This is a genomic window from Luteolibacter ambystomatis (assembly GCF_018137965.1).
Taxonomy (GTDB): domain Bacteria; phylum Verrucomicrobiota; class Verrucomicrobiia; order Verrucomicrobiales; family Akkermansiaceae; genus Luteolibacter; species Luteolibacter ambystomatis.
Window position 1 is genome coordinate 4,149,731 of the sequence record NZ_CP073100.1, and the last position, 57,671, is coordinate 4,207,401.

Sequence of the window (57,671 nt, forward strand, 5' to 3'; positions counted from 1 at the left end):
ACCTGATCCGTTTATCTCAAGCTCGTTCCACCTCTCTCCGGGACTGAACACTTTAGAAACCGTCCGAAAAATAGCTCAGATGTCTCAATCGAGGAAAAGCGCCCGCCTTTTCGAACGAAAAATCTACGATTCCAGGTCATTTCCATGCTCGGAATCGACGTAAATTCCGACGGAAAGTTATTTTTCAGACCGCTTCTTCGACCGACTACCAAAAATGATTGCCGTTATGGCGAATGTGTCCGGCAGACGGAGCGGATGACCTCTGGCTGTCCAAGCAGGGTCCGGACACTGTTGTAGATCTTGACGCAAAGCTCCTGTCAGGAACCCAGCGAAATACTGTCCCTTGAGATGCTGCCACAGCCGTTCGATGGGATTGAAATCGGGGCTGTAGGGCGGCAGGCAGACCGGCTCGATGTGGTGCCAGTTCAAGCGCGCCGATTTGTGCCAACCGGCGTTGTCCAACACCAATAAGCACGGGCATATGATAAATCCGCTCTTGCTCCACATCTCTGCAAACCGATGGCATCGCAGTCCATCAAGATCCCAACCTACTTCTTCACCTTCGGCAGGACAGACCAAGAGAAATCCGTGTTATCCTCGTATGGAGCCCATGGATCTTTGCCTTTTGTCTCCCAGAGGTGCAACTGGCTGTAAAAGAACCCTCTCTGTCTGCCAGTCGTCATCCCTGTCTTGGATTTCACCGACGGAGCAAGGTGAAAGCGGTATGCCCCATCGTTGCCAAGATAAAAATACATTTCCGCCGAATATCCTTCGGCGACGTAATAAAATTGATTCTTGGAAGGAACCCGATCATCATAAAATTTCCCCTCCTTTATTTCAGATGAGGCTGTCTCAATGTGATACTCGTATTCTCCATTGGAATTGAATCGGAATAAATAACTACCGGATTCATTTTCCGCATAGAACTGGGTATTCAGATACTCTCCTGGTGTGACAAGATCGGCAGGATAAGTGATGAGCGATAGCCGGTGCATCAAATCGTAGTCCACCGATGCCGCCGGAATATCGAGCAGCATGGATGTAAGCATTTTTTCGCCCGGTCCAATGTAGCGGCCACTACTTAACTCCCAAGTGGCTCCGGCGTCCTCACTATAATAAGAACGCGCGACGGTTTTGGCAGCTTGATTGAAAGCGAGGAAAACACGCACCCCCGGCGTCGTGGCAGACCGGAAACGCGGAGCCGTCACCTTTGGCAAGGTGACACGAGTGGCCACAAAACGCGTGGCATCCCGTCCGACTCTCCGGATGGCCACATGCTGTATCACCACGGGTGTGAGGGGCTTTTGAAGATCGTCGTTATCTGGATTCTGGTCGTCGCTTGTCGTTGGCACGCTCAGGATGGCTTCCACTACATTTTGTCCCGAGATGACATGGCCGAAAACGGTATGTTTCCCTTCAAGTTGAGTGATGGGACAACCCGTGATGAAAAATTGAGATTCGTTTGTATTCAGACCAGAATTCGCCATGGCGAGCAAGTAGGGCTGGTCGAACTTGTAGCTCGCAGGGACGCTTTCCTTAAACTCGTCGGGAAAGTTGTAGCCGGGGCCATCGGTGCCATCGCCTTTTCGGGAGCCTGCTTGGATGATGCGGAAGCCTTCGTTATCCACCACTCGATGGAACGTCAGACCGTCATAGAAAAGCTTTGCCGGGCGGATAGTGGAAACGAGCCCCGTGCTCTCGTCCAACCACGGGCGGGTACCCTCGGCGAGCGTGACGAAATTGGCCACCGTCTTGGGAGTCTCCGCGTAGTTGAGCTGGCAGGTGAAGTTCCCGAGAGAGGTCTGGAAATCCGCGTACACCTGGGCAAAAGCCGGCAGGGGCAGAACCGCGAGAACCAGCGCGAAGAGGGTTTTCCGCATGCCGCGGAAGCTGCATGGATCAACACAAGCTTGCAAGTCGGGATTCTCCCGGAAACCCTTCGCCACGTGGCGTTTCCAACGGATACCACCCGCCCGCGCGGGATTGCACTTTTCGACCTCGATGGCACGCTGCTGCCGTGGGACTGCCAGATCCTCTTCTGCCATCGGGTGCTGCGTCGCTCACCGTGGCGGCGGTTCTATCTCCCTGTGTTTCTGGCATTCACACCTTTCGCCAAGCTGCTTGGTGCCGGTGTGATGAAGCGGGTTTTCCTTTCCTACCTGTGGCGGATGACTCCGGAGGAGCTGGTTTCCCACGCCCGCGCCTTCGCCCGCGAGTTGCATTTTTACCCGGAATTGGTCGCGGAAATCGAGCGGCATCGTGCAAAAGGCGACCTTTTGGTGCTGACCTCCGCGAGTCCGGAATTCTACGTAACCGAGATCGGCCGACGCCTTGGCTTTGATCTTTCGCTCGGCACACCGGTCGAAATCGAGGGCCCGCTGCCGTTCTTTCCGGATCTGGAGAACCACAAGGGCATGGCCAAGGTGGACCGCCTGAGGGAACTGATGCCAGACCGCTTCAAGGATGGCCACCTGCGCAATTCCCACGGCTACACGGACAGCACCGCCGACCTGCCGCTGCTGGCGATCTGCAAGACCGCCACGCTGGTGAATCCCTCGGAGAAGCTCACCGCCATCGGCCGCAAGCGCGGCTGGAATGTCACCCGTCCGGCCCGGCCATGGACCTCCACTTTGGACCGCTGGCGGCGCATGGCGGCGCTCATCACTGGTCTCGGTAGGAACCCAGCGGGCTGGGAATCCTGATCCCGCTTGAAACGGTTAGGCTTGCGATGGGATTGGCATTGGCAAATGGTGATGTGAGACGCACCCCATGCAATCCCAGCCCTCCGTCAATGTCGCTCGCCTGACCTATCTGCTGGTTTGTGAAGCCGCGGGATATGCCATCGCATCCAGCCTGAAGGGGGTGGTCTCCCCGGGTTTTCCGGTGGAGCTGTGGGGCCTGCTGGGCGGCCTGCTGGTGGCGGGCTTTTTCATCATGGTGGAGTCCTTGATCCGCGGCTTCTCGTTCCGTGGATTCTCGACCGCCATCTTCGGCCTGGGAGTGGGTCTCTTCTGCGCGTGGCTGCTGACACGGGTGCAGATCTTCTCCTTGTTCGAGGTGGCCCTGCGGGATCGCGAGCACGACTACAACCGCACGCTGGTGGAGCAATCCCAGCGGGACCTTTTCGTGGGCTCGGTGAAGCTGGCCTTCGATGTGACCTTGTTCGCCAGCCTCGGATTCATCGGCGCGGTGCTGGCCCTGCGCAGCAACCGGGATGACTTCGCCTTCATCATCCCCTACGTGCGGTTCCGCCAGGATGCGGACAGCGGGCAGCCGGTGGTGCTCGATCCGGAAGCGGTGATGGACGGGCGGGTGCCCGCGATCCTCCGTGCCGGATTTCTCCATGGCCGGCTGATCGTGCCCCGGTTCGTGCTCGATGAACTGCACGCGCTCGCGAATTCCCCCTCCGCCGCCCACCGCCAGCGTGGCGAGCGCGGGCTTGCGAGCTTGGAACAAATGCGGACCGCGAAGGATCTCCAGGTATCCATTCACGAGTCGAACGGCACCCGTCCGGACGAGGCTCTCAACAGCCGCCTGATCGAAACCACCCAACTCCTGGGCGCACGCCTGATGACCGGGGACGAAAACCTCAGCAAGGTGGCGAAGCTCCGCAACATCGCCGTGCTCAATATCCAGGATCTGGAGGACGCCCTCAAGCCGGTGGTCGCGGTGGGCGAGCGCCTGCGCATCGCACTGGTCCGCCCCGGCAAGGAGGATCATCAGGCCGTCGGCTATCTGGCGGACGGCACCATGATCGTGGTCAACCACGCGGTGCAGAAGATCGGTTCGACCGCGGATGTCCTGGTGATCAGCACGCTGCAAACCAGCGCCGGCACCATGATTTTCGCGGAAGCGGCTTAGGTCCTCAGCGGGTTCCTTCCCGCCAATCACGGAAAGCCCCGCCCAGATGCGCCGCGGCATCTCCGGCCGACAGGGATTCCTCGCTCGCCCCGGCGGCGATCGCCCGCTCCGAGGCCCGCCCGCACAGCCAGGCTCCCAAGGCAGCCGCGTCCAAGGATTCCATCCCTCCTGCCAGCAACGCGCCGATGACCCCGGAGAGAACGTCCCCTTGGCCCCCGGTCGCCATGCCGGGCGTGCCAGTGGAATTGCACCACAGCGGCTTCCCTTTCGCCGTGACCAATGTGCGCGCGCCCTTCAGCAGCAGAACCGGTGAAGAACGGTCCGCGAAGAGCCGTGCGGCCGCTTCGCGCGGCTGGCCGGTCAGGTCCGGAGCAAGCCGGGCGAACTCTCCCGGATGCGGCGTCAGCACATGATGGGAGGGCAGTCCCGCCACGCCGCCACATTTCGCCAAGGCGTTCAGAGCATCCGCATCGATGACCGCCGGAACGGAGCATCCCTCCAACAATTCGCGCAAGGTATCTCCGTCCGCCTCACCCAGCCCCGGCCCTACGACCAAGCTATCGAAGCGGCTGCCCAACAAATCCCGTGGATCTGAAACCGGGCGGACCATCACCTCCGGCGGGCACTTTGCCGCGATCAACGCATGAGCCTCCACAGGCACATGCAGCGTCACCAATCCCGCGCCGCCGCGCAGCGCACCCGTAGCCGCCAGAACGGCCGCGCCACTGTAGGGGACGGATCCGGCAAGCAGAGCCACCCGGCCCGCCCTCCCCTTGTGAAAGTCAAATGGCCGCGGTTCCCGGCCCGCGGCCAGAGTCCATGGTGAAATCAACGCCAGATCACCCACCTCGGGGACCCGCAATTCCTCCACCGGCACCAACCCGAGCGCCCCCACCGCATGGACCGCCGCCGCCTGCAACAAGCCGCGCTTCGGCACACCGATCGTCAGCGTGACATCCGCGATCACCGCATCCGGATGGACCACACCCGTATCAGCATCGACTCCGGATGGAAGATCCACCGCCACCACCCGCGCACCTGCCGTCCGCCGCAGTCCGTTCATTTCCCGCGAGAGGGCCGCCAACGTGCCACGGGGGCCGCCATTCGCACCAATACCCAGCAGCCCGTCCAAAAGCACCAGAGGCCGTGGCATCTCCACCACATCCGGAGATGCCTCCAGCACCGTCACGCCCCCCAGGGCCTCAAACATGGCACGGGTGAGATCAGCGCATTCTTCCAAAGGCCGGGAGGCCCTTGCCACCACCTGCCAGCCTGCGGCCCTCAGCACCCCCAGAGCCACCAAGGCGTCTCCGGCGTTGTGCCCCTTTCCCAAATACGCCACGGCGGTTCCCGGCCTTGGGAACATCCTGGCAATGGCAAGCCCGAGCCTGCGACCGGCCTTCGTCATCAGGCTGGCGGCGGTCGCTCCCTTTTGGAACGCCGCTTCTTCCAATGCCCGCATTTCATCCGCCGTCACCGCGCCCATGACGCCATGTTAGCGCATGGGCGGACGGCGCACAGGCGGAAATCCACGGTCAACCGTTGCGGCGGAAGCGCATCACGCCTTCGGCGATGCCCTTGGCCAACGCGTCACGGTACCAAGCGGCCTTCATGCCCTGGCGCTCGGTGGGATTGCTGACGAACCCGCACTCCACCAGGATCGCGGGGACCTTGGTATTACGAATCACATAGTAGCGGGCGAACTTCGCACCACGGTCCGTGGCGCGGACCTTCCGGCACATGCTCTGCTGGACGATCTGAGCCAGATTCTGGCTTTCCGCACCGTTGGCATAGTAGGTTTCCAGACCACAGGCGGTGTCCTTGTAGGTGAAATTATAGTGAACCGCCACGAAGATGGCGTCCTTGTACCGCTCGGTGATCGCCACCCGCTGCGCCAGTGACACGAAGTAGTCGCTGTTGCGGGTCATCACCGTCTTGAAACCCATGCCCTGGAGATAAGTCTGCAAGCGGGCCGCCGTGTCCAGGCACAGGTGCTTCTCGTACACCTGGCCCCACTGGGCCCCCTTGTCGTAGCCGCCGTGACCCGCATCGATCACAACAGTCCGGAAATAGCGCGCTTCCGCTTGGGAGGTCAGCGCACAAACGGCCGCAAGGGCCAAAAGTCGCTTGAAGATCGTTCGCATAATACCTCGCGTTTTGAAACTATTCGAGATTGTTAATAAAATTTGCAAGAAAGTAAAGAAATTTTAAACAATTCCACCCTCAATTCTGGGAGGTGATGATCGGGCGGTCGGACGCCTTCCGGGCCCGGTTTTTCTCGGCCTCAATGGCCTTCGGGTCATACAGGGCCCCATTGCCAACGGTCACCACACCGCCCTGCTGCGTGAGCAACACCGGATCACCGGTCGCGGCACGGGTGAAAAACTCGCTGTGGACCAGCTTGCCGTCCGTATCGACCACCGCATGGGTCCAGATCGTGGGCGAGTTGAGGAAGAACACATGCAGGTTCTGGTTGTGGTCCACGGTGATCTGCGGCTTGCGGAACATCAGCGCGTCCCCGAGCGGATAGGTGCGGATCGGCGTGCCGGTGCGGTCGTTGACGACCTGCACATAGAGGAGGGTTTTCTGGTCGCCAGCGTAGTTCAGGATCCGGAATTCACGGACTTTGGAAGCGTCCCCGCGGACCCCGACTTTCTGGCTCCAATAGGCGCGGCCATTGGAGACATTGAAAAGAACGCGGTTGGTGATGGTTCCGCCCGAGGTCTGGCCCGGAGCGCGGATCACGGCATACACCGAGAAATTACCCTGCTCGGCGAGGTTGAACGCGGAGGAAAGGTTCACCTGGCGGGCCATCGTCTGACCGGCCGGGATGCGGACGGTTCCGAAATTGAAACTGCCGGTGGGGATCGCCAATTCACTGCTGGAACTGCGCTTGATCACGAAATCAAGCCATGGCTGCCGTTCGGAACCGGCGAAAACGAGATCCTGACCGGTCTGGTTGGTGATGGTCACGGTGGCTTGCACCGCTTCTCCGGCCACGAACTGGTTCTTCGCCAAGGCAAGCGAAGCGTCGATCTGACCAAGCGCCGCCGCGGCGGAAACAATGGCGAGGCCGCAAGACAAGAAGAGGGAGCGCAAGTTCATGGCTCCGCAGGCTTAGCGATCACTCGGGCGGGAGTCAACCCGGCGGACCCACCGTTAGAAGGATGGGGATGTGGAAGGAAGGAAAGGGGCATGGATATCCCGGGAACAACGACAACGGCCACGACTCTTGTCTGGATTTGTCGAAAAATCCGGTTTCCCGGGAGGTGGTTCCATCTGTTAAACCTCCGCCGTGCCCGAGACCCGGATCATTTCCGCCAACGACGAAGACATGAAGGAAGCCGTGCGCGAGGCCGCCGCCTTGCTGGCGCGCGGTGAAGTCGTGGCCCTGCCGACCGAGACCGTCTATGGCCTCGGCGCGGATGCGCTCAATCCGGAGGCCGCCGCAAAGGTGTTCGAGGCCAAGGAACGGCCATCCTTCGACCCGCTCATCGTCCACGTGGCGCGCAAGTCCGATCTCCACCAGGTGGCGGAAGTGGACGATTCGATCCGCGATGTGGTCGAGAAACTGACGTCCACCTTCTGGCCGGGACCGCTCACCCTGGTGCTGCCGAAGAAGCCGGAAGTGCCGGATCTCGTCACCAGCGGCCTGCCGACGGTGGCGGTCCGCCTGAGCGCGCATCCGATCTTCCGCGCCGTCTGCCGCGAACTCGGCCGCCCGATCGCCGCGCCCAGCGCCAACCGCTTCGGCCGCATTTCCCCGACTTCCGCCAGCGCCGTGATCAAGGAGCTCGATGGCCGCATCCCGCTCGTCATCGACGGCGGCGCCTGCTCGGAAGGACTGGAAAGCACGATCATTTCCATCGAGTCGCGCGAGGGCAAGAAGCCGCTGTTCAAGCTATTGCGCGCGGGTCCGGTGACCAAGGAGGACCTCCAGCCGTTCGGTCGTGTGGAGAAAGCCAAGGAACGCCCGGGCGAACTGCCCCACGCTCCCGGCCAGCTCGCCAGCCACTATGCGCCCCGCACGCCGCTGCTGATGTTCGACAAGCCGGAGGACTTCATCCCGGAGGAAGGCAAGCGCTACGGCCTGCTCAGCTACCGCGAGGAGGAAAAGGACGGCTACATCGGCCTGCACGAATGGGCGGTGGTGGAAGCCCTCAGTCCCGGCAATGGCAAACTGGCGGAAGCCGCGCTGCGCCTGTTCTTCGTCATGCGCCAGCTCGATGAGGCCGGCCTCGACGCCATCGTGGCCGAGCCTGTGAGCGAAACCGGACTCGGTGTCGCGATCATGGACCGCCTGAGACGCGCCGCGGCGAAGTAACCGCTCTCTCCGCAACCCGGCTGGCGTTCCAAAAAGAATCGGGCGCTTTCCGCACAAATCCATTGGTTCCGGCTGCGGATCGGCTAACGGAGGCACGTCCCCAACATCCCCGATGTCCGCCAAATCCACATGGAAAGTCAGCGCGGCCGTGATGGCCAGCCGTGTGCTCGGCCTGATCCGCGACCAGATCTTCGCCGCGTTCTTCGGACACGGCGTCCTGATGGATTGCTTCAACATCGCCTTCCGCATCCCGAACCTGCTGCGGGATCTCTTCGCGGAAGGAGCCCTTTCCCAAGCCTTCGTGACCACCTTCTCGAAGAAGGTGAAGGAGGACGGCCCGGAAAGCGCGTGGCCGCTGGCAGCCAAGATGCTGACGCTGGTAGGCATGGCAATGGCCGCCGTTTCGCTGCTGGGCATCCTGTTTTCCCCGCAACTCGTCCACCTGCTGACCGCTCTCGATGGCACTGCGGGCAAGGCCCGGACCTTCTCCCCGGATGACATCGCGCTGACGATCCAGATGACCCGGATCATGTGGCCGTTCATGCTGCTGGTCAGCCTGGCGGCACTGGTGATGGGCATCCTCAACGCACGCAACGTCTTCGGCATTCCCGCGCTTTCGTCGTGCTTCTTCAATCTCGGCTCGATCATCGCGGGCACCGGCATCGGCCTGTGGCTGGACCCGCATCATGGCCCGAAGACGATGATCGGCATGTCGATCGGCGTGTTGGCCGGCGGCCTCGGGCAACTGGTCTGCCAGCTTCCTTCGCTGCGGCGGCTGGGTTTCCGCTGGCGGCCGGACTGGCGCTGGAAGGACCCGGCGATCCGAACGATCTTCGGCCTGATGGGACCGGCGGTGATTTCCGCATCCGTGGTGCAGATCAACGTGGTGGTGAACTCGCAGTTCGCCACCTCCATCGGCAAGGGCGCGGTGAGCGCGCTCAACTGGGCCTTCCGCCTGATGCAGCTCCCCATCGGCGTGTTCGGCGTGGCCGTCGCAACCGTGACCCTGCCCGCCCTCTCCCGCGCGGCGCTCGGCGGCACCGGGCCGGAATTCCGTGACGTGCTGGCCCGGGGCCTGCGGCTGGTGACCTTCCTCGTCCTGCCCTCGGCTTTGGGACTTTGCTTCCTGGCGGAACCCATCATCAGCGTGATCTTCGAACGCGGAGCCTTCAACGTGGCCGGCCGTATCGAAACCGCCGCCGCCCTGCGCGGCTACGGCATCGGCCTGCTGGCGTATTCCTGGCTGAAGGTGCTGCAACCGGCGTTCTACGCCGCAAACCGCCGCTGGATTCCCATGATGGTCAGCTTCGTGGCCATCGCGCTGAGCATCACCTCGAACTGGTACTTCGTGACCGTGCGCCACATGGGGGTCGAGGCGCTGGCGACGACCACCAGCCTGGTCGCCATCGTCAATTTCATCATCCTCTACACCGCCATGCTCCGCATCTCGGACGGCCTCGAAACCCGCGCGCTGCTCGTGCTATGCACGAAACTGCTGGGCGCGGGCGCTGCCATGACCGGTGTCTGCCTGCTGGCACAGCGCTATCTTTTCCACGATCTGAGCCAAATGTCCCAGATCGCCCGCGCGCTCTGGCTGGTGGTCGCGGTGACGGCGGCCGGGGCCACCTATTTCGGCGTGGCCCGGATCCTGCAGGTGGCGGAGGCCAAGGAAGCCCTCGAAATGGTCACACGGCGGTTCCGGCGATCCAAGGCCTGATACCCTCCGGTCGTTCCAAAGCCCCCCGGTCTTGCATGGGGCGTTTTCCCGACTAAATTCCGCCCGCCATGGCTCATCGCGCCGTTCTCATCAAAGCCGCCATCGTCCTCGTCGTCCTCTGGGGCGTCGTGTGGGGTATCCGGTCGTGGGCCGGTTCGCGGCGCACCACCATGGCTTCCGTCGAGCGCGAAGTCGCCAAGGCGAACTTCGAAGACTGGTCCGATCCCAGCGCCAGCCACGATCCCGCCGAAGCCGCCCGCCGCGAAAAGGAACTCCGCAACATCGCCGGCATGGTCAACCGCCTCGACTTCCGCGAGCGCCAGAAGACCCGCGAGCAACGCCCCGGAGAGCGCTTCTATGACAAGCTCGATCAACGCGAGAAAGAGATCTTCTTCGACCTGACCATCCGCGATACGATGGAAACCTTCGTGACGGCCATCGACAAGATGAGCCCGGAGCAGCGCAAAAGCTTCGTGGAGCAGGCGCTCAAGGATCTCGAAAGCGGCCGCAGCAAGGAAGACATGGAACGCACCCGCAGCATAGGCAATGATCTGCTGGAAAAGGCCAGCGGTGAAGGCATGCGCGCCTACTATTCCAAGGCCAGCGCCAAGACGAAACTCGACCTCGCACCATTGGTGGAGGCCATGAGTGAAGCGATGCGCGAACCTCAACGCTGACCGATGATTGGAATGAGATCCCGCGGCTTCACCCTTGTCGAACTGTTGGTCACCATCACGATCATCGTCGTGCTCGCCGCCATTTCGACGCCGCTCGTCAGCCGCGGCCTTGCGAAGTCCAAGCAGGCAGCCTGCCTCGGCAAGCTGCGGAACATCGGCGTGGGGGTCGAAAGCTATCTCCAGGACAACAACCGGAAAATGCCGCCGCTCGCCGCCTCCCGTGAATCGAAGGAGGAGGAAGTGAAAGTCCTCGAAACCGAACTGGTGCCCTACCTTTCCGCTCCGGATGCCTTCCAGTGTCCGGCCGATGGCAAGGAGTACAAGAAGACCGGCTGCAGCTATATCTGGAACTCCGCGGTGAGCGGCCAGCTCGCGAGCAATCTCTCCTTCCTCGGCAAGGACGGCCGCCCGCAGGCGATCCCGCTGGTGGCGGACAAGGAGTCCTGGCACCCGGAGCCGAAGGGCACCAACATCCTCTACGCGGACTTCACCGCCTCCAGCGACCTGAAGTTCACCACTTCCACCCCGGGCACTTCCACTCCCTGAGATCATGGATGCCGATCCGATGCTGGAAGTCTCCGGACTGTGGAAGGAATTCGGCGGCAAGCCCGCGCTCCAGGATGTTTCCTTCACCGTCCACCGCGGCGAGATCTACGGCCTCCTGGGCCACAACGGCGCGGGCAAGAGCACCACGCTGGGAATCATCCTCGGCATGGTGATGCCGGGAAAAGGCAGCGTGAGGATCGGCGGGCACGATGTCTCGAAGGACCGCTCCAAGGCGCTGCGCAAGGTCGGCGCGATCTTCGAGTCCCCTGCTTTCTACGATTACCTTAGTGGTTGGGAAAATCTCCGCCAACTGATGTCCTACTCCGGCGGCTTCGATGAAGGAGCCGCCCGCGAGGTGGTGGAACGCGTGGACCTGACCCCGCGCATCCACTCGAAGGTCGGCACCTACAGCCACGGCATGCGCCAGCGCCTCGCACTCGCCCAGGCCCTGCTGCCGGAACCGGAGATCCTGCTGCTGGACGAACCCACCGATGGACTCGATCCCGAAGGCATCCGCTGGTTCCGCGATTTCATCCTCGGCCTGCGCAAGGACCGTGGCATGACCGTCCTTTTCAATTCCCACCTGCTCGCCGAGGTCGAACTGATGTGCGACCGCGTGGCGATCCTGCGGCAGGGGAAACGCATCCACGAAGGCAGCGTGGCCAACCTTGCGGACGAGGACGCGGTCTATCAGGTGGACCTCGAACCGTGGGGCACCGCCTGCGGCCTGCTCGCCGCCCGTGGGGGCGAAGTCCTCGCCGAAGGACGGATCTCGCTGCCGCCCGGACTCGATCCCGCCGAGTTCGTTTCCTGCCTCGTCTCCGGCGGTGTGAAGGTGCGCGCCTTCGCCCCCGTCCGCCGGTCCCTGGAAGACCTTTACATGGAAATCAGCCAAGCGGCCGACCGATGATCTTCTTCCAACAACTCCGCGGCGAACTCCGCAAGCTCTTCGGCCGCCCGCGCTCGTGGATGGGCTACGGGGCCTTCATCTTCATGGAGGCGGTCATCCTGGGAGTCTACAAACTGGAGACCGTCCAGCGTGACGGCCGCCAGATCCTGGATCGCAACGGGCTCGACTTCGGGACCTACTACAGCTCCCTCTCCATGACCTTCATGATGATCCTGCTGAGCATGTTCTCGCTCGGCTCGATCTTCTTCGCTCTCGTCGGCGGAGACATCGTGGCGAAGGAAAGCGAGGACGGCAACCTGCGGCTCGTCTTCGCCCGGCCGGTCTCGCGCTTCCGCGTGCTGCTGGTGAAGTACCTCGCCGTCTGCCTCTACACCTTCACCTTCGTGCTCATCGTGGGCCTCACCGGCTACCTGATGGCCGTGATCGCCGTGGGGCTCGATGGTGGACTGCTGGTGATGGAACAGGTCATGAAGGTTTTCGCCGCCTTCCCGACGTGGAACGAGGGCGCACCGCGTCTCGCGCTCGGCGCGCTCGGGCTGGGAGTCAGCATGATCACGCTGTCCTCGATCGCGTTCATGTTCTCCTGCTTCAAGATCAAGCCCGCGGCCGCCACCATCGTGACGCTCTCCATCCTGTTCGTGGACATGATCCTGAAGGCCATCCCCTTCTTCAAACCCTACGAGGAATGGTTCATCACCTGGCGCATGAGCGCGTGGATCTTCCTGTTGGAGAAACACATCGACTGGGCGAAGATCGCGGAGTCCTACACGCTGCTGTTCGGCCTCAATGCCACCCTGTTCATCATCGGCTGGATGGCCTTCCAGACGCGCGATTTCAAGACGTGAGGTTTTCTTCGTAGCCGGAGTCGTGAGACTTCGGGTTGGGTGAATCCACCTTCATCCCCACGCGCCTTTGGAACTAAGCGCCTGGTAGCGCGAAGCTCCTGCTTCGCGTGCGGGAAAGAGAACGCAGCAGACAGAAATCACCCCTCTCGCCGAAAGCGCCGCAAGAAGCACGCGAGGCGGGAGCCTCACGTTACTAGTTCACTTCGAAGCCTGGTACTTGTCCTCGATCCGCAGGCTCTTGCCATCCTTCGCGATCACGTGGTGCATCTCCGTGCCCTTGGGATCGGCCACGACGATGTCATCCCCGCTGATCTTCACGACCTTGCCCTTCCACTCCGGTTTTCCGTTCGCCGTGAGCTGGCAATAGCTCACCCCGCCCTCGGTGGAAAAAACCCGCGTGTAGGCGGTGCCATTGGCGAAGTACTTCCATGTGCCGAGAATGGCGTGATTGGCAGGCAGCACCACCGCCGCGGGCGCTGGCGGAGGTTTCGGCGGAGTGGGCTTGGCAGCAGCCGGTTTGGAAGGCTGCTTGCTGGGTTGAGGCTTCGGCTCCTGTTTTGGCGGAGGCTCCGGAGTTTTCTCGGGTGTGGTCGCGGCTGCGGGCTGGCTGGCCTCGGTTTTTCCGCCTGCCACCGCTTTGGCAATGGAGGCATTGAGGCTCTTCTGCTCCTCCTTCTCCGCGGAAGAAAGCACGGCCTTGCCCTTCTTCGCCTGCTGGGAGCGGTAGATCTGGAATCCCGCGGCTCCGAAGCAAACGGCGCACACCAGCACCGTGACCAGCGGCATGAACTTGAAGCCCTTCTTCTTCGGCTTGCCCGGCGCCGGCGCGGCGGCGGACTGGGTGGCGGTCGCCGGAGCGCCCACCCCCTGCGGCTTCACCACCGGCGCGGCGGTGGTCACCGCCTGGGAACGCGCGGCGGGCTGGGTCGGACGGGCGGCGGCAGCCGGTTGGGTCGGGCGCGCGGCCGCTTGCATCGGACGGGCCGGAGCCATCACCGGACGTGGCCCGGGAGGGGCCGCGGCAGCAGCCGGAGCGGCCGGGACCGCCCGGGCGGCGGCCCCCTTGACCAGCGGCGCGAACTGCTCCTTCAGCGCCTCGCGGGCCTGCGGGATGGTTGCCAGCTCGGAGTATTTCTCCAACCAGCGGCTGTAATTCTGCAAAATCTCCAGCACCGCCGGATCATCCTCGGGATGCGGCTGGGAAAGCACCGTCCGCATCAGCTTCGCCAGCGGCGCGAGACCGCGCTTGCCGCCGACTTCGTTCAGCCACTTCAGAGGCCCCACCCAGAAGGTGAATCCACGCTGCAAATCCCCCGCGCTGATGACAATCGCGGAGGGCGAGGTCTCCAGCCACACGGTTTCCTCCTCATTGAAGGCGATCGAAAGTGTCGCGCACAGGTCCAGGGCCCGCTGCATCAGGGCGATCACGGAGTTCGCCGGCACCGGGCCGCGCTCCATCGCCTTCGCCAGCGTCGGCCCCTCGACCCACTCCGTGGCCAGGAACGGCATGCCGTCCACCGGATCACAGCCGCCCGCGATCACCGTCCGCAGCCCGGCGTGCTGGATCGACGAGAATTTCTGGATCCCCGCCTCGTAGGCCTCCCGCTCGCCGTCCTTCAGGCCGCCGCCGTCCGGTCCGTAGGGAAAAATCCGCCGCAGGGCGACCTGCTTGCCGGTCTCACTATCCTGCGCCCGGAACACGACACCGTGTTCATCCTGGGCCAATAGGTCTTCAATCTGGAATCGCTGGCTCACTGGGGGACTTCCTAGCAAAGGTTGGACATTTCGGCTACTGCCACGTGGCGGTTTGCTTATACCGGCTGTAATTTTGCGTGCCTTTCAGCGATTTCGTGCTTCTCTTCCGCCCCTCGCGAGCCCTTTTTCCGCCCTGTCCCGGTCCCCGTAACGCCATGCCTACCAGCCTGACACGCAATTTCTCGATCATCGCTCACATCGACCACGGGAAGACCACGCTGTCCGACCGCCTCATGGGCGCCACCAATACCGTGGCCCAGCGCGATGAAAAGGAACAGCTCCTGGACGCCATGGACCTGGAGCGCGAGAAGGGCATCACCATCAAGTCCCACCCGGTGGCGATGGAGTACAAGGCCATGGACGGCAAGACCTACAAGCTCAACCTCCTGGACACCCCGGGCCATGTCGATTTCTCGTACGAAGTCGCCCGCTCGCTGGCCGCCTGCGAAGGCGCGATCCTGATGGTGGACGCCGCCCAGGGCGTGGAGGCCCAGACCGTGGCGAACCTCCACCTCGCCCACGCCCAGAACCTCGTCATCATCCCGGTCCTCAACAAGATCGACCTCCCCGCTGCCGACGTCGAGAAATGCCGCCGCCAGCTCGAGGACATCCTCGCCATCCCCGGTGAGGACGCCATCCCCGCCTCCGCCAAGGCCGGCATCGGCATCATCGACATCCTCGAGGCCGTCGTCGCCCGCGTCCCGGCCCCGGTCGAGAACCCGGACAAGCTCCTGCGCTGCTCGGTCTTCGACTCCATCTACGATACCTACCGCGGCGTCGTCTCCTACGTCCGCGTCTTCTCCGGCACCGTCAAGAAAGGCCAGCGCATCAAGCTGATGCACACCGGCAAGACCTACGAGGTCAAGGAAGTCGGCGTCTTCACCCCGAAGATGAGCGCCCGCCCCCAGCTCGTCGCGGGCGACGTGGGCTACGTGATCGCCAACATGAAATCCGCCGATGAGGCGAAGATCGGCGACACCATCACCGACAACACCCACCCCTGCCCGGAGCCGCTTCCCGGCTACAAGGAGATCCAGCCGATGGTCTTCTCCGGCATCTACCCGGTGGAATCCTCCGACTACGAGGCGCTCAAGGCCGCCATGGCCAAGCTCCAGATCAACGACGCCGCCTTCACCTACGGCTCGGAAAGCTCCACCGCCCTCGGCTTCGGCTTCCGCTGCGGCTTCCTCGGCCTGCTCCACATGGAGATCATCCAGGAACGTCTCCGCCGCGAGTTCAACATGGACGTCATCTCCACCTACCCGTCCGTGATCTACCAGGTCACGCTCACGGATGGCTCGGAGCTGATCGTGGACAACCCCACCTTCTTCCCGGAAACCCAGGTCATCCAGGAGATCCGCGAGCCCGTCGTGAACGTCTACATCATGGTCCCCGGCGACTACATCGGCGACATGATGCAGCTCGTCCTCGAAAAACGCGGCGAGGTCACCAACACCGAGACCATCGACGACATGCGCGTCATGCTCTCCTGCGTCCTTCCGCTCGGTGAAATCCTCGTCGACTTCAATGACAAGCTGAAGTCCATGACCCGCGGCTACGGCTCCATGGACTACGAGCACGCCGGCTACCGCCCGGCCAACATGGTGAAGATGGACATGCTCATCGCCGGTGATCCCGTCGAGGCCTTCTCCACCATCGTCCACCGCGACAAGGCCGAATCCTACGGCCGCATGCTCGCCACCAAGCTCAAGGACGTCATCCCGCCGCACCTCTTCGTCGTCGCCATCCAGGCCGCCGTCGGCGGCAAGATCGTCGCCCGCGAGAGCATCAGCGCCATGCGCAAGAACGTCACCGCCAAGTGCTACGGCGGCGACATCACCCGCAAGCGCAAGCTCCTCGAGAAGCAGAAGGAAGGTAAGAAGAAGATGAAGATGTTCGGCAAGGTCAACATCCCCCAGGACGCCTTCATCAAGGTGCTTAAATCGGGAGACTGAGCCCGCACCACCCTCGGCCCTGACTGGGAGCAAGGACATTCCTGTCCTTGTTCTGAAGGTAGGGACGTTTCGTCGAAACGTCCGGGCGGAAGACTCCCTTCTGCTCATTCAGATTTGCCCCCATTACGCGGGGTGAGATAGAAGGGTCCGGATCAACCATGGACCCCTATACCTCCCCCAACGCACCACTGGAAGATCCAGCCAAGGCTGGCACGATTCCCGATGCCGGAGTCGAAGAACACCGTCTCTACGCCATGGTGCTGAAAATGGTCCTGTGGGGCGAAAAGAAGGAAGACGTCTACCACCGTCTGGAGGTCAACAACGTCACCGGCCCAACCGCCGATCTCCTCTACAACCACGCCCGCGCCGACCGCATCGCCACCATCCGCGATGCCTGCCGCAAAAAGTTTCTCATCGGCATCGGCCTGATCCTCGCCGCCACCGTCACCTTCTGCTCCTTCTGGTGGGGCCTCGGTTTCCTCCCCCGCCTCCTGCTCTACGGCTGCTTCGCCGCCCTCGGCATCGGCCTCTGGAAAACCATCGATGGCCTCGCAGGCTATCTCATGGCTGGAACCAAGGAAGGTTCCGTCGAAGGAGACCTCTAACCGCCGATCTTCCGCACATCATATTCCTATCGACTATCGAATCAATGGAAGGACCTGTCCGATGAATTTGTCGATTCCCGCTAGTTCACCATCGAAATCATAATGGATAGCAGCAGGGCCTTCAAATGGTGATCGTTGGTTCGTTATTTCACAATTTACAGGGAGAATCTAGGACATCATAATTAAAAAGCGCCATGGAATCCGATTCACCACCAAAAAAGGTATTCATCAGTTATACGCATGACTCGACGCTTCACTCCGCGCGTGTTCTAAAATTAGCAAACGATCTCCGCGAGGAGGGGATTGACGTGGACATCGATCAGTATCATGCGAATGAAAACTGGCCTGCGTGGATGGAGGAAAGGCTAAGATGGGCCGCTAAAGTTTTGGTCATTTGCACTGAAACTTACTTGAGAAGATGGGAAGGACGTGAAGCTCATCAGATTGGACTGGGGGCTCAGTGGGAAAGTCTATTGGCGAGGCAAGAACTCTACGAGGCCACAGGCAATAATAAAAAATATATCCCATGCTGCTTTTCGAATGAAGATTCAGCATTCATCCCAATGCCACTAAGGCCCTATACTAGGGTAATTTTGAGGGGCTCCGATCTCAAATCTCTTAAAAATTGCATCGACGATATCCCTCCTGCATTCAAACCACTGATACGCCCTTCTCTGGCGCCCATTGAGATAGCGCACGGATTCTTCTCTAAAGATTCCGAATTTCTTGCCGACGAGGAACTAGGTCTAACATTAACTCCAGAAAATCTTTTCTCAAATTTGCTTCCTCTCGAATTTCCACCTCAGATTCACACCGCAAGACTGCCAGTGAAAAGAATCGCAAGAAGCGATTTTGAGGCCTCGATTAAACGTCACTTAACGGATTCGTTTCACCCCACATATTTTATAGATGGAACCATTCTATACACATTTGATTCATTCAACCATCCCTTTTGGAAAAAAGTACTAGCAGATCGGGTTATCACACCAGATCTAGCACTGCCTACTCAGAGACTTGCCGGCGGAACATCCGCAGCGGAAAAAGGCAGGTTCGTTAAAATACTGAATAGATCCCTGGAAGAAATTTGTCGTTCCCACGATATGGCTTGGTCAAGAGAAATGAGATGTTATTATTTCCCAGCCGCTAAAAATACGACAATTAGGCATGTCGCTGCCATGGCTTTGAAAAATGCTGGGAAAAGACGAATTTATAGAAGCATCCCATCGAAATCAGATCCTACACAAATTCAGCACTGGCAGCATCAGGCATTTCGCCATAAGTTTCACCAATTCGCTGGGAAATGGTTTCTGTGTATCACCCCTTTTTGGGCGTTCACTAGCGATGGTTTAGGCAAACCCAGTCGCTGGCAAAAGAAGTCCAGTGCCAATATGAGAAAACCGGAGAGAAATCGTGCCGTACTAGGTCACGTTGTTTTTTGGGCCTCAATTCTGTCTAAAGATCAAGGCCTCTTTGACCGCCCCTCATCCATGAGAATCAGAAATTGTATTTCTGGGACTAGTCCTCTGGGAATCGACGACAATGCTTGGGCAAATTTCGTCACCGATGCAGAAAGAGAAGTTCCGCCCGAAATGGATACAAATGATGAATTCACTCTTTCTCAATCACAATGACACCAAAAATTTCTGTGATTCATGAGCCGATGCTTGAGTTTGCCAAAGGAGGCACATCACGTGATATAAGACGAGGAATTCTCAAATGGGGCCCCATCGACGCCGGCACAAATCGAACCAAATCCGAAATTCGCTTGGGTCTTGTAGGAACTCCAAAAACTATAGCCTCTTTTATGGAATGGTTTGAGGAATGCCGCACAGGAGTAGTCGCGAGCGATCTGTTGAATGAAAATCTCAACCCTCCCTTTCCGGGTCTATCACTCGATGTTGGGCTTCGCTGCGAGTTCTTAACGGACCGAACTTGGACGGAAGAAATATCCGAATCCGAAATTAGGAAAGCACTGGACGGTTCGGGAAGAGTGATTTCAACAGCTGAAGCTTTCCATGACCGAATCAAATCATTGCATGAGCTTAGCGCGTCAAAACCGGATGTGGTGATCTGCTTGCCTCCAGAAAATGTGCGGCGTCAGTTGAAGCCCTCACTAGGAGGGGACGATGATGAAGATTGGGAAGACTTCGATGAACAAAAAGGACCCGATTTCCACGATTATCTCAAGGGACTATGCCTGGAAACGGGATCTGTCTTTCAATTGATTTGGCCGCGAACTTATACAAAGGGAACAAAGGGCGTTCAAGACATGGCGACATGCGCTTGGAATTTATTCACCGCTTTGTTCTATAAATCTGGCGGAGTCCCATGGAAGCTTCAACGTGCTCCCGGATCGCTGAGCACTTGCTATATTGGCATAGCTTTTTCTAAAAGAGAGGGAACGGGATTTTCTCATTCAAGTTTGACACAAATTTTTAATGACCGTGGTGAAGGGACTATTTTGAGAGGAGGACTGGCGTCGCGCTCAGATGACGATCACGAAGTCCATTTGGCTGAGAAAGACGCTTTTCTCTTACTTGAGGATGCCATCAAAAATTATGCAGGAGCTAATCGCGGATCTATCCCGCAAAGAGTTGTGCTACATAAGACGTCGTCTTTTGATCTGGCAGAGAAAAAAGGATTCAACGATGCCTGTGACGCGGCGGGAATTAGATTTTTAGATCTATTGGCCGTGAATGCTTCACCACTCAGACTTTTCCGATCGGGGACCTACCCTCCTCTTCGCGGCACTCACGCCATTTTTGATGATGCGAACTCAATTCTCTATACAAGAGGAAGTATTCCATTCTACAGAAAATATCCTGGCCCCTACGTGCCCAAAAGTCTGCATATTAGATATTATCAGACTGATCGACCTCAAGAAGATCTCGCGGCAGAAATACTAGCTTTAACCAAATTAAATTGGAATCGAACTCAGTTTGATTCCTTCGACCCAATTACAATTGGAGGATCCAAAAGAATTGGAGACATATATCGATGGTGTTTGAACGCTCCAACAAGACCCATTTCATACTCTTTTTTCATGTAAATGGAATTGAGTGATTTGCCAGTTACCAAGACGCACTTCCATTCTCACATTTTTCATCTATAGATATTAGATTCTCGCCAGACTGAGTCTCAAATAGGGTTCCCCATCAAAACCATTCCAAGAGGAATCGCTATATAAATGGGTCCTACCTCAGCCCCTTCAATTCCTCAAACGTATAGGGCGTCTGCTTGTCCTTCGTCTCCGCCCGCCATTTGGCGACGTCTTCCGCGGTGACGGGGGTTTTCCAACCGGCCCATTGGACGCCGATGTAGTTGGCGACGGCGGCGAGCTGGTCGTCCTTGTACATGGTTTCCAAGGGCGGCATCATGCCGGCGGCGTAGGTTTCACCGGTGCCGAGGGGGCCTTGCAGGCCCTTCAGGAGCACGTGGACCAGGTAGGACGGGTCCTTGATGCGGTTGTTTTTGGCGAAGACGGGGGCCATGAGGCCGCCTTCCACTTTCAGGCCGTTCACACCATCGCCGTGGCACTCCTTGCAGAAGCCGGTGAAGATCGTGTAGCCGGCGCGGTAGGGTTCCAGCTCCTTGGGAAGCTTCTGGCCCGCCTTCTGGAGCAGGGCGACGGAGCCATTGACGGGCTTCGTGTCCTCCAGCGCCTTGAGCGTCTTCGCGGCGGCGGGTGTGTGCACGGTCCGCAGGGTGGTGTAGAGCTGGCTGAGAACGGTGGAGGAGGGATCGGCGGCGAGCGACACGAGCGCTGCCTCCAAGTCCGGGGATTGAGCGACCATCGTTTCCGCAATGGCGATGGCAGTGGTGCGCACGTTTTCATCCGCGTCCTTCAAGGCGGTGGCGACCTCGGCGAAGGTGAGGCTATCGAGGCTCTGCAGGCAGCGCATGGCCAGCAGGCGTGAGTTCGGGCTGGCATCCGTGAGCGCGGTGCGGAGCGCGGGCACGGCGGACCGATCCTCGCGGCAGACGATGAGCTTCTGGGCGGTATCGCGCCACCAGCCATTGGGGTGGCCGAGGAGGCCGACGAGCTCGGTGCTGGATTTCGCGGTGAACGCGGGACGCGGATCGAGCAGCTTCCTGTCCTTCGGCACGAGGCGCCAGATGCGGCCGCGCTGGTGGACGCCGAGCATGTTCCACTCCTTCGCGCGGTAGTAGCGGGCGATCCAGCGCGGGTTCGGGTCCTGCGTGCGCTCGGTGGGGAACCACTGGGATTCCTGGACGATGCCGCGCGACATGTCCGCGATGTAGAGGCCGCCATCCGGCCCGATATCGGTCCACACCGGGCGGAAGTAGGTGTCAGGGCTGCGGATGAACTCCGTGCCCTTGAAGTCCGGATGCGGCACGGCCACGCGCACGCCATCGCGTTCCTCGAAGGCGACGATCTTCACGCAACGCCGCACCGGGTCCGGGATGACGTAGGAGCCGGTGTAGCGGCCGAACTGGCGGGTGCGCAGCATCGTCTGGCCGCCGGTGGCAGTCACCTCGTGGCCGGGATCGGTGGCGTCATCCACCTCGCAGATGAAGTTGGCGTATTTGACCGCGTCCTCGGAGGGCGGCGTAGCATTCGGATAGCCGCCGAGGCTCTGCCAACCCTGGACCGGGACGCTGTTGCCGCTGCCGTAGAGGCGGCCGACATCGTCATGCGCGAGGCCCCACTGGCCGTAGCGCGGGATGTTTTTCACGGCCTGGAGCTTGCCGTCCTTGAAGCGGAGCGCGCGCGAGGTTTCGTAGATGCGGTTGTCCACGTTCCAGACGAGGCTGTCGTCCTGGTGCTCGATGTTTCCGCCCACCGGACCACCGGCGAGGGCGACCTCCTTGCGGTCGGCGACGCCGTCCTTGTTGTCATCGAAGAAGGCCCAGATCGTGTTGTCATTGGACATCCGCACCAGGATGCGGTCGTGGAGCGCGATGATGGAGCGGGGCAGCATCAGCGAGTCCGCGAAGACGGCGCGCTTGTCGAAGGTGCCGTCGCCGTTGGTGTCCTCGAGCTTCACCACGCGGCACTTCGGCTCGAACTGGCCGGTGGCGTACTGGTCCTGCATGTAGGTATTCCACTCGCAGACGAAAAGCGCGCCGTCCGGATCAAAGGCGAAGCACACCGGCTCCTGGACCATCGGCTCGGAGGCCACGAGCTCGAGTTGGAAGCCCGCGGGCACCTCGATGAGCTTCTGGCTGTCCTGCGCGCTGAGCGGCCGCAAGGTGCCGTCCTTCTGGAGATTCGGGCTGTTGAGCGGCTCTGCGGAAGCGGCCGCGACGAAACAGCCGATCAGCATGCCGATGGCCATGCGCCTGAGGCCATGATGACCCACACATCCCCCACTTCGAACCGACAGCACCTTGGATCCTCGCATAAAATTTCGCCGGAATACCCCGAAGCATTCCCCGTCCTTTCACGCAATCCCAACGCGTGGACTAGGTCCGGAGAAATGGATGCAAGGGTAAGTGCCTCATGCATGTAGCGGAAATGTAGCGGAAGAAACGCTACAAAAGTGTTACAAAAACCGCTACCAGAGAAGAGAAGAGTAATAGACTACACGACGTACGAAACGGCTCCCGAAGCCGCTCTCCGCCCCTCCCGGTGGCCTATGGAATTTCCAGCTTGCCCGGCGAGCCGTGCTTCGGATGTTAGGAGGCCATGAGCACTCACGCGAAAGCCGTCACCATCCATCCGTATTTCCAGATCCACGCCGGGAAGATCGAGGACTTCGTCGCCAACATGACGGACTTCACGAACCAGACCGCCACGGAGGAAGGCTGCCTCTACTACAACTTCACCCTCAACGGCGATGAAGCGTTCTGTCGCGAGGCCTACACCGATGGCGATGCCGCACTCGCCCACCTCGCGAACGTGGATGCCCAGATCAAGCGCGCGCTGGAGCTGTCCACCATGACGCGTCTGGAGATCCACGGCCCGGCCGAGGAGCTGGAAAAGATGCGCGGACCGCTCGCCGGACTGAATCCCGCCTGGTTCGTCTATCAGACGGGGCTGACGAAATAAGTGGCATCGACCGGCGCACGTTTTCCCTCATGATGGAGCGGATGGTTTCCGCCAAGCCGCTCCCAGATTCCCCATCCGTGCAATACGGCCTGGTACTTTCCGACCTGCATTTGTTCTCGGTGCGCTCCGTGGGCGGGAAGTGTCTGTCCGCCATCCGCGAGGATCTCGCCTCCGCGAGCGTCATCGTCCTCAATGGTGACACTTTCGATTTCCGCTGGAGCACCGTTGGCAACGAAGAGCGCACGATTGCCGCGGCCTTCGAATGGTTGCGGGCTTTTGTCACGGATCACCCGCAAGCCGAGATCCATTTCGTCATCGGCAATCACGATTGCCTCGCCGCTTTCACGTCCCGGCTCGATGCCTTCGCCACCAGCCTGCCGCGTTTCCACTGGCACGAAACCGTTCTCCAGCTTGGCGGCCATCTCTTCGTCCACGGCGACTGCGCCCACCGCCCGATGGACGCCGCTGGCCTGGACCACTACCGCGCGGTCTGGAGGCATGACAAACCGCGTCACCGCCTGCTCGGCCACGGCTATCGCATGGCGGATCGGCTCGGCATCACCTGGCTCGCCCACCGCAGCCACTTCACCCGTGCCAAAACGCTTGCACGCCTGACCTGGTATCTCGACCGCACCGTTCCCGGCTGGCGGGAAACCACCCGCGACTGCTACTTCGGCCACACCCACCTCCCCTTCCGTGACTACGAGCGGGATGGCATCCGTTTCCACAACACCGGCTCCGCGATCGGGGGCAGTCCTTTCGCGCCAATACGGTTCGCGCTCCCCAGCTCACCGATTTCTCCAACTCGGGAATTCCTCCCAAAATGAATCCCGGCGAATGCCGTTTCTCACTCGGAATCGCGCCCCAAGAATGATCGGATCGGCGCACGCGGATGATCGCCTTCCCATCGCTCCAACAGGAACTCGCCCGGCAGCTGCGGGAGGCGCGGGTGGATCATGAGGCGTTCGCGATGCCGTTGAAAATCTGCGAGCTGGCGGAATGCCGGGCGACGTGCTGCCACGACGGCGTGTTTCTCGAATCTGAGGAGCGGGAGGTGATCGCGGACGTGGTGGAGTCGCACGCGGAGACACTGGCGGAGTATGGCTGGACGCCTGCGGAAATCTTCCAGCGCATGGAGGATGGGCGTTGGAAGTCGGTGACGCTGCCGGATCATTCGCCCGCGGCTTCGTTTCCGACGCATTTCCCGAAGACGCGCTGCGTGTTTCTGGATGCGGAGCACCGCTGCGTGCTGCAGCGGCTGGCGATGGATACGGGCCGCCATCCGTGGTTCTGGAAGCCGGTGTCGTGCTGGATGCATCCGATCCTGTTGAAGCCGGGTCGTCGCGGCGAGCGGCCGCTGTTGACACTGGCGACTGCGGAAAACGATCCGGTGGCACATCCCGGCTATCCGGGGTTCTCCGCTTTTACTCCCTGCGGGATGCCTTGTGAAGGCGGTCCGCCCGCTCGCAAGACGTTGGCGGCGGAGCTGGATCTGCTCGGCCATCTGGCGGGCCGCGACGTGTGCGGCGAGCTGGCAGCGGTGGCGGAGGAAGACCGCTGAACCGGACAACTTGTCCCCAAAGGGGTACGGTCAAACATACTTCCAGCGACAGATGGATGACGTCAACCTCGCGGGATGCTATCGAGATTTGCGTTACCCCTTTTGCTCATGGCTCTTCCCTCCGCTTTCGCCGCGCCGATCCTGTTGGAAACCGGCACCACCACGCTCCGGCTCGATGTGAACGATGGCAAGGTGGCCGCAACCTACTTCGGGCCGAAGGTGCGGAATGAAGAGGATCTCACCGTGCCCGCGGATTCCGCCACGTTGTTCTATCCCTCCCACTGGGATGCGCAGACCGGTCCGCACGGCATCGCGATCACGCAACCGGATGGGCAGCTCGCGCTCGATCCGGTGTATGAATCGCACGCCATCACGGATGCGGAGGGCGGCAAGCTGCTGCGTTTGAATCTGAAGGACCGCCGTTATCCGGTGACACTGGCGGTGTGCGTGCTGGCGCATGCGGATTCGAATGTCTTCGAGCGTTGGGTGGAGGTAACCAACGGTGGCGACAAACCGATCGTGCTGAACAAGGCCGCCTCGGCGACGCTGCACTTCAAGGCGGACAAGTATTTCCTCACTTCGTTCCCCGGCACCTGGGGACGCGAGGCCTCCACACGCGAGCAGGAGATCGTGCAAGGTGGCAGCGCTCTGCTTCGCTCCGGCTCGACTCCGAAGGGAGCGGCGGATGGCAGCCCGGCGTTCATCCTCTCGCTCGACAAGCCCGCCGAGGAAACCACCGGCGAGGTGGTATTGGGCGCGCTCGCGTGGTCGGGCAACTGGGCGTTCCAATTCGACAACAACGCGACTTCGAACGAGGTGGACGCAAGCTTCGGCTACGATCCCGGCTACTCCGCCTACACGCTGGATGCGGGCAAGACCTTCACTACTCCGCGCCTGCTGCTCACGCGCTCGAACCACGGCACGGGCGAGGCCTCGCGCAATCTCCACCACTGGGCGCGCTCCGGCGGCATCCGCTGCGGCGACCAGACCCGCGACATCCTGCTGAACTCGTGGGAAGGCGCGTATTTCAAGTTCGATGAAAGCGTGCTGCACGGCATGATGGACGGCTGCAAGCAGATGGGCGTGGAGCTCTTCGTGCTGGATGACGGCTGGTTCGGCAACGCCCATCCGCGCGACAACGACAAGGCCGGCCTCGGCGATTGGCAGGTGAATGCGACCAAGCTGCCGCACGGCATCGAAGGCCTCGTCAACGCGGCGAAGGAACGCGGCCTCAAGTTCGGCATCTGGGTGGAACCGGAGATGGTGAATCCGCAGAGCGACCTCTACGAGAAACACCCGGACTGGGTGGTGGCGATGAAGGATCATCCGCGCCGCGAGGGCCGCAACCAGCTCGTGCTCGATCTCGCCCGTCCCGAGGTCCGCGAGTTCATCCACGGCGTGATGGACAAGTTGCTCACGGAGAACCCGGGCATCGTCTACATCAAGTGGGATTGCAACCATACCATCGTCGATCCCGGCAGCGGCGCGCTCGCTCCGGACCGCCAGCAGAATCTCCAGGTGGACTACATCAAGGGCTACTACGAGGTGCTCGACAAACTCACCAAGGCGCATCCGCAGGTGGTGTTCCAGGCCTGCGGTTCCGGCGGCGGCCGCGCGGACTATGGCGCGATGAAGTATCACCACGAGTTCTGGACCTCGGACAACACGGACCCGTATGACCGCGTGTTCATCCAGTGGAGCCACAGCTATCTCTTCCCCGCCATCGCGATGGCCGCACACGTCACCGAATCACCGAACCACTACAGCCAGCGCGTCACACCGCTGAAGTTCCGTTTCGATGTGGCGATGAGCGGCCGCCTCGGCCTGGAGCTTTCGCCCAAGAAGCTCACGCCGCAGGAACTCGACTACGCCAACAAGGCGGTGGCCGAGTACAAGCGCATCCGCCCCGTGGTGCAGTCCGGTGATCTCTATCGCCTGAAGAATCCCTACAAGGGGGATCTCGCCGCGCTGCAATACGTGCGCGAGGAAAGCGGCGCGAAGCATTCCGTCTTCTTCGCCTACCTCAAGGAACACCGTCTTATTTCCGGTTACGGTCCGGTGGCCCTGCAAGGGCTCGATCCCGCGAAGCGCTACAAGGTCGTGGAGATCAACCGCGATGGTGAGAAGATCAAATACGCCAAGGACCCGAACGCTTCCATCGTGGCCGAAGATGGCAAGACGCTCGGCGGCGATTTTCTGATGACCCGCGGGCTTGCCATCAACTGGTCGTGGCGCGCACTGCAATCGGTGGCGGTGGAGATCACGGAGGTGCCGTGAAATCCACCGGCCACGATGGCCCGGCTTCCCCCGCTGAGCACCATGAAGGGAAGCCGGACCTTGTGGGGGGAAATCATTGGGACGCCCATGCGCGGAGGAAGGCCTTCGGTGTGGTGGCTGGATTCGAATTCACCAGATAGAACGAGCGATAGCTCCAGCCGGGCGAGAGCACCGGCAGGGCAAGACCCGTCTGCAAAGCCGTGGCTTCGGTCACAGGCATCTCCCTCACCTGCGAGGTGGTCCAGGTGGAGAGAGTGATGCCGCCCTGGATGTGATAGATCACGCCATCAGCGGTAGCCGTAAGATCGGTGGCTCCGGTGAAAGCCGGTGTGGTGGAGGAACCGCGCACCGGCACGGTCAGCGTGAGGGCTTTCACCGCGCTGCCGCTGATGGTGAACGTGGCGACCTTGCTCACCATCTTGCCGGAGGAGGCACCGGACATCGGTTTGCCATCGAAGGCGAACTCGTTGAGGTTGCTGCGGCCGTCGTTGTCCGGGTCCGCCGTTTTCGCATCATTCGTACCGGCGGTGAGTCCGCCATTGTAGCCCCACTCGATATAAGGATCCGGATTTACGCCGGTGGTCACGTTCAACAAACCGGTGCCGGTGATGCGGCTGGTCTTGTGGGTGGCGGTGGAGGAAAGCGAACCCCATGTCCCGGACACCTGGCGGATGCCGTCGATGAACAGTTCGTCGATGATGTCGGTTCCGGAGTACGATAGATTCAGTATTCCGCCGTTGGACAGCTTCACATCCGAACCATTGGCGATCCATGCGGCGCTGATGGAAAGCGTGCCTCCGGCGACCTGAGTGGCGCCCGTGTAGGTATTCGCTCCGGTGAGGGTGAGCGTGCCGCTGCCGGTCTTCGTCACCCCGCCGGTGCCGTAGAGGACACCGGAGAAGGTGGTACTGGTGTTGTTGCCGCCGATCCCCAGCGTGTTCGCACCCAATGAAGCGAAGCCGCTGCCTTCCAGCGAGCCGATCGTCACACCGGGTGAGGCATGCACGCCGATCTCCAGCGAGGCATTTCCGTACACCTTCATCGTTGCGGTGCCGCCGCTGCTGTTCTCAAAGAAACGGATGAACGCCCCCGTGCCCCCATTGGTGCCGCCATTGGCGATGACGGTTGCATTGCCCGCGGTGGATTGGGCGGCGAAGTCTGTGCCCGCTCCCCAGTTCACGTTCGAGGTGGTCGCACCGAGACCGGTGAGTGTGGCATTCGCAGCGGTCGAGCTTCCATAAAAGACGGTGCGCCCGCCAGTGGCATTGGCCTTGGTGCTGGCCCGGCTGGTGAAGGTGGCGCTGCCTGCGGTGGCATGGTCCGTGAAGTTCGTGTAACCGCCGGTACCGCCATCCGCCGCCGCTCCCTCGTTGTCAAAGACAGCCTGATCCGCACTCGAGCTGCCGAGGAAATTGCACACGCCGCCGTAGCCCGCCGTGGCCATCCCGCGATTGTGAACGGTGGCGGTTCCCGCTTTCGAAGTGGCGTAGAAATAGGCCGATCCCGAGCGGAAACTTCCGCCTTCGTTCTCGAACACCGCGTTCTCCGCGTTCGCGCTGTTGTAGAGGATGGTGGTGCCTTCCTGGCCATTCGTCACCGCGGTGCCTTTGTTCCGGAACAAGGCCGAGCCGCCTTTGGTCGAATGATAGAGCAATGTCCTGCCACCCGCCGCGCCGCCCTCGTTTTCGAAAGTGGCATGGTCGGCGCTGCAGTTGTCGCGTACCATCGTGACGCCACCTCCGCCTACAGCGGAGGCAGACGCACGGTTGTAGAACTTCGCGGTGCCCGCGGTGGTGGTGTGGCTGAACTTGGTGTAACCCGAACGAGCAGTCGCAACGGTGGAGGCGGCATTGTCGAAGGTCGCATTGCCCGCCGTCGAAGTGTCGAAGAAATCCACCGTGCCACCGTTGCCATTGCCGATGGTGGCGGCCTGGTTGAGAAAGGCTGCATTCGCCGCCGTGGAGCTGTTGGAGAACTCGACGCCGCCATAGCCGGCACCGCCTTCGTTGGTGATCGAGGCGCTGCCCGCGCTCGCCGAATTGTAGAACAGCGTGTATCCGCCGTAGCCGTTCTGAAAGGAGGTGGCTTTGTTGAGGAAGCTCGCGCTTCCCGCCGAGGAAGTGTCGCTGAAGATCGTAGTGCCATACGCTCCTGCGGCCTGCGTGATGCCGTTCTGGGTGAAGCGGGTGTTGGCGGCGGCGGTCGAGCTGCCGGTGAAAGCGATCCGCCCGGCATTGGCACCGCTCGCGGTCACCACGAAATTCTGAATCGTGGCACCATAGTTCACCAAGCCCGCTCCCCCGAAGGCGAGCGTGCGGGAAGGCCCGATCGTGAGCGCATAAGCCGGAGCGTTGTTGTTGAAAACGAGGCTTCCCAGCGGCACATCCGCCGAGAAGCTGATCGACGTCAAACCGGATGCTCCGAAGATGGCGGTATCCGTGAGCGAGGATGGCACGGTGGCCGGGCTCCAGTTCGCGGCGGTGTTCCAGTATCCGGTGGTGGGAGCGGCCAGCCACTGGGCGCTTCCCGCATGGGCGCGGGGGATGAATACCGGCAGCAAGGGCAGCCACCGGAACATGGGGTGCAAGGACGTTTTCATGAACAGCAAGGGATGAGCCCGTCATCGTAGCCTCCCCGCTCCACACCGGTATCCCCCGGCCGGGGGATATTTGGCCTGACAAACGCCCGCCTGCCGGAGCACCATCCGGCGCATTCCATGGAAACCCTGACATCCAGGCAGATCCGATGGTTCAGCGATGGCATTCACTCGATCCATCGCGCGGAGAGCCGGACGGAGGTGGCGGAAGCAACCATGGCCGCGGTCGAAACGATCATCGGCGGCGAGCACGGCTACTTCTTCGAGTTCTTTCCCGATGGCGGCATGCAGTTGCTGGTGCAGCGCACGGGCTCCGCTTTGGCCGCGGTGCTGCCCGCGCTGGCTGCGTTCCATCGCCAGCATCCGGGCGTGCGCTTTTGCATCGAGGATCCGGTGGGCGGCTCCAGCCAGGTGAGCGATTTCCTCGGCACCGCCGCATGGCATCGCACGGACATCTATCAGGAGTTCTGCAGGCCGCTCGGCATCGAGGAAAACTGCGGCGTGGATTTCCGTCCGACAGGTTTGAACAAACATGCCATCGTCTTGAACCGCGGCCGGCGCAGCTTCACCGGGCGGGATCGCCTGCTGTTCGATCTGCTGCGGCCGCATGTCACCACCGCATTGGAAAACGTGGCGAGGCGCGAGCGGATCGAAGCCGCCACCGATGGCAAGGGCATCCTCGTCGGTCCAGAGGGCCGCGTGCTATGGATGCCGGAAAGCGCGCGCCGATTGTTGGAGGGCTTCTTCCCGGAAGTCTCCGAACGTCGTCTCCCCGGCGAAATGCTGCGGTGGTTGCGGCGGCAAACCGAACACTGGGCCACTGCGGATGAATCGGCCGCGGCTCCTCCCCGCCCGTTTCATTTCATCCGTGCAGGGCACCATCTAACCGTTCATTGCACCGCGGCCCGCCAGCCGGGAACCTGGCTGCTGCTGCCGGAAGAACAAGGCACACCTCTCCACCTCCACGGCCTCGGCCTGACCCGCCGCCAGACGGAGGTGCTCGCGTGGCTGGTGGAGGGCAAGGCGAACAGCGAGATCGCCATCATCCTCGGCATGGGCGCGGAAACGGTGAAGACCCACATCAAGCAGATCTACCAGCGTCTCGGAATCGAGAACCGCGCCGCCGCCATCGCGCTCGTCCACCGGCGGTCGCATCGCGGCCGATAAGAAGAGAGAAGAAGAGAGATGTCCCGCGAAGGCGCGGTATTGTTCCATTGCATGAACCCTTTTCTGCTCCTGTCCGCCGTCTTCGGCTTGTCCGTCATGGGCCTGCATGGTGCGGAGCCAACCTGGTTCCGCATCCACAACCGCTGGTATCCGAATGAATCGCTCGGCGAAGACCAGGGGAAAGCGGTGTGCAAGGAAGCCCGGGGCGATGCCTACCTGTGGCGAACGGAAACGCGCAACGGCCGGACCCGTTTGTTCAACAAGGCCACCGGCCACGCCTTGCAGGCGGACGCGGGAGTTTCACTCTGTGCGACGGCGGACTCCAGCAATGCCGCCCAGGCATGGACACTGGAAACCGTCTCCGGCCCGTGGGTCGGCCTGCGCTCGAATGCCAGCGGCTGGCTCAACATCGAGCACCGCCTCGGCGGTCCGGAGTCGGACATGACCGTGAAGCCGACCGAGCAGGACCGTTGGTCGGGGCAATGGGAGCTGCTGTATGCCGGTGGTTCCCGGCCGCTCGTGCCGGGACGGATTTCGGTGACGAGCCCCGCGTATGGCGGTGACATCGCCTCGGCCACCACCATCGAACTCGCCGCTCCCGGCTTGAAGCAGATCGCGGTCAGCGGTTGGGCTGAAGGCAAGAAGGTTGATCTCACCTCGGTGGCCCTGGATGCGGAGGGTCGCGGCCATTTCCGCTTCGACCCTTCCGCTTTTCCAAAGGGGCCGCTCACCTTGAAGCTGCAAGGCAGCGGTGATGTGGCGAAAGACATCTGCTACCTCCAGCTCTATCACACCGCTGGCAAAGCACGTGCGACGACGGACAAGCTGCCGCCCGGCGCGGAAGGCATGAAGCTCGCCTTCTCCGATGAGTTCGACAAACCGCTATCCATCTCCCGCGATGGCAAGGGCGCGACCTATGCCGCACACAAGCCCGGTGGCGGCGACTTCAGCGGCATCCCCTTCTCTGATTTCGAAGGAGCTTCCAATCCTTTCTCCCAGCGCGATGGCTTCCTGCGCATCCGCGCGGATGAGACGAAGAACTCCACCGGCCTGCTGTCCTCGCTGCGGATGGATGGCACCGGCTTCACCGCGAAAGCACCGTGCTATTTCGAGTGCCGCTTCATCGCCCAAACGGCACCGGGTACGTGGCCCGCCTTCTGGATCATGACCGCGGACACGTGGAAGGGCATGAAGACCCCGGTGGATGAACTCGATGTCATCGAGGCCTACGGTGGTGAAGGCCCCGGCCAACCGAACGCGCCAGGCTACGAGATCACCAGCCACTACTGGAACCAAGGGCCGGATGGCGCGAAGGACACCAGCCAACCCGGCCTCCACAAGCAGGTGCTCCTCCCCACCTTGCCCGGTGCCTCCGGTGCGAGCTGGTACGAGGACTTCCATACTTACGGCGTGAAGGTCGGCCTTGATGACACGATCTACTATTGCGACGGGATCGAAGTCGGTCGTCACCCGACCGCGAAGCTGTCCCGCGAGCAGCCGTTCTTCTTTTTCATCAACCTCGCCATCGGCGGCACCAGCGGGTGGAAGAAGGATCTCTCCCGCTACGGCGGCATCGCGGACATGTATGTCGATTTTGTGAAAGTCTATCACGGCGGGAAATGATGCGGATTGCCCTTCCGCCAGCGCATCTTCTAGGATGCCGGAATGAAATGGCTGACCGGGTTTCTATTGGCGGCGGGGATGCTGGCCGCCCAGGCTGGTGACCTCTCGATGGCAAAGGCCGCGTTCGCGGAGAAGGACAAGGCGCTCAATGCGGAGTTCGCCGCGCTGAAGAAGGATCTGCGCCCGGAGCTCTTCACGAAGCTCCAGGAAGACCAGCGCGGCTGGGTCGAGCACCGCGACTACGTCAGCGACGGCCAGGCCCACGGCGACAAGCCGGAACAATCCGCCGACCGCTGGCAGAGCATGGCGGACATGACGAACTCACGCCTCGCATGGTTGAAGGCATGGCGGAAGCTCGACCAGAAGAAGAGCTGGTCCGGCAGCTACTCGGATGGACGCGGTGGCCTGTTGGAGATCGTGGAGAAGGATGGCAAGTGTTGGTTCGTGATGTCCGTAGTGCGAGGCCCCACCTTTCATACCGGAGAAATCAGCGGCCAAATGCGGGTCAACGATTCCACCGGCTGGTTCGAGACGAAGGCCGAGGGCGAGGACAAGCCCACCTGGCTGACCTTTCTCGATGGCCTCGACTACGCCGGGTCCGTACGGGTCGCAGAGGAAAACACCGGGTCCTTCCATGGTGCCCGCGCCTACTTCCAAGGCACCTACCTCTGGACCGGCGAACTCAGTGCGGAGGAGAAAAAGAACGTGATGGAAGGCAGGATCGGCGACTGAAACTCTTCCATCGCCAACAAGAAAACACCCACGCTCCGGAAGGAACGCGGGTGATGCATGGTTCGAACGGCGAACGAACGAAAATCAGCCGCGACGGCGGCGCAGCAATAGCAGCGAACCGAGGCCACCGAGAATGGCTGCGGACGGCTCCGGCACCGCCAGCCCAGCGAGGCCGAGATTGCGCAGTTCGGTCACATCGCTCTGGGTCAGCGTGCGGTTGTAGATCGCCACTTCATCGATCATGCCGTCCCACGCGCGGCTCTGGCCGTCCCGGGCGTTGCCGATGTTGATGTCCGTGAAAGACGGCTGGCCGTTGTTGGTGGTATAGCTGCCGAACAACGTGCCATCGATGTACACGGTGACGGTGGAGTTCGCGCCGTTCGGCGTCACGGTCTGCACCACCTGGTGCCAGGAGTTGGTGGAGACATTGCCTTGGACCGTGGCATTGGTGAGTCCGTTGTTGTAGGTCCACATTGCCAGGTTGGCGGCATTGGCATTCGCGCTTTGGGAACCGTACGAAAGATCGAACTGCGCGGTATCCGTGCCGTCCTCGAGGACGAAGTAGCGCTGGCTGGCCGCTTGGTTCGGATCGATCGCCGCATAGAACCACGCGCTGATCGAATAACTCTGGCCGAGCACGGAAGTACCAAGGCCGGTGCGGATGGTGTCCGTACCGGTGTGGGTGAAGTTCGCGGCATTCCCCACCAGCAGGGTGGAGCGGTTGGAAACATTGCCCGCGCCGGTGGCACCGGTGGAATTGAACGCCGCATCCCCGCTGAAACCGCTGGTCGGGCTGGTACCGAACACGGTGGCATTGGTGAAAGGACCTGCATAATCCGAGCCGACCGCCTGGGCGCGGTTGGTGATGACACCACCACTCGCAGCCGTTTGGAAATCGTAATAAGCCACCAGACCCGTAGTCACGGCGGCATGAGCCTGGGAGGATAGCAGGACGCTGCCGAGGAGAGCGATTGAACGAAGTTTCATAATTTTTCCTTTTGAGAAACCATTGGTGACGACGCCTCCCCTTTGGTGGAAAGCGGGAACACCCGTGCGACAATCAGCACAGAATCAGTACGTTTCTCAAAGCGCAAATTATTTTACCGAAATGACAATTTCGCCCCATTCCGGGGTAGTCCGCAGGGAGAGCCTCGAAATGCCCCTCCGCAGGCGATATTTCACGGAGCTCTCATCCGTCTTTCACAATTGGCCTTCATCCATGCTCCGCCGCCATGCCTATTCCTCCTGCCCTCCGCTCCTTCGTTCCGCTCGCCGCCGGTCTGCTCATCGGCGGCGCGGGAGTCAAATTGTTCGCCGACAGCCAACCGGGTGCCGAGGGAACTCCGGAGGCGGCGGTCACACGCTTGGAGACGGAGTTGAAAAGCGCCAGGAACCGCATCACGGAGCTGGAAGCCAGCGGCCGCACCGGGCGGCCGGGCCGCACGCTGACCGATGGACTGCGCGACCTGGCCGATGACATCCGCGCCGGCCGGCCGGTGAGTCCGGATGACATCTTCCGCCAATGCCAGCCGCTGATCGGCACCCTCGCCCCCTTGTTCGAGCGCATCCGCGTGCGCGAGGCGGAAAAGATGGCCGACAGCCTCGCCGGAGAAATGATCCGCCGCTACGGACTCGACCCCGCCCAACAGGCGACCTTGAAGCAGTGGTTCAAGCAAAAGGCCGAAGACGATGCCAAAGCCTGGACCGATCTGGTGAGCCGGAAAGGCACCTCGCTGCAGGATCTGGCAAAAGAAGCCCGGAATGTCCGGCCGGACCGCGGACTGGACAGTGTGATGGAGCCCATGCTGACGGGAGACAAGCTCGCCACCTTCAAGACCCAGCGCGCGACGGAAAAAGCCGAGCGCATCCAGCGCGACGCGGACATGCGCGTGGAGCGCATCGACGGCATCGTGGGATTGGATGCCGGCCAGCGCGATCAGGTGTTCGGCATCATGGCGCGGCAATCTCCCGACTACGATTCATCAGTGAAGCTGGAGGGAGCCGCCGGTGACATCGCGGCTTCCGGGAAAGGAACACCGGAGGAAGCCACCTTGGCGGTGTTGCGCCCGGACCAGCGCGAAAAGTATCTCGCCGAAAAGCAGCACCGCCGCGAAGAAGCGGCCAAGGATCTCCAGGCCATCGGCCTGACTCTGCCTCCGAACTGGGATCCACTCGATCCCTGACCTACTCTCATGACCTCCGTGAATGCCTCTCCCGCAGTGGAACGTTCCGCCGCCATCGACATCCGCGACCTGCGGGTGGACTACGGCGACTTCGTGGCCGTCGATGATCTCTCCCTCACCGTCCCGCGCGGCGAGGTCTTCGGCTTGGTGGGGCCGAACGGTGCTGGCAAAACCAGCACCTTCCGTGTGCTCACCACCCTGATGATGCCCACGTATGGAGATGTCTTCCTCGAAGGTGTGGACATCCAGGAAGATCTGGAAAGCGCGCGCCGGATCGTAGGCTACATGCCGGACCTCGCACCCGTGCCGTCCGACCTGAAGATCTGGGAGTTCCTCGACTTCCACGCCGCCGCCTACGGGCTGGGCACCAAGGCCCAACGCCGCGAGCGCGTGGCCGAGTGTCTGGAGGAAGTGGCCCTCACCGACCAGCGCAACAAATGGTGCAAGGAACTCTCCCGCGGTCAGACCCAGCGCGTGGTGCTGGCGAAGACGCTGCTCCACCGTCCGAAGGTGTTGATCCTGGATGAACCGGCGAGCGGTCTCGATCCCCTCGCCCGCCGCGACCTGCGGATGACGCTGCAACGGCTGGCGAACCATGGCGCGACCATTTTCGTCAGCTCCCATATCCTCAGCGAACTCGCGGAGATGTGTACGTCCGTCTGCGTGATGAACCGCGGCCGCCTGCTCGCCTCCGGCACCGCCGATGAGGTCCGCCATCAGCTCGGCAGCAGCGAGCGCACGCTGACCGTCACGCTGCTGGCACGGGCGGATGAAGCCGCGTCCTGGATCAGCAGCCGTCATGCCGTCCGCGATGTCCGCAGCTCCGCCCATCAGGTGGTCTTCGATTTCAATGGCTCGGATGAAGACCAGGCCGCGCTGATGGAAGACCTCATCCATGCCGGATTCCGTGTCCGCACCTTCGAGGAAAAGCGCACGTCCTTTGAAGAAATCCTCGTCGAAGTCGCCGAATCCAACCGCCGCTCATGAACGACCTTCCGCCTCCCACCACCCTCACTCCCCATCCCGCGTGGCGGTTCTGGGACAATCCGATCTTCCGGCGCTACTGCCGCTCACGGCTGCGGCCCCGTGGATTGTTCGTATCGATCCTGATCACGGTGATGATCGCCGCGTTCCTGTTCGCCATCACCCGCTCGGCTGCTGAATACCGGGCTCATCTCACCGCGATCGATGCGGAGCGCGCGCCATTGATTCCGCTGCTGGTCCTCCAAGGCCTGCTGCTGTTCGTCCTCGGCACCGCCCAGGTCTCCGGGGGGATGGTCGCGGAGCGGGATGAAGGGGTGATCGACTACCAGCGGCTGATCCCGATGACGCCGATGGCGAAAGTGATCGGCTATCTCTTCGGTCTGCCGGTGAGGGAGTATGTGCTGGTCTTCGCCACGCTGCCGTTCACCGCCTGGTGCCTGTGGAAAGGCCAGGTCGCCATGGCGGCGTGGCTGCCTCTCGCCATCGTCTTCTTCACCTCCACCCTGCTCTACCACTTCACCGGTCTGGTCACCGGCACGGTGGTGAAGAACCGCCGCTGGGCATTCCTCGTTTCGATCGGACTCGTCTTTGTTCTCTATACGGTGGCCCCCCAGATGTCCCGTTTCGGGCTGGTGTTCTTCAAGTACCTGACCATCACCCCGGTGCTGGAGGAGTGCATGCCCGCGCTGCTGCCGCGGCCGGTGGGCGCCGTCGTGGAGATCGGCAAGCTGCTCGCGCCAACGGTGAAATTCTTCAATCTCGATTTCCCCGAAGCGGCTTTCACCGTCTTCTCCCAGAGCAGCCTGATCCTGACTTTCATGATCATGCTCGCGCGCAGGTGGAAGCGCGCGGAGTCCCACCTGCTCGGCAAGACCTGGGCCACCGTGTTCTTCATCTGGATCCAGGTGCTCCTGCTTGGAAACGCGTTGCCGCTGGTGGAATCCGGCAACGTGTTTCCTTCCCACGGCTTCTCCAGGTACATGCGGCTCGCGGACGGTTGGGAACCATCGGCCATGGAAACCGTGGCCATGTCAGGCATCTACGGAATCGTCACCCTGGTGCTGCTGTTCATCCTCGCCGGCTTGATCACCCCCGCTCCGGACGATCAGGAACGCGGATGGCGGCGGGCCCGGAAACAAGGCAAACGCTCCCTGGCTTTCCTTTCCGATCCGGCCACGAGCACCTGGTTCGTCGTGGTGATGGCGCTCGCCGGGGCGGCCGGATGGTACCTGTTCACCCGCAGCCTGGTGGAATCGCGCTGGTTCCCCGGGCACACGGTGCCGCTGTCCGTGCTCGGCTATTTTACCGTGGTGATGCTTTCCGTCGCCATGGCCTTCCAAACCCTCCTCGAGGCAAAGGGAGGCCGCTTCATGTTCCTCGCGGCGATCGTTGTCGGGATCGCTCCCATTCTGGTGGGAGCCGTTCTCGGAACGACCAGCAACAGCCTTGGCACGCCCGCCATCTGGTTCACCGCCGCTTCTCCGGTCAGCCTGCCGCTCTATGCCGCTGGCAGCCTGCTCTCCATCTCCGAGTTGCCACCCGAGATCTCGAGAGCGGTCCCGCGCGCCTTCCACTTCTGGCTGCTGGTGATGATCTTCACCGCCCTGTGGCAGGCTTGGCGGCTCGCCGCCACACGGTCCGCGATGGCCCGCCAGGTGCTCGGCAGCGAACCACCTCCGGTGGCGGCTGAACGGGACCCCTCGTAATCGTTTCAACTTCCGGTCGGAAAAAATCATGCTCTGGTGTCCGGATGGCGGGGAGCCGTTCGTCGTAAGGATGAACCCCGTTCCAATCCAACCTCCTCCGAAGACACGATGAAATCGAAAATCAGCCCGTTCCTCTGGTTCGATACCCAGGCGGAAGAAGCCGCCAATTTCTACGTCGGCATCTTCCCGAACTCGAAGATCAACGTTGTCACCCGCTACCCGGATGCGGGCAAGGAGCACCACGGCAAGGAAGCCGGATCGGTGATGGTCGTGTCCTTCGAGCTGGATGGACAGACCTTCTCCGCGCTCAACGGCGGTCCGATGTTCCAGTTCAGTTGCGCGGTGTCCTTCGTAGTCGAGTGCGAGACCCAGGAAGAAATCGACCACTACTGGGAAAAGCTCGGAGCGGGCGGCGATCCCTCCGCCCGGCAATGCGGCTGGCTGGCGGACCAGTTCGGTCTCTCCTGGCAAATCGTGCCGAAGATCCTCCCGGATCTGGTGGCGGATGCCGGAAGCCCCGGCGCACAGCGCGCGATGGGCGCGATGATGCAGATGAAGAGGCTCGATATCGCGGCGCTGCAAAAAGCCTACGACGGCTGAGCGCAAGGCCGTGATGGGTTCGACGGATCTCGAACATCCCGGTGGCTTTTCCGCCGTCCTCTGATTGGATTGCCGCGTGCGAACGGTCTTCAAGGATTTTTCCTTCTCCGCGCTGGTCGCGGGGTTCGTAGCGGTGCTGGTGGGCTTCACCAGTTCGGTGGCGGTGATCTTCACGGCCACCCAGAACCTGCATGCCACGCCGGATCAAACGGCATCCTGGCTGTGGGCGATCGGCATCGGCATGGGGAGCCTGAGCATCCTTTTTTCCCTCATCTGGCGGCAGCCGCTGCTCATCGCCTGGTCTACACCCGGCGTGGCGGTGGTGGGAGCTGCCGCAGCAGCAGGGAACCTGACGCTTCCCCAGGCCATCGGCACCTTCATCGCGAGTGCCGTACTGGTCACTTTGGCTGGTTTCAGCGGCGGCTTCGAGCGGGTGATGAAACGGCTGCCGCTGCCACTGGCCTCCGCCCTGCTGGCAGGAGTGCTGGCACGCTTCGCGTTGGACGGGTTCATGTGTGTGCCCCGCAATCCGCTGCTGGTACTGACGATGGCGGCGGTTTACGTGCTCGGGCGGCGCTTCCAACCACGGGCCTGTGTGCCGCTGGTTCTTGCCACGGGAATTGCCATCGCGGCGGCCCAAGGCCTCTTCCCCCTGGAGTCGGTACCATGGAAAATCACCACGCCGGTGTGGATGGCCCCGGAGTTCACCATGGGCACCATTCTCGGTGTGGCGATGCCGTTGTTCATCGTGACGATGGCCTCACAAAACCTGCCGGGCGTCTCCGCGATCCGCGTGGGCGGCTATGAACCGCCGGTTTCGAAGGTGATCGGTTGGACCGGCATCACCACCTTGCTGCTCGCGCCCTTCGGTTGCTTCTCCGTCAATCTCGCAGCCATCACCGCCGCCTTCTGCACCGGACCGGAAGCGCATCCCGATCCCAAACGCCGCTACTGGGCACCGGTCTGCGCGGGCGTGTGCTACCTGCTGATCGGGCTCTTCGGAGCCACGGTGGCCGGATTGTTCGCGGCCTTTCCACGCGAGCTGGTGCTGGCGGTCGCCGGACTGGCGCTGCTGACCACCATCGCCAACGGCCTGACCTCCGCCTTGGCCGAGGAGAGGTTCCGCGAAGCCTCGGCAATGACCTTCTTCGTCACGCTCTCCGGTATCACGCTGGCCGGAATCGGCTCGGCGTTCTGGGGCATCGTCGCCGGAGCAGTGGTGCTGGCGCTGCACCGGAAAAAATGAGCGCCAGCCGCTGGTGGCGTACCTTTACGGCACGCGGAAGATCTCACCCGTGGATGGATCCTTGGCGAGCTTGCCACTCTTGATGTCCTCCACGTTGATCACGTTGTAGGGAGGATACGGGCTCAACACCCGACCGGGATTGGCGGTCTTGGTGGCGGTGGGGTAGTCCTTCTTGCCGGAGCCCGTACCCGAACCAGAACTGCCGCCGGTGGACGGAGGATTGGTGCGGGGGGTCGGGTTTTCAGTGTAGCCGCCGCCGTCGTTCGAACCGTAGGGATCACCACCACGGGAACCACCGCCATAGCCGCCATCCCGACCGTAGCCGGAATCCCCGCCCTGGCCATAGCCATTGCCGTAACCCCCATCGTTCGGACCATAGGGATCGCCATTGCCGTACCCATCGCCACGCATCTGCCGGGGACCCGGAGCACGAGGCCCGGGCGCGTCATATGGACTGCGCGGGCCGTAACCCGGAGGCGGACCGTAGGGGTCGCAGGAGGTCAGCAGGAGGCCACCCGCGGCGATTGCCACGGCGAGGGACAGACGGATCATCATGTTCATGGAACGTCGATGCGGATGGGTTTATTCACCAGACAAGGTCGGCCGGGTGATCAGGTGCTTGGAGAAGATGGCAAGCTTTCGGGCTTTGGAAAGGCGGTATCTGCGGTCGAAGACCCGGAAGCCGTCCCGGCGCATCTTCCCGAGCAGCGTCCGGTAGGTGTCCTCCATGATCGCCGCCGGCACCAGCGCGGCGCGGTCGGCGGCGGGCAGGGAGGCGTGGATTTCCTTCGCCTCCTGATAGAACGCCTCGGTCCGCTCCGCCTCGTACGCCATCAGGGCGAGGAAACGCCCGTCATGGACCCGACCGACGAGATCGCGCTCGGTGTATTGGAAGCGCCCCAGATCGGCCAGCGGCAGATAGATGCGGAGTTCGTTGGAAAGATCCTCGCCCACATCGCGAAGGATGTTGGTGAGCTGCAGCGCGTGGCCCAGCGCCACCGCGAAGCGGTCCGCATCCGGATGCTTGCAACCGAAGAGACGCACCGACACCAGCCCGACGGCACAAGCGACCCTCCACGTGTATTGGGAGAGATCCTCCCACGTGCCGAACCGCTGCGGCCGGAGGTCCATCTTGCAGCCCTCGATGACCGCCACCAGCAGCTCGGTGGGGATGCCGCGGACGTCGCGCAATTCCAATACCTCGCGCTGGAATGGTGTCGGCTCCGCGAAGCCGTTTTCCAAGCCGTCCTTCCACGCGTTGAGGGCCGCCTCGCGCTCGGCGGGTGGCACTTCCTGATCGTCCGCCAGATCATCGATCACGCGGCAGAAGGCGTAGAAGACGACCATGTCGTCACGCCGCTCCTTCGGCAGGATACCCAGCGCGAAGGCGAGGTTGGACTTCGCCTTGCGGGTGATTTCAGAGGAGACGACGGACATTCGGATGAATCAACGGATGAAGCCCCAGTGGCGGGTGGTGATCGGCCAGAGCGAGAAAAGGGCGGGACCCACCAGATTGAACTCCTTCACCGTACCCCAGTAGCGGGAATCGAGCGAATTGCCGCTGTTGTCGCCCAAGGCGCAGTATTCGCGCATGCCGGGAGCGGTGTCGATCTTGAGGTCGATCTCCTTCCCCGGGCCCGTCAGCACGGCACCCGCGCGACCCTTTGCGAACGAATAGCCCTTTACCGTCGGACTCGGGGCATTGAGCGCCTGGTCCCACAGGGGCAGGGTATAGACATGTTCGAATCCGGGTTCGCTGGCCACCTTGCCATTGATGAGGATGTTCGGCGGGAAAATCGCCAGCTTGTCCCCCGGCACCGCGGCCAGACGCTTGATGTAGTGGGTGCCGTCCGCCTGTTCATCTTCGTCATGCCCCTTTTTGGCAGGCTGCTTGGTGCCCGTGATCCCGCGGGTGTCGAACACGAAGACTTCTCCGCGCGTCGGTTTCCGGAAGTGATAGGAAACGCGATCCACCAGAACGAGATCCCCGGCATCGATCGTGCCTTCACACAGAGTGGAACCGGCGGGAATGGTCAGATTCGCACCCATCCCCGGCACGAAACTGGCGCTGTTCGGAATCAGCCGGTCAACGAGATCGTTGAATCCCGCCTGATAGATCTGGCTGGCGGGTGCCGGCATCCGGAGAACTCCTCCCGGTAGTTGGAACTCCGATCGGCTGAAGAAATGCAGGAACTGGGTATCGACGAGCTGGGGACAGTACCATCCGGTCTCCTGCTTCACGACCTGGATCTGCAGCGGCCGCTCGGCCACCTCCTTCACATAGCTGCGGCCACGGAGAACCGATTCCGTGAGGCGGGTGGGCAGCGCGGGCCAGTCTTTCTCCAGCACCGGCTTGCCGATGATCCCGTTGAGCGTCGGCTGCATGGAACCGGTGGGGATGCGGAACGGCTGGAGAACATACGTGCGCAAGCCGAGGGCGATGACAATGGCCACGAACATGACCTCGACGTTCTCCTCCCACCACGAAGGCGGCTGCTGGCCCTTCAAGGAATTCTCACAGGTGCCGCGGAGTTGCTTGGACGCCGCCTCCACCTTGGGAAGATCCTTGGCCTTGATCGCCTCCAGCAGATCCTGGCGGCGGGACTCGATCTCATCAATGCGGTCCGGCTTGAGAAGGTCGCGCTTGTAGTTGACGAATTTCCGCGCGCCTTTGACGAGCAGCAGCGCTTCCTTCTTCCACTTTGGCGTGAACATGGGCGGGAGTGTCGGGGAAGGCGATTGCGCAAGCGCGCTTGCCGGGATTCGCCGATACAGAATATTACAATTTCTGACGCGAACTTTGGCCCCGCCCGGATATTTCGTGGGATTGGCAGCCGTAACGGGGGCGCTTTCCAAACCCGCCCTCCGGTCCCGCGAATGCGGCGGAACCGCCCCTCATCCCGGAGTTTGCACCGGAGCGGGTTCATGGTTTGGTAGCGCCTCCCCGTCATGACCGAGCCGAATCCACCCGCCAAACGCTCTTCCCCTCTCAAGCCAATCCTGTGGCTGCTCGTTCTTGGCGGCCTCGGCTACGGCGGCTGGCACTGGTATCAGAAGCGGGCCGCGACCCAGAAAGGAGATGCCACTTCCGGAGCGGTCGGCCCGGGCGGCGGACGCCGAGGGCAGGCCTCCGGTCCGGTGACGGTCGCCACGGATACCGCCAAAGAGATGGATTTCGAGGAATGGTCCACCGTTTCCGGCACCGTGACGCCGCTGAACGTGGTGACGGTCCGCAGCCGGGTGGATGGTGAGCTGCTGAAGGTGAACTTCACCGAGGGAGCCACGGTGAAGAAGGATGACCTGCTCGCGGAGATCGATCCGAAGCCCTATCAAGTCCTGTTGGACCAAGCCAAGGGCCAGAAATTGCGCGATGAGGCATTGGAGCAGAACGCCCAGGCCGACTTGAAGCGCTACCAGACCCTGCTGGCCCAGGATTCGATCGCGAAGCAGCAGGTGGACACCCAGGAATCGCTGGTCCGCCAGTACAAGGCCGCCATCGAGTCCGACACCGCCGCGGTGGAGGCCGCCCAGCTCCAACTCGACTACACCAAAGTCCTCGCCCCGCTCACCGGCCGCGTGGGCCTGCGCCAGGTCGATCCCGGCAACCTGATCCGGGCCTCGGACACCAACGGTCTGGTGACCATCACCCAGATGGACCCGATGGGCCTGATCTTCGCCGTGCCGCAGGATCTGGTCCCGACCTTGGTCGGCTACCTGAACACCAAGACCGAAGTGCCGGTGGAGGCGCTCTCCGCCGACCAACGCACCGTAGTCGCCAAGGGCAAGCTGCTGACCAGTGACAACCAGATCAACCCGACCTCCGGTACGCTGAAATTGAAGGCCGAGTTCCCCAACCCGGATGGCAAGTTGTTCCCGAACCAATTCGTGAACGTCCGCGTCCGCGTGCGGGTGGAGCCGAAGTCCGTGGTCGTACCCGCCGGCGCGGTGCAGGAAAGCTCGCGCGGCCGCTATGTCTATATCGTCAACCCAGATCAGTCGGTGAGTTTCCGGCAGGTGGAAACCGGCGCGACCTACCGCGAGATCACCCGCATCGTGAAGGGACTGTCCCTCGGCGAACAAGTGGTGGTCTCCGGCCTCGACCGCCTGCGCGATGGTTCGAAGATCGTGCTGGCCTCGCCCGGTGGCAGCGAAGGCGGTGGCGGGCACAAGCACGGGGAGAAGCCCGCGGGTGACGAAACCGCCAAGCCGGAGGGCGAACGGAAGCACAAGCGCCCGCAATGAACCCCTCGCGGATTTTCATCGAGCGCCCGGTGGCGACCACCCTGTTGATGGTGGCGCTGCTGCTGGGTGGCTTCTTCGGCTACCGGTTGCTGCCGGTCTCGGCCCTGCCGGAGGTGGACTATCCCACCATCCAGGTGACCACGCTTTATCCCGGCGCGGGACCGGAGGTGATGGTGTCCTCGGTGACCGCACCGCTGGAACGCCAGTTCGGCCAGATGCCCGGGCTGACACAAATGTATTCCGTGAGCAGCGGCGGCGCGTCCGTGCTCACGCTGCGCTTCACCCTCGGCATGAGCCTGGATGTGGCCGAGCAGCAAGTGCAGGCCGCCATCAATGCCGCTTCCAATCTGCTGCCCACCGACCTGCCCAGCCCGCCGGTCTATAACAAGGTCAACCCGGCGGACGCGCCGATCCTCACCTTCGCGCTCTCGTCCAACAGCCTGCCGCTCACCAAGGTGCAGGACTACGCGGACACGCGGCTGGTGCCGAAGTTGTCACAGGTTTCCGGCGTCGGCCTGGTCACGCTCAGCGGCGGCATGCGCCCGGCTGTTAGAATCCGGGCCAATCCCGGAGCTCTCGCATCGCGGGGACTCACCACCGAGAACCTGCGCACGGCCATCGCCGCCGCCAACGTCAGCCAGCCGAAGGGCAGCTTCGATGGGCCCACCCGCTCCAGCACGCTGGATGCGAACGACCAGCTCATCTCCGCCACCGACTACCAGACACTGGTGATCGCGTGGCAAGACGGGGCCGCCGTCCGCGTGAAGGACGTGGCCGATGTGATCCCCGGTGCGGAAAACGACCGCCTCGCCGCCTGGGCGAACGACCGCCCCGCCGTGGTCATCCAGATCCAGCGCCAGCCCGGCGCGAACGTGATCGAGGTGGCGGACAGCGTGAAAACGCTGATGCCGAAGCTGAGCGAAGGCCTGCCCTCCGGCATCGACATCACCCCGCTCACCGACCGCACCGTGACCATCCGCGCCTCGGTGAAGGACGTGCAGGAGGAAATGTTGATCGCCATCGCGCTGGTAGTGGCGGTGATCTTCGTGTTCCTGTGGAACTGGCGCGCCACCATCATTCCCGCCGTGGCGGTGCCGTTGTCTTTGGTCGGCACCTTCGCCGCGATGTACTTCTGCGGCTTCAGCCTGAACAACCTCACGCTGATGGCGCTGACCATCGCCACCGGTTTCGTGGTCGATGACGCGATCGTGATGATCGAGAACATCGCGCGTTACATCGAGAAAGGCGATCCGCCGCTACAAGCCGCGCTGAAGGGCGCGAAGCAGATCGGCTTCACCATCATCTCGCTGACGATCTCGCTGATCGCGGTATTGATCCCGCTACTGTTCATGGGCGATGTGGTGGGCCGGTTGTTCCGTGAGTTCGCGATCACGCTGGCGATGGCGATCCTGATTTCCGCGGTCATCTCGCTGACGCTCACGCCGATGATGTGCGCGCGTCTTCTCAAGGATGAGGCGCACGCCGAGGTGGGCCGTCTCGGCCGGATGGTAAATGCCTTCTTCCACCACATCATCGAACTCTACGGCAAGGCGCTCGATGTGGTGCTCAACCACCGCGTGACCACCATGCTGGTGTTCATCGCCACGCTGGTGGCCACGGCGCTGCTCTACCACACCGCGCCGAAGGGCTTCTTCCCGGATCAGGACACCGGCGTGATCCAGGGCATGACCGAAGCCCCGGAAAGCGTGTCCTTCGAAGAAATGTCCGCCCGCCAGCAGGAGATGGCGAAGCTGATCCTCCAGGATCCGGCAGTGGACAGCGTGTCCTCGTTCATCGGCGTCGATGGCGCGAACGCCACGCCGAATGTCGGCCGCGTGCTCATCAACCTGAAGCCACTGGAGGAACGTCGCACCAGCGCCTCGGACATCGTGCGCCGCATCCAGGATCACTCGCTCTCGATCCCCGGCATGCAACTCTATCTGCAGGCGGTGCAGGATCTCGGCATCGACGACCGCGTGAGCCGCACCCAGTACCAGATGACGGTGGATTCCCCGAACTCCGCCGATCTCGCCGAGTGGGTGCCGAAGATCATCGCCAGGATGAAGGAGAATCCGATGGTGGTGGATGTCGCCGACGATCTCCTGAACAAAGGCCTGCAAGCGAAGGTCGAGATCGACCGCGACCTCGCCGGTCGTCTCGGCATCACCGCCGCACAGATCGATGCCGCACTCTACAATGCCTTCGGACAGCGGCAGGTTTCCACGATCTTCACGCAGGGCGGCCAGTACCGCGTGATTCTGGAAAGCGAGCCTGCGTTCAAGCGCGGCTTCGAGGCCTTCGATCATGTCTATGTCACCGGCGGCGATGGCACGCCGGTGCCGATCACCAGCGTGGCACGCATCGTGGAAGAGCCGACCTCGCTGCTGATCGCCCGCCAGGGCCAGTTCCCGGTGGTGACGCTTTCCTTCAACCTCGCGCCCGGAGCCTCGCTCGGCGCGGCGGTGGAATCCGTGGGCAAGGATGTGGAGTCGTTGAAACTGCCCCAGAGCATCAAGTTCGAGTTCCAAGGAACGGCGGTGGCCTTCCAAGCCGCCCTGACCAACCAGCTCTGGCTGGTGCTGGCCGCAGTGGTGGTGATGTATCTGGTGCTGGGCATTCTCTACGAAAGCTTCATCCATCCGGTGACGATCCTTTCCACGCTGCCCTCCGCCACGGTGGGCGCGCTGCTGGCGCTGAACCTCACCGGCACCCAGCTCGGCGTGATGGCGATCATCGGCATCGTGCTGCTGATCGGCCTGGTGAAGAAGAACGCGATCATGATGATCGACTTCGCACTGGAAGCAGAGCGCACCCGCGGAGCCGATCCGCGCTCGGCCATTCATGAGGCCTCGATGTTGCGCTTCCGTCCGATCCTGATGACCACGCTGGCCGCCTTGCTCGGCGCGCTGCCACTGATGCTAGGCAAGGGCGTCGGCTCCGAACTGCGCCATCCGCTGGGCATCACGATGGTGGGCGGCCTGCTGGTGAGCCAGGTGCTCACGCTGTTCACCACGCCGGTGATCTATCTGATGTTCGATTCCATCGCCCGCCGCTGGAGACGGAACAGCGATGAGGAAGTCGTGCCTGCGGCGGAAGCCACGCCCGTGCCATGAAGTTCACCGAGATCTTCATTGATCGTCCGGTGGCCACCACGCTGGCCACCGTGGCGGTGGCATTGGCCGGAGCCCTCGCCTACTTCGAGCTTCCAGTCTCACCACTGCCGCAGGTGGACTTCCCCACCATCGGCGTGAACGCGAGCCTGCCCGGCGCGAGTCCGGAAACGATGGCCGCTACCGTGGCCACGCCGCTGGAGCGCACGCTGGGCCGCATCCCCGGGGTCACCGAGATGACCTCAAGCAGCTCGCAGGGCAGCACCGACATCACCCTCCAGTTCGATCTCAGCCGCGACATCAACGGCGCGGCCAATGACGTGCAGGCCGCCATCAACGCCGCCCGCAGCCTGCTTCCATCCGGCATGCCCTCGATGCCGAACTATCGGAAGCGCAATCCGGCGGACTCGCCGATCATGATTCTCTCGCTCACCTCGGATGTTTACAAGCCGGGGGACATGTACGATACGGCCTCGACCGTGATCGCGCAGAAGATCGCGCAGGTGCCCGGCATCGGCCAGGTGTTCGTGGGTGGCAGCTCGCTGCCTGCGGTGCGTGTCTCGCTGGACCTGCCAGCGGTCGAACGTTCCGGGCTCTCCGTGGACGAACTCCGCGGCACCGTTTCCGCAAACAATGTGAGCCGCCCGAAGGGCTATGTGGAGGAGGGCACCCGCCGCTGGCAGGTCACCGCCTCCGACCAACTCCACACCGCGAAGGACTACGTGCCGATGATCGTCGGCTACAAGGAAGGCTCCGCGGTGCGCTTGGGCGATGTGGCGAAGGTCGAGGATTCCGTGCAGGACGTGCTCAACTACGGCACCAGCAATGGCGTCCCCTCGGTTTCGCTGGTGCTGTTCCGCCAGCCCGGCGCGAACATCCTCGAAACCACCGCCGCGGTGCGGAAGCTCCTGCCGCAGCTCGAAGCCTCGCTGCCCGCCGCCATTGATCTGAGCGTGACGATGGAACGCACGGCGACCATCAAGGCCTCTCTCAATGAGGTGCAGCACGCGATGTTCCTCTCCGTCGTGCTGGTGGTGCTGGTGGTGTGGCTGTTCCTGCGCCGCGCCCGGGCCGCGCTCGTTCCCGGAGTCGCGGTGCCGGTTTCGCTGATCGGCACCTTCGCGGTGATGTACGCCTGCGGCTACAGCATCGACAATCTCTCGCTGATGGCGCTGACCATCGCCACCGGATTCGTGGTCGATGACGCGGTGGTGGTGCTGGAAAACATCGCGCGCCACATCGAGAAAGGCATGCCCGCGAAGGAAGCGGCGCGGAAAGGTGCCGCCGAGGTGACCTCGACGGTGATCTCGATGAGCCTGTCGCTGGTGGCGGTGTTCATTCCCATCTTGTTCATGGGCGGCATCGTCGGCCGCTTGTTCCGCGAGTTCGCGGTGGTGCTCTCCGCTTCCATCGCCGTCTCGCTGGTGGTCTCGCTCACCGTCACGCCGACGATGTGCGCGCGGCTTCTGGCCCACAAAAAAGGCGAATACCAGCCGGGCCGGATTTCGCGTGGCATCGAGTGGTGCTTCACCACGATCCAGAATGCCTACACGCGCACACTGGATGTGGCTCTCACCCACCGCTGGCTCACGCTGCTGGTGCTGATGGCCACCGTCGCCCTCACCGCCTGGCAATATGTCACCATTCCCAAAGGCTTCTTCCCGCAACAGGATACCGGCCAGATGCGCGGCAACATCAGCGGCGACCAGAGCATTTCCTTCGCCGCCATGAAAGAGAAGGTGATCGAGATCGCGGAGATCATCCGCCAGGATCCGGCGATCGCTTCGGTGAATGCCAGCACCGGCGGCGGAGGGCCCGGAGGAGGCTCGCGCAACAACGGCAGCGTTTACATCTCGCTGAAGCCGCGCGACCAGCGCCAGGACGGCGCCTTGGAAATCATCGCCCGCCTGCGCAAGAAGACCGCCCACATCGCTGGCGCGACGCTCTATCTCCAGCCTAACCAGGACATCCGTATCGGCGGGCGCTCCAGTGCCGCGAGCTACCAGTACACGCTCCAGTCCAGCGACCTCGCCGAACTGCGCTCGTGGGAAGCGAAAGTCCGCCAGGCCCTGCTCGGCATCAAGACCATCACCGACGTCAACAGCGACTTCCAGGACAAGGGCGGCCTCACCCGCGTGGTGGTGGACCGCGATACCGCCGCCCGTCTCGGCGTGGCGATGCGCGACATCGATACCGCGATGAACGACGCCTTCGGCCAGGCGCAGATCTCCACCATCTATGCGGAACTGAACCAGTACAAGGTGGTCTTCGAAGCAAACCGCCATTTCTCCACCGACGCCGGTGGCCTCGATCACATCCGCGTGAAATCCACCGATGGCACGCTGGTGCCGCTCACCGCCTTCGCGCGCTGGGAATCCGCGCCCGCACCGCTGACGGTGAACCACCAGGGCCAGTTCGCCGCCGTGACCTTCTCGTTCAACCTCGCGCCGGGCGCTTCCTTCAGCGACGCCACTGATGCGGTGAACGACGCGGTCAACAGGCTCGGCATCCCGGAGACCGTCCAACACAACTTCGCTGGCAGCGCGGGTGTGTTCGCCGATTCGATGTCCAGTCAACCGTGGCTGATCGTCGCGGCGCTGCTGGTGATCTATCTGACGCTGGGCGTGCTCTATGAGAGCTTCCTGCATCCGCTCACGATCCTCTCGACGCTGCCGTCCGCCGGTGTCGGTGCGCTCCTCGCATTGCAGCTCTGTCAGATGGACTTCGACATCATGGGCTTCATCGGGATCTTCCTGCTCATCGGCATCGTGAAGAAGAACGCCATCATGATGATCGACTTCGCACTTGATGCGGAGCGCACCCGCGGTCTCGATCCGAAGCAAGCGATCCTCGAAGCCTGCGAGCTGCGCCTGCGCCCGATCCTCATGACCACGCTCGCGGCGATGCTCGGCGCGCTGCCACTGGCGATCGGCTTCGGCGAAGGCTCGGAACTGCGTCGGCCGCTTGGTGTGGCCATCGTCGGTGGGTTGTTGCTCAGCCAGCTTCTCACGCTCTACACCACGCCGGTAGTCTATCTCTTCCTCGACAACATGCGCCATCGTTTCCTCTCGCGCCGGAAACAGCCGCACCTCGACATCCCCGCAGTTCCGTCCGAAGCTTGATCCGCGGCCATCCTTTCCCATCCCGTGAAACGCTCCCTTCATCTCACGCCTCTCGTCGTCCTGCTCAGCGGTTGTTCGCTGGTCGCGCCGAAGCAGCAGCTCGATCCCGGCATCCCCGCGAACTTCAAGGAAAGCGGCATCTGGCGGAAGGCGCAGCCCGCGGCGCATCTGCCGCGCGGCGATTGGTGGCGCTTGTTCAATGACGGCGAGCTGTCCTCGCTGCTGAAGCGCGTGGAGGTTTCCAATGCCTCGCTCGCAGCCGCCGAAGCACAATCGCGTGAAGCCGCCGCGCTTGTCATCAGCGCGAAGCTGTCGTTCGTGCCCAGCTTGACCGGCAATGCCTCGGCCACCCGCAGCGGACTCGCGGGGAAGAGCAAGGGCACGGAATACAGCATCGGCGCGTCTTCCTCATGGGAACTCGACCTGTGGGGGCGTCTCCGCCACAGCGCGCGCGCCACCACCGCCGATGCGGAAGCCGCTGCCGCGGACGTGCAATCGACCAAGCTCAGCCTCCAGGCCCAGGCCGCGCAGACCTATTTCTCACTGCGCGCGGTGGATGCCCAGCGCGACCTGCTCGACCGCCAGATCGAGAGCTACGAAAAGTCACTGGAGATCACCCGCAACCGTTACGCGCAAGGAGTGGTCTCGCGCGGAGATGTCGCGCAGGCGGAAACGCAACTCGCCGCGACCCGCACCGCCGCCATCGAGACCGGTGTGCAACGCGCCACACTCGAACACGCGCTCGCCGTCTTGGTCGGACAGGCACCCGCCGCGTTCTCATTGCCGCGCCGTCCTCTTGCTTCTTCCGTGCCATCGATCCCCTCCTCCACGCCATCACGTTTGTTGGAACGCCGTCCGGACATCGCCGCCGCCGAGCGCCGCGTGGCTGCGGCCAACGAGCGCATCGGTGCCGCCAAGGCCGCGTTCTTCCCAACGATCTCGCTCGGTGCCAGTGGTGGCTGGAGCGGCGCGGGCAATCTCTTCACCGCTCCCACCCGCTTCTGGTCACTCGGCCCGGAACTCGCCGCACCGATCCTTGATGGCGGCCAACGCCTCGCCGCCAAAGCGCAGGCCGATGCCACTTACGACCGCACCGTCGCCGAGTATCGCCAGACCGTGCTGACCGCGTTGCAGGAAACCGAAGACGCACTCGCGACCCTGCGCGTACTGTCCCAGGAAGCCGGTGCCCAGCAGTTGGCCGTAAAGGCCGCGCGCGACAGCGAACGCATCGCCCTGAACGAATACAAGGCGGGCACCAACAACTACCTGAACGTTGCCGTGGCCCAAGCCGCCGCGTTGACGGCGGAACGCAATGCGCTCGATTTGCAAGCGCGGCGCCTCAATGCGGCAGCAGCGTTGGTCTCCGCTTTAGGCGGTGGATGGTGATCCGCCCTTTGTGCTACTCTCCGGCATGTCCGCCACACCGCCACCGATGCCATCGCCTCCTTCCTGGAAAGGAAGGCTGATCGTGGGCGGGGCGACTCTTGTGGTGTTCGGCGTCGCTTGTGCGTTACCGGCCTACTATCTGAAAAACGGAGACCGTTGGTCCGGCGGACAGGTGCTGCTGATGGGATGGATGGGATTGTTCCTCGGACAACTCGGCTGGTTTGCGAACCTGTTGTATTTTCCCGCGCTCATCACGCTGTTGTGCCGTTGCTGGAAGACCACAGTGATTCTGGCGGGCGTGGCATTCCTCATCGGGCTGCATTCCTTCGCTCTCGCGCTTCAGGAAATCCCCTTGGATGAAGGCGGCGTGAACAAGACGACCGTCACTGCCATCGGAGCCGCACCCGTGGTTTGGCTGGCGTCGTTCGTGGTATTGGGTGGCGGAGCATGGATGTTGAGAACGCGGAATTGAGTCTTATCCCTGCCAGTGGATCGTTTTCACTCCCGGCAGCGCCGACAGGCTGCTCATCAACTGCTGTGGCAAGGTCTTCGAACGCTGGCTCTTGAATTTCACGTGGAACTTCAGGAAGCGCTCCCCGGTCGCGAGATCTTCCTCCCAGCTCATGCCTTTCACCTTCGCGTCGAGGGATTCAATCGCGCCGGTCACGGTTTCCACATCCGCGACCTGGTTCATCCTCACTGCGAGATCCGCGTAGGCGTCCTTCTGGATGTTCCTCTCGAACTTCGGCACGAAGTAGAGGACCACGGTGGCGATACCGGTACCGACCGCTCCGAGTCCGATGGCTCCGGCTCCGAAGCAGATCCCGATGATCGCGCTGAACCACAGCGTCGCCGCGGTGGTCACGCCGCGCGTGATATTGGTCTTCTGCTGGTGGACGATCACTCCCGCACCGAGGAATCCCATGCCGGCCAGCACGCCTGCCGCCAGACGCGCGGGATCCGGATGCGTGGTGCCGGTGGCCTGGAAACTTTCGCGGTAGAAAATATCCGACACCACCATCGCCACGCAGGACGCGAGACAGACGATCATGATCGTGCGCAGGCCCGCGGCACGGCCATGGTGCTGGCGCTCGAAACCGAGGATGCCTCCCGCGATCACCGCCAGCGCGATCCGCAGCAACGATTCCGCCGTCAGTCCGAACGAGAGCACTCCGAGCATGGAACGATCCTAGCAGATCCGACGCCCGGAGTCATCTCTTCGTACGTGGTTCCGCTTTCAGGCAGACGGTGAAAAGCAAGAACCCATTGAATGGTGGTTAGATCCCTGATGCTCTTGGCGGCGGTGCTTTGAGAAGGATTTCGAGACACCCGCCTGAAGGTGGAACCACGTGCGAAAAAAGACTATCTGGCATCCTCGGGCCGCGGCGCCCATTCCACCTGCAATGGCGTCTCGGTAACGAGACGCAGGTCGCGCTGCGGGAAGGGGATGCCAATGCCCGCTTCCGTGAGGCGCTTTTCAATCATGAAGCGCAGGTCGCTGGAGACGAGCGCGGCATTGGTATTGCCCGCCAGTTCGACCCAGAAATAGAGGGAGAACAGCAGCGCATTGTCGCCGAAGTCTTCGAACAGGGCCATCGGTTCCGGATCCTTCAGCACCTTGCCATGGCGGTTCGCGCAATCGACGAGGATATCCGCCACCTTCTGGCTGGGAGAGCCATAGGAAACTCCGATGCGGATGCTGCGGCGCAGACGGCGGTTGGTATGGGTCCAGTTGGTGATCTTGTTCTCCAGGAACATGGAATTCGGCACCACCGTCTCCAGCCCATCCACGCTGCGGATGATGGATGAGCGGGTGTTGATCTCGGATACCGTGCCCACCGATCCACCGACGTCCACGATGTCACCCACGCGGATATTCCGTTCGAAGAGCATGATGATGCCGCTGATGAAATTCTTGATCAGCGTCTGCGTGCCGAAACCCAGACCGATGGCGAGCGCACCGCCGAAGAACGCGAAGACGGTGAGAGGGATCTTCATCACCTGCAGGGTGCCGACCACGAGGAAGAACCCGAGCAACACCATCAGCCAGCGCCGCAGCGTCCCGGCCTGGGCCTCCGCCACGCGTCCGCGGGCGACCACGGCACGTTGCAAGCGCCGGGTGATCCGCGAGGCGACGAAATAGCCGAACGCGAACAACAACAGCGCGATGACCAGGCGGCCGAGGGTCACCCCCTTGTTGTCCACGTGGAAGACCTCGAACTGCCAGACGCTGCGGATGCCGCGCCACACCGAACGGAAGAACGACGACGTGCGCTCGCCCCACGACTGCTTCTGCACGTCCTTGTCGTAGTCCTCCAGCCAGCGGTGGATGAGGCGGGTGGCCAGATCGATGCCCTGCTTCACACGCTGGATGACCGCCATCTGCTCGCCCAGTGCGTCACGGACGTCATTGATCGGCTGGAGTTTCGGATCGTCCGCCGCCAGGGAAGATGCCTTGGCCTCCTGGCTGCGGAGCTTCGCCCCGGCCAGGTTGAACTGGTTGTCCACAAAGGTTTCCCACGGTCCGACACGATTGAGAATATCACCCAGCGACTTGCGCGCCGCAGCCCGTGCATCCGGATCGGTGGAGGTCATCAAGGTATGACGGGCGTCATACGCCTCCAGCATCTGGTTCTCCAACTGGCCGAGCGAGCCGAGAAGATCCACGGAAAACTCCAGCGCGTCCGCGCGGTCCTGGGCGCCATCCAGCTTCAGCCGGGTGAGCTCATCCGCCGGCGGGGTCTTGCCATCCGCGCCAGGCACCGGCTCCAGCTTGCGGCGCTCGGCGAGAACGGCACGGCGGCGCTTGTCGAGGCCCTCCACCTCCTTGCGCAACGCCGTCTGGCGGTCGGCCGCTGCCTTGCGGATCTTGTCCAGGTCGTCCTTGAGGAAGGCCTGCTGGGCCGCGGCGGCGGAAATTTTGATCTCCGCCAGGGAAAGATCGTCCATGGCGGCGGCCAAATCGTTGCGCTGGACGGCGATGCCGCTGTTCGCCGACTCGATGCGGGTCACCAGCATGCGCTGGCGGACTTTCGCGGCATCCAGCCGCCACTTCGCAGCCATGTCCTTGTCGTTCGACGCCGCCGCCTCCTCGGCCCTCCGCACATCCGCATCCGCCTTGGCGGACAACTGGCGGGCTTCCTCCATCATCCGCTCCATCAGGCTGATGGAAGACTCGGCGGTGTTCTTGCGCTCGTGCGCCACGTCCCGCTGGTTGCGGAGATCATCCACCAGCAGCACCGAATAAGGGGGCGGTTCCTTGAAGCCGTGCCAATCCGCACGGGCCTCACGGGCGCGGGTGGCTTCCTTCGCACTGGCATCCAGCAGCGCCTTGCTTTTCAGGCAACGCTCCAGGGACGCCATGGTCGACTGCATGTCACGGCGGCGGTCCGCGTATTCGCCGGTGGTCACGCCCGCCGGCAACTGGGTTTCCGCCGCCGGGTCATCGAGCCGCACGAGCTGCGCCTTCGCATCATCCAGCCATGCCTGCCAGCGGTCGCGCATCTGCTGCGGGGTCTCCGCCACCTCGGCTTGCTTGGGGGCATCTTTCGCCAGCAGGTTCGACAACTGCGCATGGAGGGGAATGGAGCCCGACAACAGCAGGAAGGTGGCGGCCAGCGCGCGAATCATGGCCCGAGTTTCGAACAGGATGACCGATTCCGAAACCCCGAATTCACGCGAATCCGCCTTCAGAGGCACAATTCCGGACACCACATGATCCCATAACGAAAATGACGGTCGGGATATCTGAAACAATTTGCCGTGATCACAAATTTGAACCCATAACCCTGCGCGAATCCATCCCCAAAACGGGTGAGATCAACAATGCACGTTTTCTTTTCCAAACCATGACGACGGATCTTGCGGTGTTCCACATCCTCACCTATCGCTGATAGAAACCCCCTTGTTTCGATGACCAGCAACCCCCGCCCCCGCATCCTCGTCGTCACGCCGGAGATCACCTATCTGCCGGAAGGAATGGGCAACCTGGCCCAGCGCATGTGTGCGAAAGCCGGAGGGCTGGCGGATGTCTCGGCCTCGCTGGTCAAGGCGCTTTACGACCAGGGGGCGGATGTCCATGTCGCCCTGCCGAACTACAGGCGGATGTTCGATCTCGATGTGGAGAGCGTGCTGGCACATGAGTACGAGAAAGTCAGCCGGTCGCTGCCCGAGCAGCGCATCCACCTGGCGGAGGACCGCATCTTCTACCATCGCAATTCCGTCTATGGCGCGGAGAACCACCTCATCTCGCTGGCCTTCCAGCGCGAGGTGATCAACCACACCATCCCGCAGGTGCGGCCGGACCTGATCCACTGCAACGACTGGATGACGGGGCTGATCCCCGGAGTGGCGAGGCGCCACGGCATTCCCAGCCTTTTCACCGTCCACAACATCCATACCGAACATCGCACGCTCGCCCAGATCGAGGATCGCGGCATTGATGCGGCGGACTTCTGGCAGCACCTTTACTACCGCCGGACGCCGCACGGCTATGAGGAAAGCCGGAACGAAAATGCGGTGGATCTTCTGACCAGCGGCATCTTCGCCGCCAGCCACGTGAACACGGTGAGCCCGACCTTCCTGCACGAGGTGGTCGGCGGCGCGCACGAATTCATTCCGAATGCAATCCGCAACGAGCTCCGCGCCAAGTTCCACGCCGGCCATGCCAGCGGAATCCTGAACGCGCCCGATGCGGTCTTCGATCCCGCCACGGACCCGGCACTGCCGCATGCCTATGGCGTGGACGATGTCACGGAAGGCAAGCGGGCGAACAAGCTCGCGTTCCAGGCGCAGCTCGGCCTCAAGCTCGATCCGGACGCGCCGCTGTTCTTCTGGCCCTCCCGGCTCGACCCGGTCCAGAAGGGCTGCCAGCTTCTCACGGACATCCTCTACAAGCTGGTGGCGGACCACACCGCCAGCGGTCTGCAGATCGCCATTGTCGCGAGCGGTGCGTATCAACACCACTTCCAACGGATCGTGGGCATGCACGGACTCCAGGACCGCGTGGCGGTGCGCGACTTCAACGAAACGCTGTCCCACCTCGGCTACGCCGCCAGCGATTTCATCTTCATGCCATCGTCGTTCGAGCCGTGCGGCCTGCCGCAGATGATCGCTCCGAAGTACGGCAGCCTCACCATCGCGCACGATACCGGCGGCCTGCACGATACCGTGGAGCAAATGAACGTGGCCGATCACAGCGGCAACGGCTTCCTCTTCAAAATCTTCGATTCAGGCGGCCTGCGCTGGGCGGTGGAGGAAGCGTTGAAATTCCATCATCTGCCCGTGGAGATCCGGGAGAAGCAACTGGCCCGGGTGATGAGGGAGTCCAACGAGCGGTTCAATCACGAGGCGACCGCCTCCGCCTACATCCAGGCATACGAAGCGATGCTGGGCCGTCCGGTGACCGGCCAGTGCGCCGAAGCCGCGGAGCCGGACAACGTGGTGCCCAGCAAGATCGCGAAACGGACCGCGTGAGGTGGCGGCTCAGGACTTCAGCGCCGTCATCACCCCACGGTCGGCGGCGGTGTCCTGGCAGGTGAAGGTGTGGAAACCGGCTTCGGTGAGCAGCGCTTCGTATTCGCCAACGGAGTAGCATTTCCCCTGGGTGGAGTGCATCAGCATGGCGGAATACTCGGCCACGGGCAGCGGACCGGTTTTGTCCGCGTTGATGAAGGCGTCATGAAGGATGAGCATGCCGCCGGGTTTCAGGGCTCGGTACGATACAGCTAGTAGTTCACGGACCTCCGGCTCGTCCCAATCGTGGAGCACGTTCGAGAACAGGTGGAGGTCGCAGTCGTCCGGAAGCGGATCGCGGAACATGTCTCCGGCCACCACCTCCACGCGGTCCGCATAGCCGAGTTCCGCGACACGCCGGCGGGCGATGCGTTCCACCGAGGCCTGGTCGAACACCACCGCGGAGAGATGCGA

At 62.3% G+C, this 57,671-nt stretch carries 44 protein-coding genes and 2 pseudogenes (2 of these 46 running past the window's edge); 31 read left to right on the forward strand and 15 right to left on the reverse strand.

Features of this window, described 5'->3' with window-relative positions; genetic code table 11:
* Positions 1–163, forward strand: a pseudogene (locus KBB96_RS15915) (transposase family protein); it begins 517 nt to the left of the window's first position.
* Between the two features lie 14 nt (positions 164–177).
* On the opposite strand, the pseudogene KBB96_RS21210 reads toward KBB96_RS15915, so the two are convergent.
* Both KBB96_RS21210 and KBB96_RS15925 read right to left on the reverse strand, forming a co-directional pair.
* Positions 178–468, reverse strand: a pseudogene (locus KBB96_RS21210) (transposase); the annotation flags it as partial.
* Between the two features lie 80 nt (positions 469–548).
* On the reverse strand, positions 549–1,880 hold the full coding sequence (locus tag KBB96_RS15925) for a peptidylprolyl isomerase (RefSeq protein ID WP_211630485.1): 1,332 nt from the start codon (positions 1,878–1,880) through the stop codon (positions 549–551).
* 66 nt (positions 1,881–1,946) lie between these two features.
* Here KBB96_RS15925 and KBB96_RS15930 point away from each other — a divergent pair, with 66 nt between their 5' ends.
* Together KBB96_RS15930 and KBB96_RS15935 are read left to right on the forward strand one after the other, a co-directional pair.
* Positions 1,947–2,702 carry an HAD family hydrolase gene (locus tag KBB96_RS15930; RefSeq protein WP_211630486.1) on the forward strand — a complete coding sequence of 252 codons (756 nt, stop codon included), beginning with the start codon at positions 1,947–1,949 and terminating at the stop codon, positions 2,700–2,702.
* A gap of 67 nt (positions 2,703–2,769) precedes the next feature.
* On the forward strand, positions 2,770–3,861 hold the full coding sequence (locus tag KBB96_RS15935) for a PIN/TRAM domain-containing protein (protein WP_211630487.1): 1,092 nt from the start codon (positions 2,770–2,772) through the stop codon (positions 3,859–3,861).
* Between the two features lie 4 nt (positions 3,862–3,865).
* On the opposite strand, the gene KBB96_RS15940 is transcribed toward KBB96_RS15935, so the two are convergent.
* From KBB96_RS15940 to KBB96_RS15950, 3 genes are all read right to left on the reverse strand, one after another.
* On the reverse strand, positions 3,866–5,347 hold the full coding sequence (locus KBB96_RS15940; protein ID WP_211630488.1) for an NAD(P)H-hydrate dehydratase: 1,482 nt from the start codon (positions 5,345–5,347) through the stop codon (positions 3,866–3,868).
* A gap of 49 nt (positions 5,348–5,396) precedes the next feature.
* Complete coding sequence (locus KBB96_RS15945) at positions 5,397–6,005, reverse strand: N-acetylmuramoyl-L-alanine amidase family protein (protein ID WP_211630489.1); 609 nt, start codon at positions 6,003–6,005, stop codon at positions 5,397–5,399.
* 79 nt (positions 6,006–6,084) lie between these two features.
* Positions 6,085–6,966: a hypothetical protein gene (locus tag KBB96_RS15950; RefSeq protein ID WP_211630490.1), complete on the reverse strand. Its 882-nt coding sequence runs from the start codon at positions 6,964–6,966 to the stop codon at positions 6,085–6,087.
* Between the two features lie 190 nt (positions 6,967–7,156).
* On the opposite strand from KBB96_RS15950, the gene KBB96_RS15955 reads away from it, so the two are divergent.
* From KBB96_RS15955 to KBB96_RS15980, 6 genes are all read left to right on the forward strand, one after another.
* Complete coding sequence (locus KBB96_RS15955; protein ID WP_226373560.1) at positions 7,157–8,185, forward strand: L-threonylcarbamoyladenylate synthase; 1,029 nt, start codon at positions 7,157–7,159, stop codon at positions 8,183–8,185.
* A 112-nt stretch (positions 8,186–8,297) separates the two neighbouring features.
* Positions 8,298–9,902, forward strand: a complete 1,605-nt coding sequence (gene murJ, locus KBB96_RS15960) for a murein biosynthesis integral membrane protein MurJ (protein ID WP_211630491.1) — start codon at positions 8,298–8,300, stop codon at positions 9,900–9,902.
* A 68-nt stretch (positions 9,903–9,970) separates the two neighbouring features.
* Complete coding sequence (locus tag KBB96_RS15965) at positions 9,971–10,579, forward strand: hypothetical protein (RefSeq protein WP_211630492.1); 609 nt, start codon at positions 9,971–9,973, stop codon at positions 10,577–10,579.
* A gap of 12 nt (positions 10,580–10,591) precedes the next feature.
* The gene (locus tag KBB96_RS15970) at positions 10,592–11,125 is read left to right on the forward strand and encodes a type II secretion system protein (protein WP_211630493.1); all 534 of its coding nucleotides are present in this window, start codon (positions 10,592–10,594) and stop codon (positions 11,123–11,125) included.
* A 4-nt stretch (positions 11,126–11,129) separates the two neighbouring features.
* Positions 11,130–12,035 (forward strand): ABC transporter ATP-binding protein, encoded by a 906-nt coding sequence (locus KBB96_RS15975; RefSeq protein ID WP_211630494.1) that lies wholly within the window; start codon positions 11,130–11,132, stop codon positions 12,033–12,035.
* Entirely contained in the window at positions 12,032–12,880 is an 849-nt protein-coding gene (locus KBB96_RS15980; protein WP_211630495.1) for an ABC transporter permease, read from the forward strand. The genes KBB96_RS15975 and KBB96_RS15980 overlap by 4 nt, the downstream gene beginning before the upstream one ends.
* 198 nt (positions 12,881–13,078) lie before the next feature.
* Here KBB96_RS15980 and KBB96_RS15985 read toward each other — a convergent pair whose 3' ends face one another.
* Entirely contained in the window at positions 13,079–14,635 is a 1,557-nt protein-coding gene (locus KBB96_RS15985) for a serine/threonine-protein kinase (protein WP_211630496.1), read from the reverse strand.
* Positions 14,636–14,790: 155 nt separating this feature from the next.
* On the opposite strand from KBB96_RS15985, the gene lepA reads away from it, so the two are divergent.
* The 4 genes from lepA (at position 14,791) to KBB96_RS16005 (ending at position 20,244) form a co-directional block, all read left to right on the forward strand.
* Positions 14,791–16,590, forward strand: a complete 1,800-nt coding sequence (gene lepA, locus KBB96_RS15990; protein ID WP_211630497.1) for a translation elongation factor 4 — start codon at positions 14,791–14,793, stop codon at positions 16,588–16,590.
* A 158-nt stretch (positions 16,591–16,748) separates the two neighbouring features.
* Entirely contained in the window at positions 16,749–17,195 is a 447-nt protein-coding gene (locus KBB96_RS15995; protein WP_211630498.1) for a hypothetical protein, read from the forward strand.
* 194 nt (positions 17,196–17,389) lie between these two features.
* Positions 17,390–18,826, forward strand: a complete 1,437-nt coding sequence (locus KBB96_RS16000) for an SEFIR domain-containing protein (RefSeq protein WP_211630499.1) — start codon at positions 17,390–17,392, stop codon at positions 18,824–18,826.
* Positions 18,823–20,244 carry an argonaute/piwi family protein gene (locus tag KBB96_RS16005; protein ID WP_211630500.1) on the forward strand — a complete coding sequence of 474 codons (1,422 nt, stop codon included), beginning with the start codon at positions 18,823–18,825 and terminating at the stop codon, positions 20,242–20,244. Before KBB96_RS16000 ends, KBB96_RS16005 begins: the two co-directional genes overlap by 4 nt.
* Before the next feature lie 145 nt (positions 20,245–20,389).
* On the opposite strand, the gene KBB96_RS16010 is transcribed toward KBB96_RS16005, so the two are convergent.
* Positions 20,390–22,483 (reverse strand): DUF7133 domain-containing protein, encoded by a 2,094-nt coding sequence (locus tag KBB96_RS16010; RefSeq protein ID WP_211630501.1) that lies wholly within the window; start codon positions 22,481–22,483, stop codon positions 20,390–20,392.
* Positions 22,484–22,845: 362 nt separating this feature from the next.
* Here KBB96_RS16010 and KBB96_RS16015 point away from each other — a divergent pair, with 362 nt between their 5' ends.
* The 4 genes from KBB96_RS16015 to KBB96_RS16030 all read left to right on the forward strand — a co-directional run bounded on the left by KBB96_RS16015 (position 22,846) and on the right by KBB96_RS16030 (position 27,046).
* Positions 22,846–23,208, forward strand: a complete 363-nt coding sequence (locus KBB96_RS16015; RefSeq protein WP_211630502.1) for a putative quinol monooxygenase — start codon at positions 22,846–22,848, stop codon at positions 23,206–23,208.
* Positions 23,209–23,285: 77 nt separating this feature from the next.
* Entirely contained in the window at positions 23,286–24,035 is a 750-nt protein-coding gene (locus tag KBB96_RS16020; protein ID WP_211630503.1) for a metallophosphoesterase, read from the forward strand.
* A 65-nt stretch (positions 24,036–24,100) separates the two neighbouring features.
* Positions 24,101–24,769, forward strand: a complete 669-nt coding sequence (locus KBB96_RS16025; protein WP_211630504.1) for a DUF3109 family protein — start codon at positions 24,101–24,103, stop codon at positions 24,767–24,769.
* Between the two features lie 108 nt (positions 24,770–24,877).
* The gene (locus tag KBB96_RS16030; RefSeq protein WP_211630505.1) at positions 24,878–27,046 is read left to right on the forward strand and encodes an alpha-galactosidase; all 2,169 of its coding nucleotides are present in this window, start codon (positions 24,878–24,880) and stop codon (positions 27,044–27,046) included.
* Between the two features lie 73 nt (positions 27,047–27,119).
* Here the strand turns inward: KBB96_RS16030 and KBB96_RS16035 are convergent, their stop codons facing one another.
* Positions 27,120–29,645, reverse strand: a complete 2,526-nt coding sequence (locus KBB96_RS16035) for a beta strand repeat-containing protein (RefSeq protein WP_211630506.1) — start codon at positions 29,643–29,645, stop codon at positions 27,120–27,122.
* A gap of 117 nt (positions 29,646–29,762) precedes the next feature.
* Here KBB96_RS16035 and KBB96_RS16040 point away from each other — a divergent pair, with 117 nt between their 5' ends.
* Genes KBB96_RS16040 through KBB96_RS16050 form a run of 3 tightly spaced genes read left to right on the forward strand, consistent with a single transcriptional unit; the run spans position 29,763 to position 33,164 of the window.
* Positions 29,763–30,809, forward strand: coding sequence for a helix-turn-helix transcriptional regulator (locus KBB96_RS16040; protein ID WP_211630507.1), 1,047 nt, complete (start codon positions 29,763–29,765; stop codon positions 30,807–30,809).
* Between the two features lie 51 nt (positions 30,810–30,860).
* Entirely contained in the window at positions 30,861–32,432 is a 1,572-nt protein-coding gene (locus tag KBB96_RS16045) for a LamG domain-containing protein (protein WP_211630508.1), read from the forward strand.
* 42 nt (positions 32,433–32,474) lie between these two features.
* On the forward strand, positions 32,475–33,164 hold the full coding sequence (locus tag KBB96_RS16050; protein WP_211630509.1) for a lysozyme inhibitor LprI family protein: 690 nt from the start codon (positions 32,475–32,477) through the stop codon (positions 33,162–33,164).
* Positions 33,165–33,248: 84 nt separating this feature from the next.
* Here the strand turns inward: KBB96_RS16050 and KBB96_RS16055 are convergent, their stop codons facing one another.
* On the reverse strand, positions 33,249–34,151 hold the full coding sequence (locus KBB96_RS16055) for a LamG domain-containing protein (RefSeq protein WP_211630510.1): 903 nt from the start codon (positions 34,149–34,151) through the stop codon (positions 33,249–33,251).
* Positions 34,152–34,396: 245 nt separating this feature from the next.
* Between KBB96_RS16055 and KBB96_RS16060 the strand changes: the two genes are divergently transcribed.
* From KBB96_RS16060 to KBB96_RS16080, 5 genes are all read left to right on the forward strand, one after another.
* Positions 34,397–35,347, forward strand: coding sequence for a hypothetical protein (locus KBB96_RS16060; protein WP_211630511.1), 951 nt, complete (start codon positions 34,397–34,399; stop codon positions 35,345–35,347).
* A gap of 9 nt (positions 35,348–35,356) precedes the next feature.
* The gene (locus KBB96_RS16065; protein WP_211630512.1) at positions 35,357–36,334 is read left to right on the forward strand and encodes an ABC transporter ATP-binding protein; all 978 of its coding nucleotides are present in this window, start codon (positions 35,357–35,359) and stop codon (positions 36,332–36,334) included.
* A complete protein-coding gene (locus tag KBB96_RS16070) occupies positions 36,331–38,037 on the forward strand; it encodes a hypothetical protein (RefSeq protein WP_211630513.1) in 1,707 nt (568 codons plus the stop codon). Before KBB96_RS16065 ends, KBB96_RS16070 begins: the two co-directional genes overlap by 4 nt.
* A 108-nt stretch (positions 38,038–38,145) precedes the next feature.
* Positions 38,146–38,637, forward strand: a complete 492-nt coding sequence (locus tag KBB96_RS16075) for a VOC family protein (RefSeq protein WP_211630514.1) — start codon at positions 38,146–38,148, stop codon at positions 38,635–38,637.
* 76 nt (positions 38,638–38,713) lie between these two features.
* Entirely contained in the window at positions 38,714–39,883 is a 1,170-nt protein-coding gene (locus tag KBB96_RS16080) for a benzoate/H(+) symporter BenE family transporter (protein ID WP_211630515.1), read from the forward strand.
* Between the two features lie 24 nt (positions 39,884–39,907).
* On the opposite strand, the gene KBB96_RS16085 is transcribed toward KBB96_RS16080, so the two are convergent.
* The 3 genes from KBB96_RS16085 to lepB are packed head-to-tail and all read right to left on the reverse strand — an operon-like array spanning position 39,908 to position 42,598.
* Complete coding sequence (locus KBB96_RS16085) at positions 39,908–40,438, reverse strand: hypothetical protein (protein WP_211630516.1); 531 nt, start codon at positions 40,436–40,438, stop codon at positions 39,908–39,910.
* A gap of 27 nt (positions 40,439–40,465) precedes the next feature.
* A complete protein-coding gene (locus KBB96_RS16090; protein ID WP_211630517.1) occupies positions 40,466–41,320 on the reverse strand; it encodes a phytoene/squalene synthase family protein in 855 nt (284 codons plus the stop codon).
* 9 nt (positions 41,321–41,329) lie between these two features.
* A complete protein-coding gene (gene lepB / locus KBB96_RS16095) occupies positions 41,330–42,598 on the reverse strand; it encodes a signal peptidase I (RefSeq protein ID WP_211630518.1) in 1,269 nt (422 codons plus the stop codon).
* 234 nt (positions 42,599–42,832) lie between these two features.
* On the opposite strand from lepB, the gene KBB96_RS16100 reads away from it, so the two are divergent.
* From KBB96_RS16100 to KBB96_RS16120, 5 genes are read left to right on the forward strand one after another with little or no spacing between them, the layout of a single operon-like run.
* A complete protein-coding gene (locus KBB96_RS16100) occupies positions 42,833–44,125 on the forward strand; it encodes an efflux RND transporter periplasmic adaptor subunit (protein WP_211630519.1) in 1,293 nt (430 codons plus the stop codon).
* Positions 44,122–47,238, forward strand: a complete 3,117-nt coding sequence (locus KBB96_RS16105; RefSeq protein ID WP_211630520.1) for an MdtB/MuxB family multidrug efflux RND transporter permease subunit — start codon at positions 44,122–44,124, stop codon at positions 47,236–47,238. Before KBB96_RS16100 ends, KBB96_RS16105 begins: the two co-directional genes overlap by 4 nt.
* Positions 47,235–50,357 (forward strand): multidrug efflux RND transporter permease subunit, encoded by a 3,123-nt coding sequence (locus KBB96_RS16110; protein WP_211630521.1) that lies wholly within the window; start codon positions 47,235–47,237, stop codon positions 50,355–50,357. The genes KBB96_RS16105 and KBB96_RS16110 overlap by 4 nt, the downstream gene beginning before the upstream one ends.
* A 24-nt stretch (positions 50,358–50,381) precedes the next feature.
* On the forward strand, positions 50,382–51,743 hold the full coding sequence (locus tag KBB96_RS16115) for an efflux transporter outer membrane subunit (protein WP_211630522.1): 1,362 nt from the start codon (positions 50,382–50,384) through the stop codon (positions 51,741–51,743).
* 25 nt (positions 51,744–51,768) lie between these two features.
* A complete protein-coding gene (locus KBB96_RS16120; protein WP_211630523.1) occupies positions 51,769–52,215 on the forward strand; it encodes a hypothetical protein in 447 nt (148 codons plus the stop codon).
* Between the two features lie 3 nt (positions 52,216–52,218).
* On the opposite strand, the gene KBB96_RS16125 is transcribed toward KBB96_RS16120, so the two are convergent.
* Together KBB96_RS16125 and KBB96_RS16130 are read right to left on the reverse strand one after the other, a co-directional pair.
* Positions 52,219–52,923 carry an MgtC/SapB family protein gene (locus KBB96_RS16125; protein ID WP_211630524.1) on the reverse strand — a complete coding sequence of 235 codons (705 nt, stop codon included), beginning with the start codon at positions 52,921–52,923 and terminating at the stop codon, positions 52,219–52,221.
* 182 nt (positions 52,924–53,105) lie between these two features.
* On the reverse strand, positions 53,106–55,373 hold the full coding sequence (locus tag KBB96_RS16130) for a mechanosensitive ion channel domain-containing protein (protein WP_211630525.1): 2,268 nt from the start codon (positions 55,371–55,373) through the stop codon (positions 53,106–53,108).
* A gap of 282 nt (positions 55,374–55,655) precedes the next feature.
* Between KBB96_RS16130 and KBB96_RS16135 the strand changes: the two genes are divergently transcribed.
* Positions 55,656–57,218, forward strand: a complete 1,563-nt coding sequence (locus KBB96_RS16135) for a glycogen synthase (protein WP_211630526.1) — start codon at positions 55,656–55,658, stop codon at positions 57,216–57,218.
* 9 nt (positions 57,219–57,227) lie between these two features.
* Here the strand turns inward: KBB96_RS16135 and KBB96_RS16140 are convergent, their stop codons facing one another.
* Positions 57,228–57,671 carry the 3' end of a methyltransferase gene (locus KBB96_RS16140; RefSeq protein WP_226373561.1) on the reverse strand. The gene runs 591 nt beyond the window's last position, so the window shows 444 of its 1,035 coding nt (coding positions 592–1,035); the start codon falls outside the window, past its right edge — the gene reads right to left on this strand; the stop codon is at positions 57,228–57,230.

Coding starts and splice junctions, on each gene's coding strand:
- KBB96_RS15925 (WP_211630485.1), bottom strand. CDS start 1,880: ATGCGGAAAACCCTCTTCGCGCTGGTTCTCGCGGTTCTGCCCCTGCCG.
- KBB96_RS15935 (WP_211630487.1), top strand. CDS start 2,770: ATGCAATCCCAGCCCTCCGTCAATGTCGCTCGCCTGACCTATCTGCTG.
- KBB96_RS15940 (WP_211630488.1), bottom strand. CDS start 5,347: ATGGGCGCGGTGACGGCGGATGAAATGCGGGCATTGGAAGAAGCGGCG.
- KBB96_RS15945 (WP_211630489.1), bottom strand. CDS start 6,005: ATGCGAACGATCTTCAAGCGACTTTTGGCCCTTGCGGCCGTTTGTGCG.
- KBB96_RS15950 (WP_211630490.1), bottom strand. CDS start 6,966: ATGAACTTGCGCTCCCTCTTCTTGTCTTGCGGCCTCGCCATTGTTTCC.
- murJ (WP_211630491.1), top strand. CDS start 8,298: ATGTCCGCCAAATCCACATGGAAAGTCAGCGCGGCCGTGATGGCCAGC.
- KBB96_RS15965 (WP_211630492.1), top strand. CDS start 9,971: ATGGCTCATCGCGCCGTTCTCATCAAAGCCGCCATCGTCCTCGTCGTC.
- KBB96_RS15970 (WP_211630493.1), top strand. CDS start 10,592: ATGAGATCCCGCGGCTTCACCCTTGTCGAACTGTTGGTCACCATCACG.
- KBB96_RS15975 (WP_211630494.1), top strand. CDS start 11,130: ATGGATGCCGATCCGATGCTGGAAGTCTCCGGACTGTGGAAGGAATTC.
- KBB96_RS15980 (WP_211630495.1), top strand. CDS start 12,032: ATGATCTTCTTCCAACAACTCCGCGGCGAACTCCGCAAGCTCTTCGGC.
- lepA (WP_211630497.1), top strand. CDS start 14,791: ATGCCTACCAGCCTGACACGCAATTTCTCGATCATCGCTCACATCGAC.
- KBB96_RS15995 (WP_211630498.1), top strand. CDS start 16,749: ATGGACCCCTATACCTCCCCCAACGCACCACTGGAAGATCCAGCCAAG.
- KBB96_RS16000 (WP_211630499.1), top strand. CDS start 17,390: ATGGAATCCGATTCACCACCAAAAAAGGTATTCATCAGTTATACGCAT.
- KBB96_RS16005 (WP_211630500.1), top strand. CDS start 18,823: ATGACACCAAAAATTTCTGTGATTCATGAGCCGATGCTTGAGTTTGCC.
- KBB96_RS16010 (WP_211630501.1), bottom strand. CDS start 22,483: ATGCTGATCGGCTGTTTCGTCGCGGCCGCTTCCGCAGAGCCGCTCAAC.
- KBB96_RS16015 (WP_211630502.1), top strand. CDS start 22,846: ATGAGCACTCACGCGAAAGCCGTCACCATCCATCCGTATTTCCAGATC.
- KBB96_RS16025 (WP_211630504.1), top strand. CDS start 24,101: ATGATCGCCTTCCCATCGCTCCAACAGGAACTCGCCCGGCAGCTGCGG.
- KBB96_RS16030 (WP_211630505.1), top strand. CDS start 24,878: ATGGCTCTTCCCTCCGCTTTCGCCGCGCCGATCCTGTTGGAAACCGGC.
- KBB96_RS16035 (WP_211630506.1), bottom strand. CDS start 29,645: ATGAAAACGTCCTTGCACCCCATGTTCCGGTGGCTGCCCTTGCTGCCG.
- KBB96_RS16040 (WP_211630507.1), top strand. CDS start 29,763: ATGGAAACCCTGACATCCAGGCAGATCCGATGGTTCAGCGATGGCATT.
- KBB96_RS16045 (WP_211630508.1), top strand. CDS start 30,861: ATGAACCCTTTTCTGCTCCTGTCCGCCGTCTTCGGCTTGTCCGTCATG.
- KBB96_RS16050 (WP_211630509.1), top strand. CDS start 32,475: ATGAAATGGCTGACCGGGTTTCTATTGGCGGCGGGGATGCTGGCCGCC.
- KBB96_RS16055 (WP_211630510.1), bottom strand. CDS start 34,151: ATGAAACTTCGTTCAATCGCTCTCCTCGGCAGCGTCCTGCTATCCTCC.
- KBB96_RS16060 (WP_211630511.1), top strand. CDS start 34,397: ATGCCTATTCCTCCTGCCCTCCGCTCCTTCGTTCCGCTCGCCGCCGGT.
- KBB96_RS16065 (WP_211630512.1), top strand. CDS start 35,357: ATGACCTCCGTGAATGCCTCTCCCGCAGTGGAACGTTCCGCCGCCATC.
- KBB96_RS16070 (WP_211630513.1), top strand. CDS start 36,331: ATGAACGACCTTCCGCCTCCCACCACCCTCACTCCCCATCCCGCGTGG.
- KBB96_RS16075 (WP_211630514.1), top strand. CDS start 38,146: ATGAAATCGAAAATCAGCCCGTTCCTCTGGTTCGATACCCAGGCGGAA.
- KBB96_RS16085 (WP_211630516.1), bottom strand. CDS start 40,438: ATGATGATCCGTCTGTCCCTCGCCGTGGCAATCGCCGCGGGTGGCCTC.
- KBB96_RS16090 (WP_211630517.1), bottom strand. CDS start 41,320: ATGTCCGTCGTCTCCTCTGAAATCACCCGCAAGGCGAAGTCCAACCTC.
- lepB (WP_211630518.1), bottom strand. CDS start 42,598: ATGTTCACGCCAAAGTGGAAGAAGGAAGCGCTGCTGCTCGTCAAAGGC.
- KBB96_RS16100 (WP_211630519.1), top strand. CDS start 42,833: ATGACCGAGCCGAATCCACCCGCCAAACGCTCTTCCCCTCTCAAGCCA.
- KBB96_RS16105 (WP_211630520.1), top strand. CDS start 44,122: ATGAACCCCTCGCGGATTTTCATCGAGCGCCCGGTGGCGACCACCCTG.
- KBB96_RS16110 (WP_211630521.1), top strand. CDS start 47,235: ATGAAGTTCACCGAGATCTTCATTGATCGTCCGGTGGCCACCACGCTG.
- KBB96_RS16120 (WP_211630523.1), top strand. CDS start 51,769: ATGTCCGCCACACCGCCACCGATGCCATCGCCTCCTTCCTGGAAAGGA.
- KBB96_RS16125 (WP_211630524.1), bottom strand. CDS start 52,923: ATGCTCGGAGTGCTCTCGTTCGGACTGACGGCGGAATCGTTGCTGCGG.
- KBB96_RS16130 (WP_211630525.1), bottom strand. CDS start 55,373: ATGATTCGCGCGCTGGCCGCCACCTTCCTGCTGTTGTCGGGCTCCATT.
- KBB96_RS16135 (WP_211630526.1), top strand. CDS start 55,656: ATGACCAGCAACCCCCGCCCCCGCATCCTCGTCGTCACGCCGGAGATC.